61 protein-coding genes (2 of these 61 cut by a window edge) are annotated in these 57,671 nt (G+C 42.2%); 9 read left to right on the forward strand and 52 right to left on the reverse strand.

The features are described 5' to 3' along the window. The 4 genes from EDD57_RS01125 to EDD57_RS01140 all read right to left on the reverse strand — a co-directional run. Positions 1-921 carry the 5' portion of a sensor histidine kinase gene (locus EDD57_RS01125; RefSeq protein WP_131847504.1) on the reverse strand. Its footprint begins 507 nt before the window's first position, so the window shows 921 of its 1,428 coding nt (coding positions 1-921); it begins with the start codon at positions 919-921; its stop codon lies off the left edge, out of view. A gap of 31 nt (positions 922-952) precedes the next feature. Further along, positions 953-1,936 carry an alpha/beta hydrolase family protein gene (locus EDD57_RS01130; RefSeq protein ID WP_131847506.1) on the reverse strand — a complete coding sequence of 328 codons (984 nt, stop codon included), beginning with the start codon at positions 1,934-1,936 and terminating at the stop codon, positions 953-955. Positions 1,937-2,252: 316 nt separating this feature from the next. Continuing rightward, positions 2,253-3,191: an ABC transporter ATP-binding protein gene (locus EDD57_RS01135; protein ID WP_131847508.1), complete on the reverse strand. Its 939-nt coding sequence runs from the start codon at positions 3,189-3,191 to the stop codon at positions 2,253-2,255. Positions 3,192-3,425: 234 nt separating this feature from the next. Then, positions 3,426-5,141 (reverse strand): acyl-CoA dehydrogenase family protein, encoded by a 1,716-nt coding sequence (locus EDD57_RS01140; RefSeq protein ID WP_131847510.1) that lies wholly within the window; start codon positions 5,139-5,141, stop codon positions 3,426-3,428. A gap of 175 nt (positions 5,142-5,316) precedes the next feature. Between EDD57_RS01140 and EDD57_RS01145 the strand changes: the two genes are divergently transcribed. Then, entirely contained in the window at positions 5,317-6,075 is a 759-nt protein-coding gene (locus tag EDD57_RS01145; RefSeq protein ID WP_131847512.1) for a nucleotidyltransferase domain-containing protein, read from the forward strand. A 118-nt stretch (positions 6,076-6,193) separates the two neighbouring features. Here EDD57_RS01145 and EDD57_RS01150 read toward each other — a convergent pair whose 3' ends face one another. The 28 genes from EDD57_RS01150 to EDD57_RS01285 form a co-directional block, all read right to left on the reverse strand. Continuing rightward, the gene (locus tag EDD57_RS01150) at positions 6,194-6,688 is read right to left on the reverse strand and encodes a D-glycero-alpha-D-manno-heptose-1,7-bisphosphate 7-phosphatase (protein WP_131847514.1); all 495 of its coding nucleotides are present in this window, start codon (positions 6,686-6,688) and stop codon (positions 6,194-6,196) included. A 21-nt stretch (positions 6,689-6,709) separates the two neighbouring features. Further along, complete coding sequence (locus tag EDD57_RS01155) at positions 6,710-7,189, reverse strand: DUF6530 family protein (protein ID WP_131847516.1); 480 nt, start codon at positions 7,187-7,189, stop codon at positions 6,710-6,712. 165 nt (positions 7,190-7,354) lie between these two features. Further along, complete coding sequence (gene sigG, locus EDD57_RS01160; RefSeq protein WP_131847518.1) at positions 7,355-8,131, reverse strand: RNA polymerase sporulation sigma factor SigG; 777 nt, start codon at positions 8,129-8,131, stop codon at positions 7,355-7,357. Between the two features lie 152 nt (positions 8,132-8,283). Beyond that, complete coding sequence (gene sigE, locus EDD57_RS01165) at positions 8,284-9,006, reverse strand: RNA polymerase sporulation sigma factor SigE (protein WP_072331706.1); 723 nt, start codon at positions 9,004-9,006, stop codon at positions 8,284-8,286. 33 nt (positions 9,007-9,039) lie between these two features. Next, complete coding sequence (gene spoIIGA, locus EDD57_RS01170; protein ID WP_165873621.1) at positions 9,040-9,951, reverse strand: sigma-E processing peptidase SpoIIGA; 912 nt, start codon at positions 9,949-9,951, stop codon at positions 9,040-9,042. Positions 9,952-10,116: 165 nt separating this feature from the next. Then, on the reverse strand, positions 10,117-11,346 hold the full coding sequence (gene ftsZ, locus EDD57_RS01175; RefSeq protein WP_207896780.1) for a cell division protein FtsZ: 1,230 nt from the start codon (positions 11,344-11,346) through the stop codon (positions 10,117-10,119). A 54-nt stretch (positions 11,347-11,400) separates the two neighbouring features. Next, positions 11,401-12,636: a cell division protein FtsA gene (ftsA, locus tag EDD57_RS01180; protein ID WP_165873622.1), complete on the reverse strand. Its 1,236-nt coding sequence runs from the start codon at positions 12,634-12,636 to the stop codon at positions 11,401-11,403. Between the two features lie 137 nt (positions 12,637-12,773). Beyond that, positions 12,774-13,505, reverse strand: a complete 732-nt coding sequence (locus tag EDD57_RS01185; protein ID WP_131847523.1) for a cell division protein FtsQ/DivIB — start codon at positions 13,503-13,505, stop codon at positions 12,774-12,776. A 177-nt stretch (positions 13,506-13,682) separates the two neighbouring features. Continuing rightward, complete coding sequence (gene murB, locus EDD57_RS01190) at positions 13,683-14,594, reverse strand: UDP-N-acetylmuramate dehydrogenase (RefSeq protein ID WP_131847525.1); 912 nt, start codon at positions 14,592-14,594, stop codon at positions 13,683-13,685. 75 nt (positions 14,595-14,669) lie between these two features. Continuing rightward, entirely contained in the window at positions 14,670-15,770 is a 1,101-nt protein-coding gene (spoVE, locus tag EDD57_RS01195; RefSeq protein ID WP_131847527.1) for a stage V sporulation protein E, read from the reverse strand. A gap of 39 nt (positions 15,771-15,809) precedes the next feature. After that, a complete protein-coding gene (gene murD, locus EDD57_RS01200) occupies positions 15,810-17,180 on the reverse strand; it encodes a UDP-N-acetylmuramoyl-L-alanine--D-glutamate ligase (protein ID WP_131847529.1) in 1,371 nt (456 codons plus the stop codon). Position 17,181: 1 nt separating this feature from the next. Further along, positions 17,182-18,234: a phospho-N-acetylmuramoyl-pentapeptide-transferase gene (gene mraY / locus EDD57_RS01205; RefSeq protein WP_131847648.1), complete on the reverse strand. Its 1,053-nt coding sequence runs from the start codon at positions 18,232-18,234 to the stop codon at positions 17,182-17,184. Between the two features lie 19 nt (positions 18,235-18,253). Beyond that, entirely contained in the window at positions 18,254-19,642 is a 1,389-nt protein-coding gene (locus tag EDD57_RS01210) for a UDP-N-acetylmuramoyl-tripeptide--D-alanyl-D-alanine ligase (RefSeq protein WP_131847531.1), read from the reverse strand. After that, a complete protein-coding gene (locus EDD57_RS01215) occupies positions 19,639-21,126 on the reverse strand; it encodes a UDP-N-acetylmuramoyl-L-alanyl-D-glutamate--2,6-diaminopimelate ligase (RefSeq protein ID WP_131847533.1) in 1,488 nt (495 codons plus the stop codon). Before EDD57_RS01215 ends, EDD57_RS01210 begins: the two co-directional genes overlap by 4 nt. Positions 21,127-21,211: 85 nt before the next feature. Then, positions 21,212-23,143: a stage V sporulation protein D gene (locus tag EDD57_RS01220; RefSeq protein WP_131847535.1), complete on the reverse strand. Its 1,932-nt coding sequence runs from the start codon at positions 23,141-23,143 to the stop codon at positions 21,212-21,214. Positions 23,144-23,286: 143 nt separating this feature from the next. Next, positions 23,287-23,976 carry a spore coat protein gene (locus tag EDD57_RS01225; protein WP_131847537.1) on the reverse strand — a complete coding sequence of 230 codons (690 nt, stop codon included), beginning with the start codon at positions 23,974-23,976 and terminating at the stop codon, positions 23,287-23,289. Between the two features lie 124 nt (positions 23,977-24,100). After that, positions 24,101-25,891 carry a peptidoglycan D,D-transpeptidase FtsI family protein gene (locus tag EDD57_RS01230; RefSeq protein ID WP_131847539.1) on the reverse strand — a complete coding sequence of 597 codons (1,791 nt, stop codon included), beginning with the start codon at positions 25,889-25,891 and terminating at the stop codon, positions 24,101-24,103. A gap of 57 nt (positions 25,892-25,948) precedes the next feature. Then, a complete protein-coding gene (gene ftsL / locus EDD57_RS01235; protein ID WP_131847541.1) occupies positions 25,949-26,332 on the reverse strand; it encodes a cell division protein FtsL in 384 nt (127 codons plus the stop codon). Between the two features lie 107 nt (positions 26,333-26,439). After that, positions 26,440-27,372 (reverse strand): 16S rRNA (cytosine(1402)-N(4))-methyltransferase RsmH, encoded by a 933-nt coding sequence (rsmH, locus tag EDD57_RS01240; RefSeq protein ID WP_131847543.1) that lies wholly within the window; start codon positions 27,370-27,372, stop codon positions 26,440-26,442. 19 nt (positions 27,373-27,391) lie between these two features. Continuing rightward, positions 27,392-27,823, reverse strand: coding sequence for a division/cell wall cluster transcriptional repressor MraZ (gene mraZ / locus EDD57_RS01245; protein ID WP_072331757.1), 432 nt, complete (start codon positions 27,821-27,823; stop codon positions 27,392-27,394). A 128-nt stretch (positions 27,824-27,951) separates the two neighbouring features. Further along, complete coding sequence (locus EDD57_RS01250) at positions 27,952-29,214, reverse strand: adenosylhomocysteinase (RefSeq protein WP_131847545.1); 1,263 nt, start codon at positions 29,212-29,214, stop codon at positions 27,952-27,954. A 198-nt stretch (positions 29,215-29,412) separates the two neighbouring features. After that, a complete protein-coding gene (gene bshC, locus EDD57_RS01255) occupies positions 29,413-31,053 on the reverse strand; it encodes a bacillithiol biosynthesis cysteine-adding enzyme BshC (protein WP_131847547.1) in 1,641 nt (546 codons plus the stop codon). A 116-nt stretch (positions 31,054-31,169) separates the two neighbouring features. Continuing rightward, positions 31,170-32,117 (reverse strand): ketopantoate reductase family protein, encoded by a 948-nt coding sequence (locus tag EDD57_RS01260; RefSeq protein WP_131847549.1) that lies wholly within the window; start codon positions 32,115-32,117, stop codon positions 31,170-31,172. A 74-nt stretch (positions 32,118-32,191) separates the two neighbouring features. Beyond that, a complete protein-coding gene (locus tag EDD57_RS01265) occupies positions 32,192-33,730 on the reverse strand; it encodes an acyl-CoA carboxylase subunit beta (protein ID WP_131847551.1) in 1,539 nt (512 codons plus the stop codon). Positions 33,731-33,744: 14 nt separating this feature from the next. Continuing rightward, on the reverse strand, positions 33,745-34,521 hold the full coding sequence (locus EDD57_RS01270; protein WP_131847553.1) for an enoyl-CoA hydratase-related protein: 777 nt from the start codon (positions 34,519-34,521) through the stop codon (positions 33,745-33,747). Between the two features lie 15 nt (positions 34,522-34,536). Next, positions 34,537-35,421: a hydroxymethylglutaryl-CoA lyase gene (locus EDD57_RS01275; RefSeq protein ID WP_131847555.1), complete on the reverse strand. Its 885-nt coding sequence runs from the start codon at positions 35,419-35,421 to the stop codon at positions 34,537-34,539. A 1-nt stretch (position 35,422) separates the two neighbouring features. Next, the gene (locus EDD57_RS01280; protein WP_131847557.1) at positions 35,423-35,641 is read right to left on the reverse strand and encodes an acetyl-CoA carboxylase biotin carboxyl carrier protein subunit; all 219 of its coding nucleotides are present in this window, start codon (positions 35,639-35,641) and stop codon (positions 35,423-35,425) included. 4 nt (positions 35,642-35,645) lie between these two features. Next, positions 35,646-36,980, reverse strand: coding sequence for an acetyl-CoA carboxylase biotin carboxylase subunit (locus EDD57_RS01285; RefSeq protein WP_131847650.1), 1,335 nt, complete (start codon positions 36,978-36,980; stop codon positions 35,646-35,648). Positions 36,981-37,135: 155 nt separating this feature from the next. On the opposite strand from EDD57_RS01285, the gene EDD57_RS01290 reads away from it, so the two are divergent. Next, positions 37,136-37,609 carry an N-acetyltransferase gene (locus EDD57_RS01290; RefSeq protein ID WP_131847559.1) on the forward strand — a complete coding sequence of 158 codons (474 nt, stop codon included), beginning with the start codon at positions 37,136-37,138 and terminating at the stop codon, positions 37,607-37,609. A gap of 36 nt (positions 37,610-37,645) precedes the next feature. Here the strand turns inward: EDD57_RS01290 and EDD57_RS01295 are convergent, their stop codons facing one another. Continuing rightward, complete coding sequence (locus tag EDD57_RS01295) at positions 37,646-38,308, reverse strand: RsfA family transcriptional regulator (RefSeq protein WP_131847561.1); 663 nt, start codon at positions 38,306-38,308, stop codon at positions 37,646-37,648. Positions 38,309-38,464: 156 nt separating this feature from the next. Beyond that, positions 38,465-39,235: an enoyl-CoA hydratase/isomerase family protein gene (locus tag EDD57_RS01300; RefSeq protein WP_131847563.1), complete on the reverse strand. Its 771-nt coding sequence runs from the start codon at positions 39,233-39,235 to the stop codon at positions 38,465-38,467. A gap of 133 nt (positions 39,236-39,368) precedes the next feature. On the opposite strand from EDD57_RS01300, the gene EDD57_RS01305 reads away from it, so the two are divergent. Beyond that, positions 39,369-39,602 (forward strand): DUF2626 family protein, encoded by a 234-nt coding sequence (locus EDD57_RS01305; RefSeq protein ID WP_243649399.1) that lies wholly within the window; start codon positions 39,369-39,371, stop codon positions 39,600-39,602. Positions 39,603-39,657: 55 nt separating this feature from the next. Here EDD57_RS01305 and EDD57_RS01310 read toward each other — a convergent pair whose 3' ends face one another. The 6 genes from EDD57_RS01310 to EDD57_RS01335 form a co-directional block, all read right to left on the reverse strand. After that, positions 39,658-40,773: a class I SAM-dependent methyltransferase gene (locus EDD57_RS01310; RefSeq protein WP_131847565.1), complete on the reverse strand. Its 1,116-nt coding sequence runs from the start codon at positions 40,771-40,773 to the stop codon at positions 39,658-39,660. A gap of 84 nt (positions 40,774-40,857) precedes the next feature. Continuing rightward, a complete protein-coding gene (locus EDD57_RS01315; RefSeq protein WP_131847567.1) occupies positions 40,858-41,172 on the reverse strand; it encodes a rhodanese-like domain-containing protein in 315 nt (104 codons plus the stop codon). A gap of 14 nt (positions 41,173-41,186) precedes the next feature. Beyond that, a complete protein-coding gene (gene resA / locus EDD57_RS01320; RefSeq protein ID WP_131847569.1) occupies positions 41,187-41,714 on the reverse strand; it encodes a thiol-disulfide oxidoreductase ResA in 528 nt (175 codons plus the stop codon). Between the two features lie 16 nt (positions 41,715-41,730). Further along, positions 41,731-42,450, reverse strand: a complete 720-nt coding sequence (locus EDD57_RS01325; RefSeq protein ID WP_131847571.1) for a cytochrome c biogenesis CcdA family protein — start codon at positions 42,448-42,450, stop codon at positions 41,731-41,733. Positions 42,451-42,475: 25 nt separating this feature from the next. Then, a complete protein-coding gene (locus EDD57_RS01330) occupies positions 42,476-43,048 on the reverse strand; it encodes a TlpA family protein disulfide reductase (protein ID WP_131847573.1) in 573 nt (190 codons plus the stop codon). Positions 43,049-43,069: 21 nt separating this feature from the next. Then, positions 43,070-43,702: an MBL fold metallo-hydrolase gene (locus EDD57_RS01335; RefSeq protein ID WP_131847575.1), complete on the reverse strand. Its 633-nt coding sequence runs from the start codon at positions 43,700-43,702 to the stop codon at positions 43,070-43,072. 124 nt (positions 43,703-43,826) lie between these two features. Between EDD57_RS01335 and EDD57_RS01340 the strand changes: the two genes are divergently transcribed. Both EDD57_RS01340 and EDD57_RS01345 read left to right on the forward strand, forming a co-directional pair. Further along, positions 43,827-44,420 carry a YhcN/YlaJ family sporulation lipoprotein gene (locus EDD57_RS01340; protein ID WP_131847577.1) on the forward strand — a complete coding sequence of 198 codons (594 nt, stop codon included), beginning with the start codon at positions 43,827-43,829 and terminating at the stop codon, positions 44,418-44,420. Between the two features lie 72 nt (positions 44,421-44,492). Continuing rightward, positions 44,493-44,762: a DUF2197 domain-containing protein gene (locus EDD57_RS01345; protein WP_131847579.1), complete on the forward strand. Its 270-nt coding sequence runs from the start codon at positions 44,493-44,495 to the stop codon at positions 44,760-44,762. A 75-nt stretch (positions 44,763-44,837) separates the two neighbouring features. On the opposite strand, the gene EDD57_RS01350 is transcribed toward EDD57_RS01345, so the two are convergent. Continuing rightward, positions 44,838-45,110, reverse strand: coding sequence for a hypothetical protein (locus EDD57_RS01350; protein WP_131847581.1), 273 nt, complete (start codon positions 45,108-45,110; stop codon positions 44,838-44,840). A gap of 41 nt (positions 45,111-45,151) precedes the next feature. On the opposite strand from EDD57_RS01350, the gene EDD57_RS01355 reads away from it, so the two are divergent. Then, positions 45,152-45,349: a hypothetical protein gene (locus EDD57_RS01355; RefSeq protein ID WP_131847583.1), complete on the forward strand. Its 198-nt coding sequence runs from the start codon at positions 45,152-45,154 to the stop codon at positions 45,347-45,349. A gap of 162 nt (positions 45,350-45,511) precedes the next feature. On the opposite strand, the gene EDD57_RS01360 is transcribed toward EDD57_RS01355, so the two are convergent. The 6 genes from EDD57_RS01360 to EDD57_RS01385 all read right to left on the reverse strand — a co-directional run bounded on the left by EDD57_RS01360 (position 45,512) and on the right by EDD57_RS01385 (position 49,573). Continuing rightward, positions 45,512-45,778: a hypothetical protein gene (locus tag EDD57_RS01360; protein WP_131847585.1), complete on the reverse strand. Its 267-nt coding sequence runs from the start codon at positions 45,776-45,778 to the stop codon at positions 45,512-45,514. Between the two features lie 28 nt (positions 45,779-45,806). Next, complete coding sequence (locus EDD57_RS01365) at positions 45,807-46,079, reverse strand: YlaH-like family protein (protein ID WP_165873623.1); 273 nt, start codon at positions 46,077-46,079, stop codon at positions 45,807-45,809. A gap of 11 nt (positions 46,080-46,090) precedes the next feature. Beyond that, positions 46,091-46,924, reverse strand: a complete 834-nt coding sequence (locus tag EDD57_RS01370; protein WP_131847589.1) for a deoxyribonuclease IV — start codon at positions 46,922-46,924, stop codon at positions 46,091-46,093. 74 nt (positions 46,925-46,998) lie between these two features. Continuing rightward, on the reverse strand, positions 46,999-47,751 hold the full coding sequence (locus EDD57_RS01375; RefSeq protein WP_243649392.1) for a glycerophosphodiester phosphodiesterase: 753 nt from the start codon (positions 47,749-47,751) through the stop codon (positions 46,999-47,001). A gap of 23 nt (positions 47,752-47,774) precedes the next feature. After that, positions 47,775-49,265: a leucyl aminopeptidase gene (locus EDD57_RS01380; RefSeq protein WP_165873624.1), complete on the reverse strand. Its 1,491-nt coding sequence runs from the start codon at positions 49,263-49,265 to the stop codon at positions 47,775-47,777. A 113-nt stretch (positions 49,266-49,378) separates the two neighbouring features. Beyond that, positions 49,379-49,573 carry a hypothetical protein gene (locus EDD57_RS01385; RefSeq protein ID WP_243649393.1) on the reverse strand — a complete coding sequence of 65 codons (195 nt, stop codon included), beginning with the start codon at positions 49,571-49,573 and terminating at the stop codon, positions 49,379-49,381. A gap of 335 nt (positions 49,574-49,908) precedes the next feature. Between EDD57_RS01385 and EDD57_RS01390 the strand changes: the two genes are divergently transcribed. Together EDD57_RS01390 and EDD57_RS01395 are read left to right on the forward strand one after the other, a co-directional pair. Continuing rightward, positions 49,909-50,547, forward strand: coding sequence for a YktB family protein (locus EDD57_RS01390; protein WP_243649394.1), 639 nt, complete (start codon positions 49,909-49,911; stop codon positions 50,545-50,547). A gap of 176 nt (positions 50,548-50,723) precedes the next feature. Next, the gene (locus EDD57_RS01395) at positions 50,724-52,196 is read left to right on the forward strand and encodes an aminotransferase class I/II-fold pyridoxal phosphate-dependent enzyme (protein ID WP_131847593.1); all 1,473 of its coding nucleotides are present in this window, start codon (positions 50,724-50,726) and stop codon (positions 52,194-52,196) included. Positions 52,197-52,290: 94 nt separating this feature from the next. Here the strand turns inward: EDD57_RS01395 and EDD57_RS15075 are convergent, their stop codons facing one another. Then, entirely contained in the window at positions 52,291-52,452 is a 162-nt protein-coding gene (locus tag EDD57_RS15075; protein WP_131847595.1) for a GapA-binding peptide SR1P, read from the reverse strand. Positions 52,453-52,628: 176 nt separating this feature from the next. Next, complete coding sequence (locus EDD57_RS01405; RefSeq protein ID WP_131847597.1) at positions 52,629-53,111, reverse strand: hypothetical protein; 483 nt, start codon at positions 53,109-53,111, stop codon at positions 52,629-52,631. Between the two features lie 118 nt (positions 53,112-53,229). Between EDD57_RS01405 and EDD57_RS01410 the strand changes: the two genes are divergently transcribed. Continuing rightward, complete coding sequence (locus tag EDD57_RS01410; protein WP_165873625.1) at positions 53,230-53,643, forward strand: DUF1885 family protein; 414 nt, start codon at positions 53,230-53,232, stop codon at positions 53,641-53,643. Between the two features lie 52 nt (positions 53,644-53,695). Here the strand turns inward: EDD57_RS01410 and EDD57_RS01415 are convergent, their stop codons facing one another. The 3 genes from EDD57_RS01415 to EDD57_RS01425 form a co-directional block, all read right to left on the reverse strand. Continuing rightward, positions 53,696-54,250, reverse strand: coding sequence for a phosphatase PAP2 family protein (locus tag EDD57_RS01415; protein WP_131847601.1), 555 nt, complete (start codon positions 54,248-54,250; stop codon positions 53,696-53,698). A 93-nt stretch (positions 54,251-54,343) separates the two neighbouring features. Then, positions 54,344-55,453 carry a M23 family metallopeptidase gene (locus tag EDD57_RS01420; RefSeq protein WP_131847603.1) on the reverse strand — a complete coding sequence of 370 codons (1,110 nt, stop codon included), beginning with the start codon at positions 55,451-55,453 and terminating at the stop codon, positions 54,344-54,346. A gap of 94 nt (positions 55,454-55,547) precedes the next feature. Further along, positions 55,548-57,671 carry the 3' portion of a dynamin family protein gene (locus tag EDD57_RS01425; protein WP_131847605.1) on the reverse strand. 1,599 nt of this gene lie beyond the right edge of the window, so the window shows 2,124 of its 3,723 coding nt (coding positions 1,600-3,723); its start codon lies off the right edge, out of view; it ends in the stop codon at positions 55,548-55,550.

The following is a 57,671-nucleotide window of genomic DNA, read 5'->3' on the forward strand; positions in this document are numbered from 1 at the left end:
TTCCGTTAAGCTATTTGAAGAAAGCTGTAACTCTCTTTCATTTGTTTGATATTGAATTTTATCCAAAAGAAGCTGAATTCGCTCATAGGAATCAATAATGATCTTCACATCTGTCTGTAACTCTTTATCTCCACTTTGACTAGCCATATGGTCTACTTTGTAGCCTAATAATTTAATAATACCTAAATCATTTTTTAAAGAATGATGAAGAAAAGCGGTACCGATATGAACTGCCTTGAGTGATTGGTTCATTTGATGCTTTTGAATTAATAATCTAACTCCCGCAAATCCATCTCTAAAAACGGAATATAAAAAGACTGCCATGGCATACATCACAATCCACATATTTAATCTCCATACATTTTCATAACCCAATCCACGAATCAGATTATTTGTAATGATAACAAATAGGATAGTCGGGATATAAGCAACATTGGTCCAAAATCTCTCCCGCTTCGCAAACGGATTTTCTTCCTTCATGTACGAATAAATTAATAGAAGTGATGCTGCTAACACATAAGGTCCAATCCAAACAAGTCCCGCTAAGTAAGGCACGCTAAAATGAGGATAAAATGGGTTTAATAAAAACGTGAGAATAATCGGAATAAAAAACAAGACAGACCATGCCCACTGATTTTTTTTTGTAAGAGAAAATGATTTTACAATAGCAAACATAAGAAACGAATAGGGCACGCCATACTGAGTAATAAATGAAGTCAAGTTGTTACCAAACATAGCAACCCCGTACAAAAAGGAGTCAACTTCACAAAAAGGTATGATATCATCTTCTATGACTGCTGACAAACCACCCGATGCCCCACAAAAGGTGGTTGCACTTGCCCAACGAACACTTATGCTTTTCGGTTCCGTCACAATTAATACAATTCCTATTGCCATTAAGAACATAAAGACCAGTAGCATCGAAGATATCCACCCTTAAATAGAGTCATTTTTATCTTAATTGTTGTTGAATAAACTGGGCGACATCTTGAGCAATTCTCTTTCGATATAAAGCAATTCCAGCATGCCCACATTGATAAAGAATGTGTTTTGGCTTCCCCCACGCATCCCAGAGTTGCTGTGAATCTGTCAATTCAACGTATTGATCATACAATCCACTCATAAGTAGGATGTTTTCTTTTGGAACTTTAGGCACGAATTGGCTGGGTTCTAAAATTCTCCAATGCTCTCGCAATGTATGATAATCCACACCATGGCTTTTTAAATCTTGTTTGATATCATTTCCTACTGGTGTATTCCACACCGTATGGGATAAGTTATTGGCATACATGACTGAGACTAGGAAATCTACTTCCTCTTCTACTACACTGATCAAATTGGCAATCAGTCCACCTAAGCTAATCCCGATTACTACAATCTTACCGTCACGATGTTTCTTTAGCCAATAAACGAGTTTTCGAATTTCCGTTACCGCTTGTTGAAAAGCTTGAATCGTCCGTTCTATATGAGCACTGATCATATATTCTCCGCTATAATCCGATCTTACATCCATCCGGTTCATATGATGCGGGAGCATCACAAAAAAGAGATTATAGCCTAAAGCAGAAAAAGAATCGAGGAACAATTGTTTCCCGCGATTCAAACCATCACTCTTCCAACCATGTATCACGATCACATGAACTTGTTGGTCTTTATTTTTTTGAAGATAGTACTCCCCTTGTGAGAGTTTCTGGCGTAAGTCTAACTCGATCCCGCTTGCATAAGAATACGTGCCCATCTCATATTCTGTAAAAATTCCAGCTGGCTTAAGTTGAATATCGTCTAAAATCGGCTTAGGAAATGCTAAGCCAAGCCCTTCCTCAGTAGGCTCATAGACACTCCCACTAACTGGCTGGAACTGAGATTGTCTGCTTTTCTTTCGACAGAAGTTAGTCAATACGATCGAATCTACCAGCACAGACAGATATTTATTCATAGTCATTCCTTCCGGAAACTACGCTCTAATTCACGTATGGTATCATATTCAAATTTATGATTACTATATTACAAAAATATAATATCGTCAATTATAAATATAATAATTTGCTTATACTAAAAACCAACAAAAAAAACGCCCAATTTCAGCGTTCGCAACCTTTTCATTTTCTTTTATTCTATCATTTGGTACTAAGACCTTGTGATCCGTATTTTCAAGAAAAACACCTAAACTCAGCACGACCATCAATTTTATAATGAAATGAACTTGCTTCATATTCTCACCTCACTTTTTTTGCTAGTTGCTCTGATATTGATTAAATACTTTCCCTGATCGTTTTACCTGTCAATTCGATAAAGACATCTTCCAGCGTACCGCTTTCAATCCGTATTTTCTCCCACTCTACCGATCCGAATAAGTTACTACTAATTAGAGAATCCAATAGATGACGTGTAATAGGTGTAGCAGTAATACAAACTTCTTTTTTGCCTTCTGAGGTCTCCGTTATCCGTAGCTCGTTCACTCCTAGTTCATGTAACTGTTCCTCTGTCGGAGCAGATTCTACTTCAAAGATTAATTGTTGCTTGGGGAAATGTTGAAAAATAAGGTCCTGCGGTTTCCCCTGAGCAATGATCTTGCCGTGATCTAGTATAGCAATCTGGTCACATAAAGACTCTGCTTCCTCCATCGAATGCGTAGTGAGGAGAACACTACGTCCTCTTTTCTTCATGTCCTTGATCACTTTCCAAATATAGCGGCGTGCATGCGGATCTAGAGAGCTAGTTGGTTCATCCAAAAACAGGACTTCTGGATCCGATACGAGTGATACAGCAATTAACAACCGTCGCTTCTGCCCGTCTGTAAGTTTTTTCACCATCACATTCTGTTTATCAGCCAATCCCACTACTTCAAGAACCTCGAAAACAGGTCTTGATTTTTCATATAACGAGGCAAATAACTCTAGCATTTCTCGCACTCTTAAGTTTGGATATAAGTTTGCTTCCTGTGGTTGAAGCGCAATTTTCCCTAATAGTTTTGATCTACTTGTTGCCGAATTACTATTTACCATATGGATCTCTCCGGATGTGGGAGAGCGTAGCCCTATAATAGATTCCAAAATCGTCGTTTTTCCTGCTCCATTCGGTCCCAGTAGCCCAAACACTTCATTTTTTGCTACCGAGAAGGAAACATGATCGACAACCACTTTTTCATCATACTTCTTAACAAATTCTTCGACTACAATCGAATTTTCCATAATAATATGTCCTTTCATAAGCCTGATTCTCAGGTGTACATGCATCCGTATCATTTTTCTATTTTGATTTTATCTCGATAAATAAAAGTTAGAAAGTACCATGTTTTTTACTCTATTCAATTCAATATAAATGTTATATAATTAAATTTTTATATTTAAAAAATCAAAGGGAGTCGTCCCTTTTGCGTTAAAAGCAGAACGACTTCCTTTATTTGTTATAAACAACCACAGGCACTACACGTTAATTAAGGTTCCTTCCATAAAATCGCTTACAATTTCATCAAAATATTCTACACTCGGGATACAGGATGAACCGATCTCGTAGAGTTCAGGACGATAAGCACGATTGCAGTAATACTTAGCTACCTTGATCATTCGCGTCTCATGATCCTGCTTCCATCCATTCTCCGCTTGCTGCATGAGGAAAATAACACATGTCAGTTGCGTTACGGATGTTAGAAAGTGAAGTGCGTGTGCTTGTTGTGTCAGATGATCGGCTTGGACTAGATAATCAAACTGGCTGCTCACTTTTTGTAGCTCCTGCCAAGTGATATCTCGTTCCTCTGCGTATTCAGGCAATGAAATCTCATTTAGTATGTTGGACAAGAAGCGGAAGAGGATATTCTGGTTAGTATCAGGTTGATTACGGCACATGTTTTTCCAAAATTCCAGTGCCATAATATTGGTTGCACCTTCCCACACTGTGTTCACTTGAGCATCACGAAGAAGCCTAGGTGTCACGTATTCTTCAATATACCCATTTCCACCGTGCATCTCTAATACCTCTTTTGCATGGAGAACCGATTGCTCGCTACACTTAACTTTTGTCATTGCCAGCAAACACCTTAGTAAGGTAGTGGTAGCAGAAGAAGAGTCTTCTTGTGTGGTATGAACGCGATCAAAATGTATGAGCATTTGCGCCACTAAGGTCCAATTTGCTTCTATATCCACCATCATATTAAGTAATGACTCTCGAATCATCGGATAGGAGATTAAAGAATGTCCAAATGTATGGCGCTCTGTTGCATAGGTGATAGCTTCCGAGAATGCCCGCTGCGAGATGGCAAGAGAACCCGTTGACGTACACATTCGCGAAACATTAAGCGCTTCTGCCATCAACTTAAATCCTTCCTGCTCCTTGCCAATTAGATATCCAACCGCATCTTGTAATATGAGTTCTCCACTCGCCACCGCTCGAACACCTAACTTATCTTTTAATCGCCTGATTGAAACGTGATTCTTAGACCCATCCTTCAACTTATTTGGCAAATAAAACAAACTTAATCCCTTTGTTCCTAGCGTTTCTCCGGTACGTGCTAAAATGAGTGCTCCATCCGCATCACAATTACTTGCAAACCACTTCTCGCCTGTCAAAAGATAATGATCCCCATTTTTAACCGCTTTTGTCGTAACGCTGCCTACATCCGATCCACCTTGAATCTCTGTTAAGAAAGTAGCTCCTTGGTGTAGCGTCTCTCGGTTCATGCTTGCTAAGTGTGGTAAGAATTCCTTCCTCTGTTCCTCTGTGGCATATTTTTCAATCACAAATGCGACTGACATCGTTAAGGTAACTGGACATGTAAAGCCAACCTCTGCTTTGGACATTAACATAAACATCAACTGCGTATAGAAAAAAGGAATCTTACAAGGAACATCTTCCCGATATCTCCAACCCACCACACCCAGTTCATAACAATCACCCACGGTTTGCAGATAGCCTTCGTTATACCAAATTTCATTAATCTCCTCCCCTTGTCGGTTATAACGGATTAGCTTAGGCGCTCCATCACGGTCTGTATACTGAGCTCGTTCTTCCATGGGACCTGCACAATATTCTCCTAATTGATATAGCCTCTCTTCTCCCCAATCTTTTAGATGAGATAAATGTTGCCGAAAATACCTTTGCATGATTGGATCGTTTTGATACCAATTGCGTTTCTTGTTATCCATATAACTAGCTCCTCCGTAAAGATAGGATTTCTATTCTTTATTTCGACAATATTCAAATAAAAACCTATATAACTTTCCAAATGAGCGAGGCAATTTACATAGAAATAATAGGAAGTTAGGTGTCGGCAAATTCGGGAAGTAGATCAAGAGGAAATGGTAGAAATGAGGATATCACATGAAACAAACGATCATGGAACAATTGAAACAGGTTGAACAAGAGTATGGAGTTACGATTTGTTATGCTGCTGAATCAGGAAGTAGAGCTTGGGGATTTGCTTCTCCTAACAGCGACTATGATGTTCGATTTATCTATAAGAGAAATGTACCGGCATATCTTTCATTAGATCCACCAAGGGATGTAATCGAAATCCCCATTCATCAAGACTTAGACTTCCATGGATGGGATCTCTTTAAGGCACTTCGTTTATTTCAAAGTTCCAACGCTACTTTGTTGGAATGGCTTTCTTCTCCGACCGTGTACAGAGAAGAAAGAGATTTTGCTGAGTCACTACGGGAATTAGCAAAAAATCATTTTTCCATTAGACGAACCAGTTTTCATTATTTAAATCTGGCAAAAGGACATGATCTTAGACAAGTGAATCAGAAGGAACAGGTTAAGATTAAAGCCTATTTGTATTTATTGCGATCGATCTTTTGTCTCAACTGGATTGAGCAAAATCAAACCCCGCCTCCTACACTTGTGTGGAGCCTGTTAGATGAAATAGATGTAGACCCTTGGATCAAAGAGAGATTTCAACAACTAGTAGACTTGAAAAAAGAATCGGATGAGTTGGGGCTGATTGGGGCAGACATAGAGTTGAATGATGTCATTCATCAAGAGTTAGCTCGTTATGAAGAGCAAATTCCTTCTTTACCGGATCGTAAGTTAGAGAGTAGTTTGTTAAATCGATTGATTTGGGAAGAGCTATCCTGATTTTTTCCATTTCATACATTAATTCATTCCATTATGGGAGCAAGCCCGGGGCATGTACCTAGTCTGTTCCTACTTACGAAGAAACAAGTATTCCATTCTAGAGTGTATCTCAGACTAGTTACTCAGTAATTTTGCTTTCCCGAAGAATCTTCATAAATTCTCCCAAGCCCTGATTCGGTTCCACAAGGAAAGTCATACAACCTGCTCGCTTCCCTGCTTGAATATCTGTATCCCTATCGCCCACCATCCATGAGTAGGCTAAATTGATGTGATGCTTCTTAGCCAAATCTAAAATCATCTTCGGACTTGGTTTTCGGCAATCACATAGGGTCTTTCTTGGATGATGAGGGCACAGCACGATCTCATCCACTTCGATTAGCGTCTGTAAGTGATCATGAATGGCGTTCACTTGTTGCAGTGAATGAACACCCCAGTCAATGCCCCCTTGGTTGGTCACGACGAAGATTTTGAACCCCATTTGCCTGAGCTCTTGAATATCTTCTGCCACACCCTGACAAAGGTATAGGTTCTTTGGAGATGTAACGAAGGTAACACGATCACTCTGGCATTCGTTGATAACACCGTCCCTATCTAAGAAGATCGCTTTATTCATCGCAACTACCCCCTTATTCTTTTAGTACCCCATATCCCGTAATATTTTTGCCAATGTTCTCAGTCGTTCACTGATCATTTCATCGTCCTCGCTCAATGTTTGACTAAACAGCTTAATATCTTCGTTAATTTTCTCATTGTCCGTGCAAATCGCTACTGTCATAGCATCTCCTTGCAAACCAATTCGATCAATAACAGGCTTTTGTGGATCATACAAATTCTCGTATCTGTATGCTTCACGAAAATAGGCTAATGAGCGACAAATCAGGATGGATAGATCCAAAACACGATGGAGCGGTAGTTCCTCTGATTGCCTTGACCATTTCTCTCCGGTATATCTCCATACTTTCGCCGAGATATCCACTTTTCCTCGATCGTTCCATTGTGCTAATCCCAAAGAAAGTCCTTTTGCATCTGTATTTTGGGCGAGTCGGCCGTCAACCTGTTCGTAATTCTCTGATACGACAACAGGCTTATGTTTTAATGTAGTTGGCAGTTTCACGTTACTCCCTCTTTCTAATTACTAATTTAGTAATTTAGTAAATTACTAAAATCATCATATTCTACATTTCCACTTTCGTCAATCCAAATGCTTATTTTTTGCTTTAGACAAACAGAAGACCCTACTCAGTTATAATCCGAATAGGGCCTTGGGATAGGGCTTAGCTTATGTTACATACTTATACATCTGATGGATGGCTGCTTTTTCTAAACGGGATACTTGTGCTTGTGAAATCCCAATTTCTTCAGCAACTTCCATCTGGGTCTTTCCTTCGAAGAAACGCATAGATAAGATCATTTTTTCCCGATCATTTAATCGATTTAATGCTTCTTTTAACGCAATCTCTTCTACCCACTGTAAATCCTTCGTTCTTTCATCACTTAATTGATCCATGACATAGATCGGGTCACCGCCATCTTGATAGACAGGTTCAAAGAGCGATACCGGATCCTGGATCGCATCCAGAGCAAAAACGACATCTTCTTTGGGAACATTAAGGATCTCAGAAATCTCATGAATTGTAGGTTCACGAGAATGTTTATTCGTTAATGCATCACGTACCTGCAATGCTTTATATGCAATATCGCGCAACGAACGCGATACACGAATCGGGTTATTATCACGAAGGTATCTCCTGATCTCTCCGATAATCATCGGCACTGCATAAGTAGAGAATTTGACATTCTGGCCTAAATCAAAGTTGTCGATAGCTTTCATAAGTCCGATACAACCTACTTGAAAGAGGTCGTCTACATTTTCCCCACGGTTGTTAAAACGTTGGATAACACTTAAAACAAGACGTAAATTGCCATTTACCAGCTTTTCTCTAGCTGATCGATCACCGTCTTGGTATTCGCGAAACAGCACCCGCATTTCTTGGTTTTTTAATACAGGTAGCTTCGATGTATCAACTCCGCATATTTCTACTTTGTTCCGCGCCATAAAAGTACCTCCTCAGATGCAACTATTGGTAAGTATCTCCTGAGGAGGGAAATTTATAATCAAACCCAAAGAAATTAAATTTATACCATTTTAAACAAAAAATTCCTTCTTTACCGAACGAATGTTCTTGTTTATAATGAACTAGGACACAATCAAACCATCTTGTTGAATTCTTTTCGTAGTCTCTTAATAATCCTTTTTTCCAAACGAGAAATATAAGATTGAGAGATTCCAAGTAAGTCTGCAACGTCTTTTTGTGTCTTTTCTTCGCCACCATCTAATCCAAAACGAAGAACCATAATCTTTCTTTCACGATCTGATAGATTTGATAGAGCAGAACGCAAAATTTTTCGATCTACTTGATCTTCTAAATCACGGTAGATAATATCATTTTCAGTTCCCATCACATCAGATAGCAATAATTCGTTTCCGTCCCAATCTATGTTTAAGGGTTCATCGAAAGATACTTCGGACCGAATCTTATTATTGCGACGTAGGAACATCAAAATTTCATTTTCAATACAACGAGAGGCATAAGTAGCCAACTTAATTTTTTTAGAAGGATCAAATGTATTCACTGCTTTAATTAAGCCAATTGTGCCTATGGAGACTAGGTCCTCGATATTAATCCCTGTATTTTCAAACTTACGGGCAATATAGACAACCAGACGAAGATTTCTTTCGATCAACATCGCTCGAACAGCAGTATCTCCACTTGGAAGGCGTAGGAGAAGATGTTCTTCTTCCTCTCTTGTCAGCGGTGGCGGCAGTGCTTCACTTCCACCAATATAATAGAGTTCTTCGCCTTTTAGCCCCATGTAGATTAGCATACGATACCAAAAAAGTTGGCATAAGAGCTTCCACTTTATAACCATGGATCTACCCCTTTCATCGGTCTACATAGTGACTTAACTTACTACAGAGTAACAAGAAGGATGAATAATAGCTTGATAGGTTCCATCAGATGAGATTCGTCCGACATCTATTCCTATGAGAACTTTTCCCACATTATTCCACTCATCTTCTTTCCAAATTTCCACAGAATCTGGCTTAAAGGCAATCATCATTTCATGATCGCTACCTGCCACTCGATACGGAATAATGCGAATTTTAATCATCCACTCTGGCGGGATTTCCGTCCAGCCCTTCTCCCAATCCTTAGCCCTTACCATGCTAAATACTTCTTGTGGGAGAAAGTCTTGTAACTGTTCCATCTCAACCATCATGACGGGCGAACGTGTAATGGGATCTCTTAGCTGATTCCCTGTGTCAACCAGCCCTGTACAATCCACTTTGATTCCATCCAACGTGATTCGCACAGGGACCAGAAACTGATGAAATTCAGATCGCTCTTGAATGGAGCCAAACGAAATCTTGGTGTAACCCCAAACTAACGGAAATCCAATCATGAGAAATACCCATGAGACAGGGGAACCCCATCCATTTGGAGACTCTGTAAACAAGATCCCTCCACCGATGTCAGATGTCCCTGTAATAAAGTAATGCAAGGCCATCATGGCTCCGCCTGTGACGAAACAAACTAGATAGAATACTCCGAGATTTCGTAGATAGGCGTATGGATGATGGTAGCCAAATGCACACCAAATCATCAGCAACGATACTAATAACTTAGCTGGTAACGAGTATGCTGGAATAAAGTCAGGCCACAATTGTAGGGTGGCATAAACGCCCCCCATGATGGCCGCACACCATAACCTCCACCAAGTGAATCGTTGCTTACGGATCCCAGAAGTAAGCCATAGGAGTAATAAATCGATACAGCCATTGAGAAGGAATACGACATCTGCATAAACCGTCACAGAATCTGTCCCTCCTCTGTCCTTTGAATGAATTTAGTATATCTTAATCTATATTTCAAAGTCTGTTGAAACTTGCCCTAAAAATCTTATTTCTTTCGTCGAAAAAAAGAAAAAAAAAGCGAAAATCGATAATCGATTCGCGCTTCAAACTAGGGACTACTTTCTTTATTTTTTTAATTGGTTACGTAAAAAAGTTGGGATATCATATGTTTCATCTAATACTCTGCCATCCCTACTATTTTTAGGTTGCTTTTGATCTTGTATAGGAGCATAGCGATATGAAGCTGTTTCATAGGATGATGTTTGGTTTGACTGTGCATCTTCCATACGGAAGCCATCGTTTGGAAACAGCGGTTTATAAGGATCTGACGAATTTCGCATCCCATTGGACGAGTTCATCTGCGGCTTTCTCCCTACACGTGGATCATTTTTAGCAGAATCAAATCCTGTAGCGATCACAGTAACACGAATCTCGTCTTTTAAATCTTCGTTAATAACAGCACCAAAGATCATGTTAACATCTGCATGGGAGGCACGCATCACGATATCTGCCGCCTCATTCACCTCATAAAGACTTAGATTATTTCCACCCGTAATATTCATTAGAACTCCACGAGCCCCGTCAATGGAAGTCTCTAGCAATGGACTACAGATTGCCTTGCGAGCTGCTTCTGCGGCACGATTTTCGCCCGAAGCAGAACCGATTCCCATCAAAGCAGATCCTCTCTCTGTCATAATGGTTTTCACGTCAGCGAAGTCTAAGTTAATCAAACCAGGAACCGCAATCAAATCAGAGATCCCTTGTACACCCTGACGTAAAACATTATCGGCTTCCCGGAATGCTTCTAACATAGGCGTATTTTTATCTACAATCTCTAACAGGCGATCGTTTGGAATAACGATTAATGTATCGACATTCTCTTTCAGCGCGGTAACACCTGATTCAGCCTGAAGGGATCTTTTCTTTCCTTCAAAAGCAAATGGTTTCGTCACCACTCCTACGGTTAGTGCACCAATCTCTCTTGCAATTAATGCAATTTCAGGAGCAGCTCCTGTTCCAGTACCGCCACCCATACCTGCCGTAACAAAAACCATATCCGCACCACGAAGAGCGTTTTCAATCTGTTCTCGACTCTCTTCTGCTGCCTTTTTTCCTACTTCTGGCTTCGCGCCTGCACCAAGTCCACGTGTAAGCTTCTCACCAATTTGCAATTTAATAGGCGCTTTCGAACGGTGGAGTGCTTGCGCATCTGTATTGACTGCGATAAATTCTACACCTTGCACTCCTGCATCAATCATACGATTGACCGCGTTACTGCCACCACCACCTACTCCGATGACCTTAATCTGTGCAATCATCTCATGTTCTAGATCCATACCAAATTCAAAACCCATGACCAGGTTCCCTCCTATGCGAAATATAATGACATAACTTCGTTTTTTAGTGAATTATATAAAATCACTAAACCAATTTTTCATCTTAGAAAAAGCAGATTCCCCATGTTGTTTCTTGGAACGAGCTACGTCGTTAGGAATGGTTTCAGGTACTTGAATCATTCCACGTTGATCCAAATAGTGAACCATACTCACCCCGCCCATATAACTAGGCTCATTTACTCCTATGTTTTCTGGCTGGGCCACGCGGACAGGTTGTCCTAAATATTTTTGTGCTGTGGCAAGAATATTCCGCGTAGACATAACGCCACCCGTTAATACGAAGCCACCTGATGGGCGATCGCTTACTCCCATATATTGCAATTGTTGTCGCACTAGGTAGAACATCTCAGAAAGTCTTGACTCTATAATCTCTGCTAGGTTGTCTTGCTGATACACGACTTCCTTCTGATCATTGAGGGTCTGAACTGAAAAACTTTCATTTTTATTTGCTAGATCAGCTAACGCACAACCATACTTACATTTGATTTCCTCTGCAACATCACTATGGGTTCTAAGCACGATGGCAATATCGCTCGTTAGATATTCACCACCCATTGGGATGACTGCAGTTCCAGTTAAATTGCCTTGATGATAGGCCGAAATCGTAATAGTACCACCACCGAAATCTAATAGTACGACACCGATTTGCTTCTCATCCAAAGTGAGACAAGCTTCTCCCAATGCATGGGGAAGATAGATCACACCGGCGATTTCTAACTGTGCTTTTTCTAAGCAACGCTCCATATTTTGGATAACGGTCTTAGTAGCAGTGAGCACCATTGCTTCTACCTCTAATCGAACACCAAACATACCACGAGGATCTCGAATCTCGCTAACTCCATCCACGATATATTGGGTGGGTACCACATCAAAAATGGTACGCTCTTGAGGTAGATTAATAACACGACACGCCTGCAAGACTCGATCCAAATCCTGGTTCTCGATGACCCGAGACTCACTCGAAACAGCAACGAGACCATGACTGTGCTGAACGGCAACATGGTTCCCAGAAATTCCTACATAGACTTTGGAAATCTCTATCCCAACCATTCGCTCCGCTTGTTGAATTGCTTGGCGAACGGAGAATACTGCTTGGTCCAGATCAACAATGGCACCTTTTTTCATCCCCAGTGATTTGGCCGTGCCTACACCGACGATTTGTAAATTACCATCAGCATGCATTTCTGCAATAAACGCTTTTATTTGCGTAGTCCCAATATCCAACGTCACAATGAACTGATCGTTCAAACTGGGCACCTCCTCGCCCGATTTGGCAACTCTTTTTTGGGAGGAAAAAGCATTACCCTCTGACTAATTCAACAGATCAAGAAAGATCACCTTTTTTTATAAAACGAAAAACAGTAAATAAATTACATCCATACCCATTATTGGGATTCATGTATGGTGCCGGGTGTAAACCATACGCTCTCTAATAAATACAAAGCACCTGAAGGTTGATTGTGAAAGGAAGAATAAAGTTTCATCTTCTCAGGTAAATCTTCGATACGAACATAAATGTTATGTCCCATCTTACTGTGTAGAACCATTTGATCCGGATACCCTTCTACTGGGTAAATATACGTTATCTCTTTAAAATCCGAAAAGGAACAACGTGAGAACATCTCCACTGCCTGGCGAAACACCTCACTATTTAGATCCCATTTTTCAAATATAGGGGCTTGTTGTAACATGGAAACCGTATTCCTTTGAGTCATGATCTTTCCATTTTCCAAAAGAGGAAGAACTGCCCCATCCTCTGTTCTTACAAATGCGACCATTCGTTGCTCTTGTAATGTAACGGTAATTTTGCTTGGAAATGACCTATGTACTTCTACCCGTTTTATTTCTGGGATGTTCGCAATTGCTTTTTGAGCATCTTGCGGGCGAAACGCAAAATAGGAGCCACCTACTTTAGTTCCTAACTTGCTGGAAATCTCCTTTTGTGGAACTAGTTGATTTCCTTCGATTACGATTTGTTCGATTTTTCCGAGCGGAGAACGTAAGAGAAGAACAAACATAAAACCCATAAAAAACAAAAAGATCAGAAGCAGAGCCCAGATCGAGGAAGCCTTTTGACGAACAGCCTTCACTCGTAATGGGGGAACTCGATCATTCAATCCAATCGTCCTCTCCTCATATCTGCCTGTCGAATCTATGGAGTACCCTCACAATAATCTTCCATATATATTACCACAAATAGTGAGAGGGGAAAGATAATAATAATCCTTTTTGATAATATGGACAAAAATTAAAAACAGCCAACTTACTCAAAGTCAGCTGTTCCTTTACTCCATTTAGGCTTCTCCGATCACCTGTACTTCAGGCTCTAGTTCAACATGGTACTTTTCGCGAATCGTCTTTTGAACATGTGCAATTAAATTGAGGACATCTTGTGCTGTCGCCTGATCTATATTGACAATGAAGTTACAGTGCATAGTGGAAACTTCTGCACCACCGATTCGGTATCCCCTGAGCCCAGCTTCCTCGATTAAGCGCCCCGAGAAATCGCCAGCCGGATTACGGAATACACTTCCCGCACAAGGGAGCTGCAGGGGCTGTGTCTGACGACGACGATCCTTGAACCTGGTTAATGCGTCTGTAATCGCTACAGCATCCCCTTCCGTAAGCTGAAACGTCGCTTCTGTTACAATCCCACGCAAGTCTTTCTGTAGAACCGATGTGCGGTAGGAAAACGCAAGCTGTTCATTAGACAATGTCACCCACTCACCCGATTCTAACAACACTTCTGCTGAAACGAGGACCTCTGAAACATCTGAACCATGAGCGCCACCGTTCATATAAACAGCCCCACCGATGTTACCCGGTATCCCTCCAGCAAATTCGAAGCCCGTAAGCCCTTGGCGTGCTGTCTTCGTAGCAAGCATAACAGTGGAAGTTCCACCCCCTGCGATTACCTTCGTTCCTTGAAATTCGAAGTATTCAAATCCTTTATCTAACTTAATGACAACTCCACGAATCCCTCCATCTCGGACCAAAAGGTTAGAACCCCGACCGATAACTCTCCATGGAAGCTTGTGTTTGTTGATTACTTTCATCACATTCTCTAGCTCATCTTTTGTCTTTACATTAATCAAAAAGTCTGCTGGTCCGCCCACTTTCCACGTGGTGTGACGGGACAATGGTTCGTTCTCTTTTATGTCTTGAACTCCTACACGATTCAAGTCTTCTACAAATGGTTTTCTCATTTTGTCCCCTCCTACTAGATGCTAGACCATGTGAGTGGGTCCTGAGATTCGTTCACATCTATGTTTATGCGTACCTTATCTATTCGTATTGCGCGATAAATTTAAGAGAATTCCTACTGCTACCAGTGTTAAAGTAAGAGATGATCCACCATAGCTGAGAAAAGGCAAGGTGATCCCCGTAACAGGAAATGTTCCTGAAACCACTCCTATATTGATAACAACTTGGATCATGAGCATAGAGGTGATCCCTGTTGCGACCAAACAACTAAACAAATCTTGCGCGCGAATCGCAGTACGATAGCCTCTCCAGATTAACACTCCAAATAACGTTATTACAATGGTAATTCCCAGAAACCCTAGCTCTTCTGACAAGATCGAAAAAATAAAATCAGTATGCGGCTCTGGTAAGTATAAATGTTTTTGTCTACTCATGCCAAATCCCAAACCAAGGAGCCGACCGGGACCAATCGCATAGAGAGACTGGATCAGTTGATATCCCGTTCCCTGCGGATCGGACCATGGATCAAAAAAAGAGGTGATGCGCTTAATCCGATACGTCGCTTCTAACACTAGGCCCGTAAAGCCGGCAACACCTAATAAAGCAAACCCTCCTAGATGCTTCATCTTGGCACCCGCTACAAAGATTAATAAAATCCCTGTCCCAACTAACACCGTACCCGTTCCCAAATCAGGCTGGCACATAATGAGCCCAAATGCTCCGCCCAAGATACCCATAGCAGGTAAGAACCCTTTTCGAAATCGCCCGATTTGAAAAGTGGGTTGGGAAAATAACTTCGCTAAGAAAAAGATCATCGCCAGTTTCGTAAATTCAGATGGTTGAATACTAAAGGCTCCAATCCCAAGCCAACTACGAGCACCGTTGCGCCAGATCCCTACACCCGGTATTAAAACAATCACTAATAAGATAAAGCATATGATCACGGCAGGTTTTGCCATATCATATAACTTCTTCCGATCTACATTGGTTACAAGAAACATAAAAAACACGCCCAATGCCGCAAACAAGAGCTGACGCTTTGCGAAATAAAAGCTATCACCATATTTGTGAAACGCCATCGAAGCACTAGCGCTATACACCATCATTACTCCAATGGTAAGTAATAATAGAATAGCGACTACGATCACAAAATCAGGACTCTTTTTCGTTTTTTGCATAGACGTGCTCACCTCATTTAAGCTTCCGAAGCATTCTCTTTATACAAGCCTATGCACAGCTTGTTTAAAAATGCTTCCTCTTTGCTCAAATGAGGTATATAAGTCCCAACTTGCACATGCTGGAGAGAGAACGACTACATCTCCCGAACGAGAAATCTCGTGAGCGGAATAGACGGCTTCTTCGATATCCTCTACTTGGATAATCGATTCTATACCCGCCTCTCTCGCTCGCAATGCTAAAATCGGAGACGACTCTCCATAAGCAATCACGGCTTGTACATGCTCAGACAAAACCGGAATCAGCTCTTGAAAGTCTACTCCTCGATCCAGTCCACCTGCAATCCAAACGATAGGCTCTTCAAAAGAAGTAAGCGCCGTTAAAGTAGCCTGCGCATTAGTCGCTTTCGAATCGTTATAATAACGAACTCCTTCGATCGTCTCTACATACTCCAATCGATGTTCCACACCACCGAACATTCGAATCGTCTCTGCAATTCTCTCTATATGAGCTCCAGCGACGATTGAGATAGCAGTCGCAGCTAGTACATTCTCTAGATTAAATGGTCCAGGTAGAGCAACCTCTTCCACAGGGAGAATCGCTGTTTCTTTCCCATCTAGATTCGAGATAATCCAACCATCTTTTATAAATACACCTTGACCGGCCACTTCGTCTTTTGAAAACCAGATTATACGACTATTTAGATTCCCATCTTCTACTAGCTCTCTACAGATAGCCGAATCAGCATTTAGAATGGCCACATCATCTGGAGTTTGATTTTGAAATAGGTTCCATTTTGATGTGACATAGTCCTCCATCGTCTGATGGTAATCCATGTGCGCAGGAGTCACATTTAATAATGCAGCGATTTTAGGTTGAAATGTTACGGTTCCTTTTAGCTGGAAGCTACTTAATTCTGCTACGAGCCAGTCGCTTTCCGAAAGCCCGGGCGTTACTTCAGATAATGCTTGGCCAATATTGCCCGCTACCGTTACTGAAACCTCGCTATTTTGTAGCATCTTGCCTACTAACGTGGTGGTAGTAGTTTTGCCATTGGAACCTGTAATCCCAATGATCGGGGCTTTACTAAATTGGCTTGCAATCTCTACTTCTGTTACCACCGGAATTCCTAGCTTAAGTGCCTGCTCAATCGGTTTAATGTGATACGGAATTCCAGGATTTTTTACGACTAGGTCAACCTGCCGACAGATTAGATCGTCAGGGTGTCCGCCACAAATCACAGAGATACCCATTTGCTCTAACGGATCTGCTTCATTTGCACACTCGATCCGTTCTCTAGCATCATTCACGATCACCTTCGCACCTTGCTCTACAAGCAACTTTGCTACAGCAAAACCGCTTCTCGCTAATCCGAGAACGACTACCTGCTTATCTTGAAACAAACCAGTCATCTTATTTGCCTCCTCCTGGATGGAGTAAGGCCATTTCGAAGAACACTCCAAGAGCTCCACAAACCAAGCCTACCAAACTAAATACCGCTACGATCTTCCATTCAGACCAGCCAATCAATTCAAAGTGATGATGCAGGGGACTCATCTTGAAGATCCGCTTTTTACGGAACTTAAACGAGAGAACCTGAAGAATAACCGACAAAGTCTCGACTACAAATACAATTCCAATCAGCGGCAATAAAAACTCTGTCTTCGTAATAATGGCGAGTGCAGCCAGCCCGCCACCGAGCGCCAGTGAGCCCGTATCCCCCATAAACACTTTAGCTGGATGGGCATTAAAAACAAGGAATCCAAGCAAAGCGCCAATTACGGAAAAAGCAAAGATATAGACAGTTTGATTCCCTTGCCAAATTCCGATTACAGCGTAAGCACCATATGCCATCACAGCAGTACTTGATAAAAGACCATCTAAACCATCTGTTAAGTTTAACGCGTTTGAAAAGCCTACTAAAAGTAAAACCAAGAAAGGCAGGTAGAGCCAGTTAATAAAATAAGTTCCAATTCCAGGAACGTGAACACTAAAAATCGCCTTTGAGGCCCCTGCTAAATCTTGGGTATTTAGATACCGAACATTTAACAGGACAGCAAATACAATCACTGCAATAAATAGTTGACCCAGCAACTTTTGACTTGCGGTCAAGCCTAAGCTTCGTTTCATAACCACTTTAATATAATCATCCAAAAATCCAATAATACCGTATCCGGCTGTAGCAAATAAAAGGAGGAACAAGTCTGCGTTGACAATCTGTCCTGAATCACTATCTCGATACAAGAAGTAACTGCTAAAAGGAAGTGCTGTCAACACAAGAGCGATTAAGATAATCACCCCACCCATCGTAGGCGTTCCTGCCTTTTTCAAATGGGCTTGCGGTCCCTCTTCGCGGATACTTTGTCCAAATTTAAGACGTCGTAACGTCGGGATCACCATGGGGCCTAATATGACAGCCAGGCCAAATGCAACCATGATCGGGATTAGATACTCTCGAATATCTATGTTTGTCATTATAGCTTCATTACGCTCCTTCTACTAAAGATCGAATGGCTTGATCTAGTTTCATCGCTCGAGAAGCCTTCACTAAAATCAATGCTTGTGGATGACCGATCTTATCGATGTGTTTACTTGCTTCCTCTACACTAGAGAAATGAATTATTTCGCAAGACAGATCATGCCTTACTTCCTTTGCTCCTTCAGCAATCCATTTCCCACGATCGCCTACTGTAAAGAGTTTGTGAATTCCTTTTTCGATCACATATGCACCGAGCTCCCGATGATAGGACTCTTCCCATTCTTCGCCTAGCTCACGGATATCACCAAGTAGGGCCCATTTCTCTTTCGTAGGCTCGATTTCTTGTAATAAGCGAATCGCCGCTTTCATAGAAGTAGGACTTGCATTATAGCAATCATTTATGATGGGCATTCCATTTTTAGCAGTAAGCATCTCCAAACGCATGCCTGTTAGACCAACATGCAAGAAGCCCTGTGCGATCTGTGCCTCGCTCATTTGAAAAAAGCGCCCTACAGCAATCGCATAACATGCATTCACCATATTATGACGACCCAATAACGGTAGGCGATAGCGATGATGAGTTTGTCTCGACTGGAATGTAAAGCCTTCTGTACCTAACACTTCTACATCCATCGGCATCTCATCATTCATCTCTCCCCAGCCAATCCGAATCTGTGTCTGCGGAATCTGCCTTACTTTTTCAGCGAGAAGCGGCTCATCTCCATCATAGATAAGAGTTCCGTTTGGTGATAAGCCTTCTACAATCTCCAATTTTGCATCAGCAATTCCTTCTCTACTTCCAAAGTGAGCAATATGAGACTCACCTATATTGGTCACAATCGCCACTTGTGGAGTTGCAAGCTGGGATAAAAGGGAGATCTCCCCTGTGTGATTCATCCCCATCTCCACAATCGCAATCTCTGTTTCTTCTGGGATACTAAGTAGTGTAAGAGGGACTCCAATATGATTATTTAAATTTCCTACCGTTTTATGAACCCGAAAAGCTTGACCTAACACAGCCGCCACAAGGTCCTTCGTGGTCGTCTTTCCGTTTGAGCCTGTGATCCCAACAATCGGAATCGCTAGTTCTTCGCGATATTTTTTAGCCATCTGTTGCAGAGCTGTCAATGTATCTGGTACCACAATCAAAGGAATCGAACATCCTTCCGGAATGGGTTCCAACTCACTCCACAGCGCAACAACTGCACCTGCTTCCATCGCCTGGGATAAAAACTGATGACCATTAAAACGATCTCCTACAAGCGGCACATATAACGCCCCTTGCTGGAGACTGCGAGTATCCGTGCTGACAGAGGAAATCAGCTTATCTTTATCTTCCACAAAGACCGTCTGTCCACCTGTCGTTTCGTCAATCCAACTTATACTCCGTTTCATTTCAAATCCTCCAACATGAACTGCCTTGCGATCACTCGATCGTCAAAATCATTTTTTACACCGTTGATCTCTTGATAGGTCTCATGACCTTTTCCTGCAATCAGGATTACATCTCCTGATTGAACATGCTGAATCGCATATCGAATCGCTTCCGCTCGATCTACGATGGTATGTATTTTTTCTGTGGGGACACTCTGTACACCCGATAACATATCTTCTAGGATCGCCTCTGGCTGTTCCGTTCTCGGATTATCTGATGTATAGATAGCGAGGTCACTATAATCTGCTGCTATCTTCGCCATCAAAGGACGCTTGGTGCGATCGCGGTCGCCTCCACATCCTACCAGTGTAATCACTCGTTTCTGAGCAAATTCCTTTACGGTTTTTAACGCATTTTCCAAGCTATCTGGGGTGTGCGCATAATCAACCACAACAGTAAAATCTTGACCTGCATGAACAGGCTCAAAACGTCCGTCTACACCTGGAATTTGTTCAAGCGAGCTTATGATTTGCTCTAAAGGCAACGCTTCAATGAGGCCAACACTAATGGCAGCAAGCATATTTAAGACATTAAATTTCCCCATAAGCTTTATATTCACAGAACCATTCCCACGGAATGTGTGCAAATCAAAGCTTGTTCCTTGCGGGGTAATCCGAATGTTGCTTGCTTTTACATCCGCTGGGTGGTCAATTCCATATGTAACAACTTGAGCTGGTGTGATTCTAGCATAATATGAAGAAGCGGGATCATCCGCATTTAACACTGCGTAACACTGCTCATCCGCAGAAGCAAGATACTGGTTCCCCAGCTGGTTAAATAGCAAGCCTTTTGCTTCACGGTACTGTTCCATCGTCTCATGATAATCCAAATGATCTTGTGTTAGATTGGTAAATACTCCGATATGAAACTTACAACCTCGAGTTCTTCCCTGATCAAGCGCATGTGAGGATACTTCAATAAAGGAATACTCACAACCCTCATCACGCATCATGCGAAAACTCTTTTGTAACTCAAGGATTTCAGGCGTTGTATTGGAAGTAGGAAGTTCCCGATCTCCAATTTTCATGCCAATCGTGCCAATGATTCCTGATTTTTTTTCATGATCAAGGAAAAGATGCTGAAGTAGGGTAGAGGTGGTTGTCTTCCCATTCGTTCCTGTAATCCCAATTAATTTCAGCTCATGTGTAGGGTGTCCGTAGAAAATATCTGCCACAATAGCCATGGCTCGGCGAGTATCGGGTACTTGTACCACTGTGACGTGAGATGGAACCTCCACCATCTCTTCTACGAGTACAGCGGCAGCACCTCTTTGTACCGCTTGTGAAATATAGCGATGGCCATCAACCGTAAAACCACGAATCGCGATAAAGAGACTACCTGGTTTTACTTGACGTGAATCCATCTCTACTCCACTAATTTCTACTGCCAGATCACCAAACACCTGCTTTAGTAAAAGCGACTGGGTCACATTTTGAAGAATCATATCTTTTCTCCTCACTTCAAAAACCAAGCTATGTACGAAATAAATAAATGCCAGGTTTTAGTCCTGGCGTTTATTATACCTTATTTTAATCTCCTATCTCTGTTTTGTCACCCAAATACAACTGGATTGATGAACCCTTTTTGACTCTTTCACCGGGAGCAGGAATCTGATCAATTACCACATTTCCTTTTCCAACTGTCTTTAAAGGAAAATCAAACAGACTGTTACGAATTTTGTCTAACTCTTGACCGATTAAATCAGGTGTCTCTACGATTGGAGTTGTAAGGGGTGTATCTTCAGGTGGAATCTGGTTCTTACGCTTAGGAACTCCCATATGGCGCAAGCTATCTCCAATGATGTTGCCTACAATAGGAGCTGCTACCACTCCACCAAATTGAATACCTTGCGGATTATCCACCGCAACATACACTACAATTTTGGGATCGTCTGCTGGAGCAAAACCAATAAACGAAACAATATGATTATTGGGCAGATAGCCTCCATTTGGACCCACTTTTTGAGCTGTACCCGTCTTTCCACCTACCCGATAGCCATCTACAAAGGCTTTTCGTCCAGTACCTTTGGCAACTACACTCTCTAACGATTCACGTACCATTTTAGAAGTAGCTTCTGAGATGACCGTACTCTCTACTTTCGGTTGATACGCTTCCAATACCTTCCCGCTATCTGGATCAACCCACTCTCTCATCACGTGAGGAACAACCATCTTCCCTCCATTTACAGCCGCCGAAACGGCTCGTACCTGTTGGATAGGTGTCACGGAAACCCCTTGACCAAATGCAGTCGTTGCTTGCTCTACAGGCCCCATCCGCTCTGGCTTAAACAGGATCCCCTTAGCCTCACCATTTAAATCAATCCCTGTTTTTTTACCGAAACCAAATCGATTGATATAATCCAACAACTTATTCTTCCCTAATCGATTTCCCAATTCGACAAATCCAGGGTTACAGGAATTCTCCACCACTTCCAAGAATGATTCATGACCGTGGCCCCCTTTCTTCCAACACCTGAGACGGGCACCACTTACCATTACATATCCAGGATCATGAAATGACTCGGTCAAATTTACTTTTTTCTCTTCAAGCGCCGCAGCAAGGGTAATAATTTTGAAAGTAGAACCTGGTTCATACGTTTTCCAAATCGGTAAATTCCGATTATAGATTAATGAATCTGTCGTTTGATATTCGTCTGGACGGAAAGAAGGTTTACTGCTCATCCCCAAAATCTCACCATTGTTTGGATCCATCGCAATCGCAAGAACACTTTCTGGCTTATACTGAGCCATAGCTTGATCTAACTCCCGCTCGATAATGCTCTGGACATCTAGATCGAGAGTCAATCTCAGATCTTTTCCAGGCTTCGGTGCTATAAACTCTTCCTTCGAATCAGGCATTCTTTCTCCTTTCGCATTAGAAGCAAAGGAGATATAACCCTTTTGTCCGCTTAATTGCTTATCATAAATTAACTCTAGACCAGCCAATCCTTGATTATCTCCTCCTGTAAAACCAAGCATATGTGCCGCCATCGTCCCATAAGGATAATATCGCTTACTATCCTCCGTTATGAGCACGCCAGGCAGTTGCATCCCTTGCAAAATTTTCGCCTTCCCCTCCGGAATCTTCTGACCTACACCTTTTAGCCATACCTTTGATTCTTTTTTTGAAACAAATTCGAGTATCTTTTTCTCATCCCCTCCAAGCACTTCGGCTAATTTCTTCGCCGTCCCAGCCTTGTCCTTAATCATGGCAGGGAAGAGCAGTACAGATGGAGTGCTAATATTATAAGCAATTTTCTTTCCATCCCGATCCAGAATCATACCGCGTTTGGCTAAGAAATCGGCATCTCTACTCCCTAGCTCCTCTGCTTTTTGCGCCCACCATTCTCCTTGTGCTAACTGCACATACGATAGTCTACCGATCAATGTAAACATCACTAGGACTGCTATGATCAGTACGACAAACAATCTTTTTTTCACAATGGATTGTATCGCACGCATAAGAGTCCCCTCCTTGTCCCACTTGTTCTCATATACCTATTCACCCGGATTCTGATACATGACAACAATGACGAATGAAGAGCTAAGCACCAAGAAATAACAAAAAACCCTTCTGACACATTTGCCAGAAGGGGGTAAAAAGATTAATGCGATCGATGAATCATCGGATTCGAAGGAGAAGAAGGATTCATCGGTATCACCTTACTAGTTTGGGGTGAGTCTTGTGGCTGCCTAGGGACTTGCGGCTGATTTGTAGCTAGGCCAAATGAATTTTGCATCATTACCATATCTTGTTCAGCCAATTGTGGTACTTGATAAAAGTTATTCTTATTTTGATACAAGAAAATTTCATACGCCATCTCAATACAGTTTGGAATGCTATCAGCCAAAACCCGTCTCACAACGGGATTTGTTGCTTCCGTGGCAGCCACTGTCCGAATTCCGGCCAATGTTTTAAGCATGATCAACATATGGCCAGAAATCCCTTCGTCTTTCACTTCCAACATCGAATGAATCGGTTTCTTCGGCTGAGAAGGTTTCATTCCATAGACGATGGTATCATTATGCTCAGTCATTTGATAACGCAGCGTTCCGTGAGCAGGATCTTCTCCTGTGGAAAACGCCTGTACTAACATATTGTACTCATCTGTCAAAAACTGATATTGCCGATCCAGAATGGTTAATAGCTCTGAACACTTGACGTACTGGCGGGACATCGTATATTGATCTAACGTGCTCACCGTTACGGATAAAACCTCGTGTATGTCAAACATTTCGTGACCACTGTGGTTTCGTTTTACCGTACCAACGTGCATGTTTGGAGCGTTATTCATGAGAATTCCCTCCTTAGATCATATGATGTGCCCGATCTTATACTGTCCTAAAATGCAAATACACATGTAGGTAAGTATTGGTGCGCAAACCAAAAAGGAAACGCATATGTACGTTTCCCATTCATTACTTAATTTCAGGTTCAGTTCCTAGCGAAGGAACACGTAGAACTTGCATCGTCTGTTGGATGATATCTTTTGCAATAGGAGCAGCCGTTGAACCACCTGAAGCTTCCGCACCTTTTGGTTCATCCAATGCCACATATACAACTACCTTCGGGTTATCTGCTGGAGCAAAACCAATAAAAGAAGTAATGTAGGTATTAGGTAGATATTTCCCACTCTTCGTGTCTGGCTTTTGAGCTGTACCTGTTTTTCCTGCCACTCGATAGCCAGGAGCATCTGCCTTTTGCCCAGTCCCATTTTTAATTACATCACGCAGAATCTGTTTCACTTGGGTCGCTGTTTCAGGACGAATAATCTGTTGCTTCTCAATCGCTGTCTCTTCGACCGTCTTTTTCGTTTTTGGATCGATCACTTCTTTTAACAAATGAGGCTTGACTAGGTTTCCTCCGTTGGCAATACTACCAACCGCTTGAACTTGTTGAATAGGGGTTACCGCAATCCCTTGACCAAAAGCGGTTGTTGCTAATTCAGATGCCACTAACTCTCGACCAAAATAAAAACCGCTTGCCTCACCCGGAAGATCAATTCCTGTTTTACGACCTGTCCGATCGGTTATCCGACCAAATCCAAAACGATCGATGTACTTATATAAATTCTCGGCCCCGAGACGTTCACCTAGTTTGACAAAGCCAACGTTGCTGGATTGTATGACCCCTTCACGATAGGAGATATCACCCCAACCGCCTTTTTTCCAGTCACAAATCGGATTGTTTAAGCCCGATACTTGGATACATCCAGAAGTATATGTACTCTCTGCTTCAAATTTACCCTCCTCGATCGCCGCGGCAAGTGTCACAATCTTAAACGTAGACCCTGGTTCAAATTGACTTTGCACCGCTATATTACGACCATTTTCTTCATCATAAGTAGAAGACGCCTTTCGGAGATCAAAAGTCGGCCTGTTTACCATCGCCAAAATCTCTCCATTTGATGGGTCAGCCACGATAGCCGTTGCACCTTTGGCTTCATACTGTTTCATCGCCTGATCCAATACTTTTTCCACATGGCTCTGGATACTGGCATCGATAGTTAGCACAAGATCTTTTCCATCGATTGGAGGTTTATACGACTCAGGTCCATCGGTTATCATCATGCCATTCGCCGCTTTTTTGTATTTGACGTAGCCATCTTGACCGTGAAGCAAGTTTTGATAAGTGCTTTCTATTCCACCAACTGGCTTTTCTTCACTATTTAGGAAACCTAGTAGGTGAGCTGATCCTGCTTCGGTATATTGACGCTGGGTTGTTTTATAAGCGTAAATCCCTTTTAGTTCTTTCTTTTGCTTTAATCGAAGATAATTCGCATACACTTCTTTTGAAAAATAAATTTTGCCTGCTTCTCGATCTCTTAATTCTGCATATTTCCCTTTTTTACGCAACAAGCCTGTCAAATTTTCTTTCGAAATCTCTAGAAGGGAAGATAGTTGTGTGGCCGTTTTGTCTATATCTTTCTCTTTCAATTGGCTTGGATCAGCAGTAAAAAAATAGGCCGGTTCTTCCCAAGCCATCACATAATTTTTACTACGATCATAAATGGTACCACGTTTCGCTTTTAAAACCGGGTTGTTATTGTTCCAAATCTTCTCTGCTTCCTTCGTTAATTTGGATGAGTCCACCGTTTGTATCCATAGCAAACGAAATGTAACACCCATCAATAATGCCAACAAGATCAACCCGATGATAAGAGAGCGAAATTTACTCCGTTTTCCAGTCTGTTTTTCTGTCGTTTGCATAGAATGGTTCCCTTCGGCAAAGAAATTATCTAAGATTCTTAATTATTCCATTACCATCTATGGTGTGTTCTTTTCTTTTCCTGCCGAAGAGATTTTCTTGCTTTCAATGATTTGTAATCCATTTTGTTCTGCATATTGACGAATCCGTGCATCACTCTGAAGCTTGTTTTTCTCCGCTTCTAATTGAAGGTTGGCTTCTTTGACTTGTTGGATCTCTTTGTCTGCCTTCTGGATAGCAAGATTTAATTCTGCGGTTTCAGCATATCGGGATACGACTAAAACCGTCAAAGCTACACATATAATGACACTTCCGATGTATAATAGCTTTTCTGGTACAGTCAGTCCTTTGATTAGAGGTTGTTTTTTTGCTTTGACCTGCGTACTTGTACTTGTAGGGGTAAGCGGTCTTGCCACCGCAACATTTCCACGTTCTTGTCTCATCCAAATAGCCTCCTTACGCTACCTATACATTTCTTTTTTTAGTAATTCTCTTTCTTGACCTATACCCTGTTTGTAAGACCTTGTCACATGAAACAAGGTCTTATTATCTATATTTTTTCAGCAACACGTAATTTTGCAGAGCGTGCACGAGCGTTTCGTTCAAGCTCTTCGACACTCGGAGCGGTCGGCTTACGCGTGATGATTTTTAGCTTTGGTTTTTGGTGACACGTACATATTGGGAAATTGGGAGGGCAAATACATCCTTTTGCCTGTTCCAGATAAAATTGTTTACAGATACGATCTTCTAGTGAGTGGAATGTGATAACACTGACTCTACCTCCAGGAGCTAGAATCTCCATCACTTGCTCCAATGCTTCTTCAAATACAGTTAATTCTTCATTTACTGCAATTCGAATTGCTTGAAAGGAACGTCTTGCTGGATGAGGTCCACTACGTCTTGTGGCAGCTGGAATCGCCTCTTTGATGATCTCAGCTAACTCCGTGGTCGTTTCAATCGGCTTATTGGTTCGATATTCCACGATCCGCCGAGCAATGCGACGACTAAACTTCTCTTCTCCATATATGTACAGAATCCGAGCAATTTCTGCTTCGTCGTATTGGTTCACTACCTCAAAGGCTGTACGATCCTGTTCACGATCCATTCGCATGTCCAGAGGTGCTTCAACGTGATAGCTAAATCCTCGTTCACTCTCATCTAACTGCGGAGAGGAAACCCCTAGATCAAACAAAATCCCATCCACCCCAGTAAACCCTAACTCTCTTACTACTTGCGCGATATGACGAAAGTTCGTTTTTACCAAATGAACCTGACACACCATACCGTCTAGCCGTTCTTTCGCGGCTGATAAAGCCTTCGTATCTTGATCCAAACCAATTAAAACACCGTCTTGATTCAATTGACTCGCTATCAAACGGCTATGACCTGCTCCACCTAACGTGCAATCCACATATACTCCATCTGGCTTGATCTTTAGTCCGTCTACAGCTTCATCTCTTAGAACCGTTATGTGATTAAACAATGGTAACTCATCCTTATCCTTAGAAATCCAGATCTACTAAGCTTTCAGCGATCTCATTAAATGACTCTTCTGAAGCAGAATAATAAGAATCCCATTGTTCCTTGCACCAAATCTCAACACGAGTGGAGACGCCGATCACAACACATTCTTTCTGCAACTTAGCAAATTCTCGCAAATGTGGGGGAATATGAATACGCCCTTGTTTGTCTAACTCAGCTTCACTCGCTCCTGAAAACAGGAAACGCGTGAACTTCCGGGCATCTGCTTTGGTAAATGGGAGTGTTTTACATTTCTGCTCTAATTGTGTCCATTCTGACCGAGGGTATGCAAATAAGCAATGATCCAAGCCACGGGTTACAACAAAAGACTGACCAAGTCCTTCGCGGAATTTAGCCGGCATGATCAGTCGACCTTTATCGTCAACCGAATGCCTGTATTCCCCCATAAACATCTTGGATTCCTCCCCTCGTCACCACTTCCCTCCACTTTCCTCCACATTGGTAAGTATACCACACGCAAAATAAAAAATCCTGCACGCATATGCAGGATTAGTAACATTTATACAATTTTTGGGATTGATCAATCCAATTGCCAGCTAGCAAGATATTTCTCTTGTTCCTCTGAAAGTGAATCAATTTGGATTCCAAGAGATTCAAGGAAATAGCGAGAAACTTGTTCATCAATCTCATACGGAACTTCCATCACACGTTTGCCGATACGTTGATAATTTTCATGAACAAAGAGCAATGATAACGTTTGAAGCGCAAAGGTCATATCCATAATTTCGGCTGGATGACCATCCCCTGCTGCTAAGTTTACAAGACGACCTTCTGCAAGTAGATAGATCTTACGGCCATCTTCTAGCACATACTCTTCAATGTCTTTACGAACCGTTTGTTTGCTTACTGCCATAGTCGCCAAGCCTTCGGTATCGATCTCTACATTGAAATGGCCCGCATTTGATAAAATAGCACCATTTTTCATTGATTTCATGTGCTCAGCCGTAATAACTCCTTTATTACCTGTTACGGTAACAAAATAGTCACCTTGCTTCGCCGCTTCTGCGATCGGCAACACGGTATAACCGTCCATGTGCGCTTCTGTCGCTTTAACAGCATCAATCTCAGTTACGATTACTTTCGCTCCGAGGCCCTTCGCACGCATCGCAACCCCGCGACCACACCAGCCATAACCAACTACTACAACCGTTTTTCCTGCTACTACTAAGTTTGTCGTACGATTGATTCCGTCCCATACGGATTGACCGGTTCCATAACGATTGTCAAACAAATATTTAGAGAGTGCATCATTTACAGCAATCATAGGGAATTTTAACTCGCCTGTTTTTTCTAACGCTTGGAGGCGCAAGATTCCAGTTGTCGTCTCTTCACATCCGCCTCGAACTTGCTCAGCTAAATCAGGACGCTCTGAGTGAAGAACCGTCACAAGGTCCCCACCATCATCAATGATTAGATCTGGTTTGGTTTCAAGTGTTTTAATAAGATGGTCTTTATACTCTTCTGGAGATGGATTGTATTTGGCAAATACCGTTACACCATCTGCCGCTAGTGCCGCACACACATCATCTTGGGTCGAAAGCGGATTACTACCTGTAATCACTACTTCTGCACCCGCATCACGAATCACTTCTGCTAGATTCGCTGTTTTCGCTTCTAAGTGTAGAGAGATCGCTACGCGCAATCCTGCTAATGGACGATCCACCTTTAATTGTTCACGCAAACGGTTCATTACTGGCATATGGTCCGCTGCCCAGTTAATTTTTAATCTTCCGTCATGTGCTAATGCCGGATTTGCAATAATACTACGTTCTAATGAGTTCATAAAAGCACTCTCCCCTAGTTTAATTGTGTTTAACTTGCTTCGATTTGTGAACGAACATGTGTCTTGTTCTTATGGATAGTATGTAGTGAATAGGACATGTATGCATTATAACATACTTAACCACTCGGAATAAAATGAATTATAAACTGAGCACACTTATATTATATCGAAAACCACTTGCAAGATAGAAACGAATCTTTAGAAATGAACCATAAAATGATGGGTTGGTTGCTTGTCACGTAGCAACTGCAACGTCCGGTCCATCCAATCAAGTCCATAGGCATTCCAATAGTAGATAAGATTATGGACTCTTTCTTGGGGTTGCTGATTCGGAGAGATTCCTCGCAACAATTCATCCCATTGACGTAAGGTAGTCTGATGGATATCACTCATCGTACGCTCGACAAATCGTTGGTAAAATTGGATTTGCTCGGTAACTTTTTCGATGTTTTTTTGTCCCATTTCCTCCGTCTGTCTTCCTAACTGAGAATGAATCTGCTTAATCATCGGTTGATATAGATCGACTACTTGCTTCTTTATCGCATCAAATAAAGGATCAACTTGGAAAGAAAATTGGGCTTTCAACCACTCTTCTCGGATCAAAGTCCCCTTTGTAAGATATGTCTCCCATGAATGTCCAAATTCCCGTTTTCGAATATCTACATGACGTTCTACTAAGGTCATTTGAAAGCGGGGATACACAATCGGCATAGACAAACCTGTGTGAATAAAGGCTTCTTTTAGGACACCCCAGTAAGCTACTTCACCCGGACCCGCTACAAAGGCTAAAACGGGAAATAGGTATTCTTGCATCAATGGGCGTGTCGCGACATTATTACTAAAACGTTCTGGCGTCTGCCCCGCAATCTCACGCAGTTCAGAGGTCGTAAAGGTTTGTTTTCCTTCTCTGGTTGTCCACTGATCCCCTTCACGATCTAAGAGAAGACGCCCACTGTCTGTAATCAAAAACAAATTCGCTTGATTCGGCTGAGTGTGGATTGGGTCCGCGTAACCAGCCTCTTCGAATTGTTGAACACTCGTTTGGATTGATGTCTGTATTTGCTCACTCTGGTTGATCAAACGAAGAAAAAAATCTTGTTCGATTTGCCGAACATGAGGGTCGGCCGAATCAATCAGCACTAGACCATACTTAGCAAATAAAGAATGGAGAAGACGCGCAAAAAAACGCCCCCAAGACGGCTTGTCATGGGAAAGCTTCTGACAAGCTTCTAGCCACTCCGTTTTATACGGGGTATCTACATAGTGCTCGCTTACCTCTTGCAACCAATTTTGCAGATATTCTGGATCGATTGAAAGGTGAGAGACTGCTTGTCTGTTGTTTTGTTCTACTTCGACGCGGTAACGCTTTTTTAATACGCCTTCTTTGCTTTGTACAAATATATGATTTACTTCGTCTATGTCATGATCTTCTCCTGCAATCCAAAAGACCGGAATCACAGGCTTACCTAGTTCCTGCTCTTGTTTTCGAGCTAATTCAATAATGGTAAACACCTTATGTATCGTATAGAGAGGGCCTGTTACTAAACCCGCTTGTTGCCCGCCGATCACAACCAATGAATCTTCTTGTCGCAAACGCCCTAAGTTGGATTCTATCTCGGGATGGAGTAATTCAGGTTGATGATAACGGTACAAAGCCTCAACCAATTTCTGGCGATCCACTCGCTGGGAAAGACTTGAATAGACCTCTTCTGCACGCAACGAATAAGAGGAACTCTGCAATGGATGATGTGAGAAAAAAGAACGAACGGGATGCTCTGGCTCTAGATAATCGCTCATTAGTTGGTTTTGCCAAGGATTCTTTATACACTCAATCTTCATATTGATTCCTTCTTTTCTTATCTCAATTTAAAAAGGTAAGTTACTAAATAAATGATATCATAAAATGTGATGTGTATACAAAGAAGTTCGATAGATAGATCCGAGAAAAAACGCTACTAAATACTGGTATTTCGCTTATTATGTTCTTCTTTTGCTTTTACTAGTGTGCAGAGCATCTCATGATAATAAACAGGGATGTTATGTTCCTTGGCATACCGGATGATCGCACCGTTGATGGACTCAATCTCTGTCCGTTTTCCGCCTTGAACATCTTGAAGCATCGAAGAAACATTTTGTGATGTTAAGCGACATACTTCTTTTATTTTCTTGATTGTCCGAGAGTGATCCAGTTCCACTCCAACAAGTTTGGCCACCTGACATGTCTCCACTGTTATCTTTTCCATCATGTTCTCTAATTCTACGTGAAGTAGCTCTCCATTGGGCACTTCCAGTATCGTCGTCAGTGGGTTGATGACGGCATTTACAGCTAGCTTTTCCCACATACGTTTCAAAATCATCTTCTCTTCCCTAATCGGCGAAATAACAATGGGTTGTAAGGTTTGAATAAAGTCTTGCAGAAGTGGCTTCCACTGTTCTTCATGAGGGAAGGTACCAATCCAAGTCTCTCCTTGGCCCGTATGAACAACCTGGGTATTGGTTTTTCGATAAGCCCCCTCTGTGGTAAGAGCCACGTATGTATCTGGACGATAGTGTAGTTCTCCGATGGCTTCCTCGTGTCCCAAACCATTTTGCCAAAAGAGGATTTGGGTAAACGGATGAGAATAGCATTGAACCAACCCCATGACATTTTTTAGCTGATATTGTTTCACGGTAATAAAAATAATATCAAATGGGGGGAGTTCACTTGTATCATCAATTGGACAACTTTTGACGTTTGTATGTATTACTTGACCATCTAGTTCCTCGCAGGAAATACCTGCTTGTACAATCTGCTTATGTTGCTCGGTGGTATGTGTTAGGACTGTGACCTCATAGGGCAATCGAGATAATCGAGATGCCCATAATAATCCGATTGAGCCAGCTCCTATTACCGCAATTCTCATGGCTTCTCTCCCTCTCCATACATAACGAAAAAGGAGCCGTTATGAAGACTCCTTTTTGCCTTTCATATCACTTATTATACCGGGTATACCGGATGTTTGCGTTCACTAAATATCATTTCTTTGCTTTCGTATAACTCCAAACGCTCTTTTAGCTCATCTCGCAATCGCTCGGGAGCGATAATGCCGTCGATAATGAGTTCACTGGCTAAACGATATAAGTTGATATCTTCTTGATATTCTTCTCGTTTTTGCTGAATAAATTCATTGCGCTCTGACTCTTCTAGTTGAGCGATTTTATTACTATAAACCGCATTTACAGCGGCTTCAGGGCCCATTACGGCAATTTTGGCTGTTGGGAGGGCTAAGCAACAATCCGGTTCAAAGGCGGGACCTGCCATAGCATAAAGTCCAGCACCATATGCTTTACGGACAATAATCGAGATTTTCGGTACGGTTGCTTCTGACATCGCGGCGATCATCTTGGCTCCATGCCTAATAATCCCCGAACGTTCTACCTGTGTGCCGATCATGAAACCAGGGATATCGGATAGGAAAATCAACGGAATATTAAAGGCATCACATAACGTGATAAAGCGAGCCGACTTATCAGCTGAATCGACGAATAAGCTACCTGTCTTCATTTTAGACTGATTCGCGATAATCCCAACAGCCCGCCCGTCTATCCGTGCAAATCCCGTTATAATCTCCTTCGCAAACAGTTCCTTCATCTCAAAAAACGAATCTGCATCAATAACAGCTCGAATCATTTCTTTCATATCAAAGGCTACATTTTGATTATCGGGAACAATCTCTTCTATACTCCTGATACCCTCTTGGATCGACTTGGCTTCTATTTTGGATGTCTTCTGTTTGTAATTGGCTGGGAAGTAGCTTAGATAGCGACGAGCAATCTCAATCGCTTCTTCTTCATTTTTCGCTAACACATCTCCACAACCACTTACCGAACAGTGCATCCTAGCTCCGCCCATCTCCTCCAATGTTACTTTTTGACCAATCACCATCTCAGCCATACGCGGGGAAGCGAGATACATACTCGCATTTTTGTCTACCATGATCACAATATCGCAAAATGCGGGAATGTAAGCACCACCTGCCGCTGAGGGACCAAATAAAATACATACTTGCGGCACCATTCCAGACATTTTCACTTGATTATAAAAGATTCTTCCAGCACCGCGGCGATTCGGGAACATCTCCAATTGATCGGTAATTCTCGCCCCAGCTGAATCAACTAGATAAAGCATTGGAACCTTCAATTTTTGCGCGGTTTCCTGAATACGAATGATTTTCTCCACAGTACGAGAACCCCAAGATCCTGCTTTTACCGTAGAATCATTTGCCATGACGCATACCGTTTGGCCATTCATCTTCCCGGTTACCGTTACAACGCCATCCGCTGGAAGCCCTTCTTCCATACAGTTTGCAAATAGTCCATCTTCTACGCGAATCGATCCCGGATCTAATAATAACTCTAAGCGATCTCGAACAAATAACTTGTTTTGTTCTGCATTTTTTTCATGATACTTGGTTGCTCCACCCGCTTCAATCTTTTGAATTCGTTCCTGTAATTCTTTTGTCCACTGATCGTTCATCTTGAAACCTCCTCCTATTTCCCTTGATAGTTCGGTTTTCGTTTCTCGTCAAATGCACGTAAACCTTCTAAGCGATCTTCAGTCGGTAATAGCGTTTCATATGCCTTGGCTTCCACCCATATTCCCGTTCGTATATCTGCTTCAAGACCCCGATCAATCGCAAACTTAGCTTGAGCAAGAGCAAGTGGTGCGTTCGCACACATTTGGTTAGCCAGCTCTAGCGCTTTCCCCATTCCCGTCTGACTTTGCTCCACATAGTTGGCAATTCCCCAATCAAGCGCCTCTGTAGAGCTCAAACGTCTCGCTGTAAAAATCAATTCCTTTGCTTTACTACTCCCGATCAAACGAGCTAAACGTTGGGTTCCACCTGCTCCCGGAATAATGCCTAAAGAAGTTTCGGTTAACCCAAGCTGAACATGACTCTCTACAATCCGCATATCGCATGATAAAGCTAACTCCAAACCACCACCAAATGCATATCCATTCATCACACCGATGACCGGTTGGGGTAACTCTGCTATTTCCGTAAACGTATCACGAATCATCATTAAAAATTCCCGGACCTGCTGCTTGGACATCGTTTTCCGCTCTTTTAAATCGGCTCCCGCACAAAAAAATTTCTCTCCTGCTCCTGTTAACACAACCACTCGAATATCCCTGCGACAAGAAATATTTCTAACCACTTCACGAAGCTTACAAAGTGTTGGAAAGTTAAGCGCATTTCCGATATCAGCCCTATTTAGGGTAAGCGTAGCAATCCCTTGCTCCACCTCAAATAGTACCTCTGACATACCACCAACCCCCTATTATGCAAAATGGGCACGTAATACTTTCGAAGGTAATGTTTTTTCTAATTGTCCTTCTAACCATTGGCTCGTACGGCATAGTTGATCCAGATCCACTCCGGTGTCGATTCCCGATCCTTGAAGGAGATAGACCAAATCTTCTGTTGCTAGGTTTCCAGAAGCACCTGGTGCATACGGACAACCTCCAAGCCCCCCGATCGAGCTATCAAATGTTTGGATCCCCATTTCGAGAGCTTGGTAGGCATTTGCGGCTCCCATTCCTTTCGTATCATGGAAATGTACCGCTAACTTCTCTGCTGGAAACTGGCTCAACAGCGATCCTAAAATCCGTTTTACGCTTGCTGGAGTGGCAACCCCGATGGTATCTCCTAACGATATCTCGTAAACACCCAAACCGAACAAGCGCTCACTCATATTATGGACCTGATCAAGTGAAATTTCGCCTTCATAAGGGCAACCAAATACCGTGGAAAGATAAGCTCGCACTCGTAGTCCTTGCTCTAGCGCCACGGGGACGAATTTAGCAAAATCAGCAATACTCTCTTCCCTCATTCGATTCACATTTTTTTGATTATGCGTTTCGCTGGCTGAACAAAAAATAGCAATCTCTTTTAAAATAGAGGGATTAACCCGTTCCATCCCCTTAGCATTCGGAACGAGTACACGGTAATTCACATCTGGATACGCAGGCAACCCTGTCACCAATTCATTAGCATCGGCCAATTGTGGAACCCACTTCGGATGGACAAAAGAAGTAGCCTCGATCTCCTTTAGTCCAGAGTCGACTAACTTCTGGATGAGAGTTGTTTTCGCATGAGTCGATAGGAGTACCTTTTCATTTTGCAATCCATCACGCGGCCCCACTTCCACGATTCGCACGTTCATCTTATATCCCTACTAACTCAAGTAAGACATCACCTTCTGCGACAAAATCCCCTTCATTTACAGTGATTTTTGATACTTTTCCATCCATCTCTGCAGAAAGAGGGATCTCCATCTTCATCGACTCTAAAATAATGACGTCTTGACCACTCTCGACGATGTCTCCTTCACTCACTAACACTTTCCATACCGTTCCTGCCATGCTTGCTTCTACTTTATTCATCTCTTCACTTTCCCTTCCGATTAGCCAGAATTGTTGTATCATATTTGCCGGATACGAAATCTGGATGATCCAGCAGTTCTACTAGTAGTGGTAAGTTACATTTAATGCCCTCTATCTTCATTTGGGCGAAAGTCTCTCTGCTTTTTGTGAGCACTTCTTCTCTACTCGAACCCGAAATAATGCATTTCGCAATCATCGGATCATAAAAGGGAGTAATCGTATTTCCTGTTTCTACTCCTGCATCAAAGCGAATTCCGTCCCCTTCTGGTAATGAAAATACTTCGATTTTCCCAGGCGATGGAAAAAAGGTAACCGGATCTTCTGCATATAAACGATATTCAATCGCATGACCGAGTGGCTCGAAGTCAGCTTGCTTCCATGGAAGCGCTTTCTCTTCTGCGATTGCCAGTTGCCATGATACAAGATCAAGGCCCGTAATCGCTTCTGTAACCGGATGTTCTACTTGTAAGCGAGTATTCATCTCAATAAAATAACAATTCTCTTGCTGGTCTACGAGAAATTCAACTGTTCCTGCCCCGTAGTAACCAACCGCATGAACCGCTTGGAGTGCCGCTTGATATAATTTCTCTCGCGCTTCCTGACCGATAGAAGGTGATAAGCTCTCTTCAATAATCTTCTGATTACGACGTTGAACAGAACACTCTCGTTCAAATAGATGGAGCGCATTTCCATGCTGATCGGCCAATACTTGTACTTCAATATGCCGAGAACGCTCTAAAAACTTCTCTAAGAAGACGGCAGAACTTCCAAAGTACATCTCCGCTCGTTTCTGTGTGGTAGCAAAATGTTGTTCTAGGTCATGATCAGAATGACAAAGCACCATTCCAACCCCACCGCCTCCAGCGCTTGCTTTCAAAAGGACTGGATAGCCAATTTGATTCGCAATCCGTACGGCTTCTTCCCATGTGGTGATTTCTTCTGAACCAGGCACAACCGGAACATTCGCCTCAATCATCACCTGCCGAGCCATGACTTTATCTCCCATCTGGGCGATTACACTTGGCTTCGGGCCCACCCAGATCACCCCAGCATCTAGCACCTTTTGGGCAAAGGTCGCATTCTCCGAGAGGAGACCATAACCAGGATGAACGGCATCTACCTGCGCCTTCTTCGCAACATCGATAATCGTATCCATTTGTAGATAGCTTTTGGCCACAGGTGGATCTCCGATTAGATATGCTTCATCTGCCATTTTGACAAAAGGCATTTCTTGGTCCGCTTGGGAATAAACAGCTACTGTTTGAATCCCTTGTTGCCTACAAGTCCGAATAATTCGGGAGGCAATCTCACCACGGTTCGCAATCAACAATTTTTGAATCAAAACACTATCACCTCTTCCTCGCAATAATTTTATTTAAGTTAGTAAGATTCCAATTTTAAATTCTCGGTATAGACATTCAATTCCTGCTAGCAAATAAAATTCGTGTATAATAAAAGAAGTGAAAGACGATTCATGATGAGGAGGAACTCCTTTTGCCGTACAAAGTAGAGCGTCTGCAAATTAATTACAAAACTTTAGAAGAATTCCAGAAATTTCGTGAGTTTGGTCTCCCAGAACTTTCTATGTTAGAAGACTTACAAGATAATCTCGTGGAGAATGACAACTACTCTTCTCCTTTCTATGGGATCTACCTACAAGAGCAATTAGTTGCCCGTATGAGTTTATACGAAGTCGATGCAAAGTATGACCGCTACTTCTCTCCCTCTCAAACCTTTTATGAACTATGGAAATTGGAAGTATTAGCCGATTACCGAGGCCTGGGACTAGGGAAAGCACTCGTAGAATTCGCTCTCAATCTAGGCCATCCCATCAAGACCAACGCTAGACATCGCTCCGATCCGTTCTGGGATCAAGTGGGCTTTACTCCCTGCAAATATAATCCGGTTCGAGATCGCGGAGAAAGCCCTTATGTTTGGCTACCAGAGGGAACTACTCTGCAAGAATGAAAATAGGAAGCCCACTTTTCAGTAGGGCTTCCTTTATCATTTGTCGACTCTCTCTAAGTTTCCATTTGCCTCCATGCGAAAGCGAGATTTCTCTGCTTCCTCTTCTTCAGACAAAATGGATAGCTTACGAGCGCGATCCATAATTTGAACTAACATCCGATAATCATCATTTACCATTCGATAATCTTTTTCTACATGATTCAACTGGCTCTTCATCTCTTGATTTTCCTGTTGCAGACGAGCCAAGTATTCCTCTCGATCCATCAACTCTTTTTCCAACTGCTTTTGTTGGCGTTTTAGCTCTGTCATCTCATTTTTATGTTGACGCAGATAGCGGATGATATGATCTAAAGAGTATACGGGATCATGTCCTTCTTGATACTCTTCAAATTCTATTCTCGGCATAGACTGACTCATATTTACACCGGTATGGGATAGAGATGGGCTACTCGAAATTCTGACACGCTCTTGACTTCTTTTTTGTCGTTGGCTTTTCGCAATTTGAATCGCAGCATCATACTGCTTACGTACTGCACTATTCCACCGAAAGCCACACGCTGCGGGAGTACGCCCCAATCTCTCTGCCACTTCTTCAAATGCAGATAGCTGAGTTCCTCCCTCTCGAATATGACGCAAGGTTATCTCTGCTAGAATCAAATCATCTTCCGTAGTCCAAGCATCTTGACGTTTGACAGCCATAGACTTCCTCCTACCTTTTTAGATCCATAGACATACTAGTCTTCGCTCTATCTGTATGCAAAACATTAGAATTGTAGTATCGACTCTACTCTTTTTTTTATTGCCGAAAGATAGTGCTTGTATACATCTAGCAGCACCTGATAGGAGGTTCATGTGTCATCTTCCGCGACGAATCAAAAAGGAGTCAACTGCCAGGCGATGCTCTTCCGTCTCCCAAAGCAATCCACATTTCGTAGCCTCTCGTTCAAATAATTCGCTACTTGACGCACCCTTTTCTACTTGTTTCGCTAGCTGTTTGTAATGCCTGATTAGACTACAAGAAAGCTTCGTATATGGATGTAACCAATGATCAAATTGATCTTCAAACGATTTATCCTCTTCGTCTAGCAAAAAATCTACCATCCCCAGCTCCATTCCTTCTCTGGCAGAGTATCTTTTTCCACTTAATAAAATGTTCATCGCAGTGGAAGAACCTACTTTTTTCATCAATCGCGCTGCTCCACCCCAACCTGTCGTAATGCCAAGACGCACTTGAATCATACCGAGCGTCGCATGATCACTTGCGACAACCCAATCACAACTCATCGCGATTTCACATCCGCCTCCGACAGCAGGACCTTCGACCCTAGCAATCGTGAGCGCAGGTAGCTGATGAATACGTTCCAAGATCCCTCCCATTCGTTTCATAATCGGTTCTATCTCCGCACAAGTATGTAATTGATGAAACTCCTCTAAATCTCCACCTGAGACAAATGCGTTTTTATCTCCTTGAAATACAATTATTTTGATCTGTGGATCTTGTTCCCACTCGGATAATAACTGCTCTAGTTCGCTCATCATCTGCTGGTTTACAGCATTTCGAACAGTTGGTCGATGAAATTGGACGATGGCAACATCACCCTTTTTATGGTACATTACAGTTTCCATTTCTAAGCATCCTTTCTCTTTTGCTTGCGACTCATGAATGCAGTTAGTATAATGTATTTGGTTATACTAGCTAAATCAAGATCATTACGAACAGCAAACCCATACATAGGAAGGAGTGGGGCTTGTGGATCGCATGTTTAAAGTATTAGGATTCTGGGCGTTTATCATTGCTATCATGTTCTTAGCAGGTGGCCATCATTTTCAAATTCCCGCAATCCTATTCTTCGTGCAAGCACTGCTATTTTATATCTTCGGTGCTATGAAACTTACCGAAAAAACCTACATGTACTTATTTGGCGGTTATATGTTTATCTCTTTCGTCGGCATGGTTTGGTATGCAAACTTTATGATGAAAATGCCAGCTTAACAAGTACAAAGCGGCCAACTGGGGAATTCTCCTTAGTTGGCTTTTTTTGTGTGCTCTACCTTGTATCTTTCGTCTGTACAAGCACTTGAAACGCTTCCCCCATCCACTGCGGGTGAACTAACTGCTTAATCGCTCGCCTTGTTTTTTCAGCTGGGGAAAATGGATCGGGAGTAGGAGATGGCATCAACTCCAAAATCCCTTGTTTGATTAAAAATTCGGACTGTAGCTGATGCGATATCGTCTTTAAACCATACTTTTCTCCCCATTGTTTGAGGGAATCAAAATGTACATGTGAAGTTAGATCTACTTCTCCTACTCTATCCGGGAGATGAGAAACAATCTGGTGCTCATGATAGCCCCGAATCGTTCCGTGGTAGCGAAAATCGGCATACAGCTCGTCCATGGACACTCCGTAATCAATGGTAAAAATAGATCCCGAATTCATCCATGTGGAGAGAGTTTGTAGCCATTTGTTAGCGAGAAGGTTCATTTCGACCCGTTGCCCTACCTGAGAGGGAATGGGAAGCTCTTGGACAGCATGAAACAGCTCTTCCGATGAACAATCTCCTAACTCCTCTATCCATTCTCCATTATCCTCCCGAATGTACACTTCTAGCCATCTCATTCCATCCCATTCCAAAAGATGAACCGGAAACGCATCTACTAATTCATTGCTATATAAAATCGTGTATTCTCCCGGCTCAATCTCTTCTACTTTTTCACACCAATTGATTGGATACGGACTCATCGGTTGTAAACGCTCTTGTTGAATCCGCCTATGCTCGCTACTTGTCTCGACTAAATAGATCTCAAGCTCATCAGAAGAGACCTCAAATCCGTCCAGAGCTCGGATGACTTGCTCCATGAGGCGACCATCTCCTGCCCCCATCTCAACTAATTTCCAGACAGAACTTTTTGACACTTGACTTGATCGCCATTTACCTACTTCGTTTCGAAACGCCTTTGCCAGCACAGTCCCATAAACATCACCCACGTGAGCATTGGTGTAAAAGTCACCTTTCTTTCCTAACTTTACACGATTCTGAGAATAGTAACCCCACTTAGGATGATAAAGGGATATATCCATAAAGTGTTGATAGGAAATGTGCTGTTTCGGATGTTCTTTGATCTTGGCTACGATCTCTTTTTTTAAACACTCCACTGTATCCACTCGTTCTTCTCCTCTCCAATCAAACAGAAAAGAGTGAACTTATTTGCCCACTCTCTGCCAAATCTTATTTAATCGATGACTCCATTACTCCACAGGCCCTGCCCAGTCTAACATGCCACCTTTTAAATTAAATAGATGAGTATATCCGTGATCTGCTAATACTTCTGCGGCGTAGACGCTACGCACACCACTCCGACAGACTAGAAGGATATTTTGCTCTTTAAATCCCTTTAATTCCTCTTGACGTTGCTCCATTTGATCGAGAGGGATATGAAGCGTACCGGGAATATGTCCACCTTCATATTCTTCTATCGTCCGAACATCCACCCATACATAACGATCTTTCTCTTCCTGATACCGATTACTTACTTCACTCGCTTCTATATCCTGATAACTCATATAAATACCTCCACCTACTTTTTGGGCAAAATTTCATTTATATACGCTTCTAATTGCGCCAAATTTAATTCTCCCATGTTTTGTCTCGCTACAATTCCTTTTTCATCGATAAAGAAAGTACTTGGAATCGGGCCCACACGGTACAAACGAGTAACATCTTTATCTGGATCCAGCCAGACAGGGAAGCTCAGATTGTACGATTTCATAAAGGAGTGAACGGCTACATCACTTTCTCCCACATTTACCGCTACAATTTCAAAGCCCTTGTCCTGATACTTTTTATATACTTGCTCCATCGCTGGCATCTCTGCTTTACATGGCTCACACCACGTACCCCAGAAATTTAACATAACTCCTTTTCCTTTTAGATCACTCAGCGACATTTTTTTGTCATCCAGTGTCGTCAAAGTAAAGTTGGGAGATACATCCCCTCTATCTGGTTGCTTCCCGCCGCTACTCATCTGATAAATTGTATAACCTACCATCACAATTAAGACTACAAAAATAAGCCGGCGTACCCAGTATCTTGTTTTCTTGTTCATCTCACTCACCTGCTAGTTAGAATCCTTGGAAGCCCGTCCACTTAATAAGATATTGAGTAATCCAAGTCAATTTATCAAAGTAAAGCAACAAACCGAAGACAATCATCACATATCCACCAATTTTCATGATTCGCTCTGAATACTTGAGAATCCAGCGTGTTTTCCCTACAAAGAAGGCCATGATAAAAAATGGAATCGCAAAGCCAACCGTATATAAAGTTGTGTAAAATAGCGCTCTTTCAGGCTCACTCGAAGCAAGTCCCAAAACTCCGCCTAAAATCGGTCCTAGGCAAGGAGTCCACCCAGCCGAATACCCAAATCCAATCAAAAACGAACTTAGATAGCTAACTCGTTTCGTGGAAATGGTAAGCTTCTTCTCTTTCATCAAAAATTTGGGTTGAAAAATTCCCGACATAAAAAGCCCCATAACCACCATTAAGATCGCGCTTAGCATCCGAATCGTCTCTTTATAGGATACGAATACTTCACCAATCCAGCTCACCGTAAAGCCTAACGCATAAAAGATTAACGAAAATCCCAACAAAAAGAAGAATGTGTGGGTCATCGTCAAGCGAATCATCTCTTTACTGCGCCCTTCCCCACGAATTTGTGTTACCGAAATCCCTGTTATATACGACAGATAGGATGGATAAAGGGGTAAACAACACGGTGAGATAAATGATAAAAAACCCGCTGCAAAAGCCAACCAAGCTGTTACATTTACGGCTACGTCCACTTCTCTCTCCCCATCTCATAATTCTCTAATTAAGATACTGCTTCTTCAAACGTGCGAATTTTTGTTCGTCAATTGGGCCCGGTTGAAAATAAAGAATCTTTCCTTTCGCATCAACCAACACTTGCGTCGGAACCCCGCTAATCTGATATTGAGTAGCAATTCCCTTCTCATTTTGCTTCGGTTGATCTAAATAAATGGGCATCGTAAGCTTGTAATTCATCACAAAGCCCTGTATATCTTCGATGTCATCTCCCGAAGTTAAATTTAACAGGACAAAATTAACATCATCTTTATGCGTTTGATACATTTTTTGAATGTCTGGTGCCTCATTTTTACAGGGACCACACCAAGAAGCCCAAAAGTTGATGTAAGTAGGCTTTCCGTTGGTTTCATACAACTCTTTTTTCTCACCTTTCAGCGATTGAGTGATGAAATTAGGAGCACAGTCCCCAGGCTTAATCCCAACTGTGCCTTCGCATAATGCTTTTTTGGGTGAAGTAGGTGAGCTTTGTTCCTTGGACGTGGAAAAGTTATATACCAAAGTCCCGATAATCGCTAACGCAATCAATACCACAATAAAGCGATTCCGTTTTTCCATCTTTACCACCTTTTTCTACCATTATCCTGCGATAAAAGGGTTATGGTTACGTTCCCTTTCAATTGTCGTCTCAGGTCCATGACCACTGTACACAACGGTTTGATCAGGAAGTTCCATTAACTTTCCTTTTATCGAACGAATGAGCGTTTTATGATCCCCACCGTATAGGTCGGTTCGACCAATCGAATCACGAAATAGGGCATCACCGCTAAATACATGGGCGCCATCGTAAAAGCTAATACTGCCTGGCGAATGCCCTGGTGTATACAACACCTTAAATTGAAACCCAGCAATCTGTAGGGTTTCACCGCCAACTAATATATGTTCGGCTGGACGAGCTGTCAGCTTCGGCATCATAGGCCATCTTCCCGATCCATTCTTCATCGGATCTGCTAGCCAGTCCTCTTCTTTCTTATGTATGTATACAGACGCACCCGTATGAGTACGAACTTCCTCTACGCCGCCCATATGATCAAAATGTGCATGGGTAAGCAAGATAGCTTCAATTGTTACATGTAGTTTCTTAATCCTTTGTAGTAACTGATCTGGATACATTCCTGGATCAAAAACGACTCCTTTTTGAGTCTGAGAATCGTATACGAGATACGCATTTGTCATAACAGGACCAAGTTCAAACATTTCTACATTCATCATAGGATCCAACTCCCTCCTCTGACATTGTACTAAAACCATTCTATTCAGCAAAGAGGACAAGACATACTTCTTTTTAATTTGGGCAATCTAATGAACAAAGTTTGTTTGAAAGGATGATCGTTTTATGAACAGAGGAACATTTCGACTCATTAGCAGTTTCGCCATTACGGCTTTATTTATAACGATTGCAACTGGATGTAATCAGGATAACAAGCCACCTTCCAACGATGCCAGCCCAAAGGCCCAAAATATAAGCTATAAACAAACCGCCCCCGACACATCCCTATCTACCAAGCAAGACAGAGTGAAAAATGATTCTGACCATCTTGTTCAATTGGCCAAACAAGTGCCTCAAGTCAAAGAAGCAAATGCGATCTCACTGGGAAAATATGCCGTTGTCGCTATTGATGTAAATCCCGATCTAGACAGTGCTCGCGTTGGCACGGTCAAATACGCAGTGGCCCAGGCACTACGAGATGATCCACAAGGAAAATCAGCGCTCGTAACAGCTGATGTTGATTTATTACATCGCATTAAAAAGATGAATGAAGAAATCAGACAAGGTCGCCCCATTGCCGGTATTATGAATGAACTAGGTGCCATCGTCGCCCGAATCGCTCCCCAGCCTTCAAACGAAGTAAAAAAGCGTGAACGTGATGAAACGAAACAAGATCGTAGAGATACGAATCAATCTCCTTCAGGTGAAAGAGGACACTAGAGACTCTCTATTTGTTTGACGGTTCATTTGCGGTATAATAGAGATATCTCGATATGTAAGGAAGTACCCACTATGAAAATCATTTGTATCCTATGTGAACAACGATTCGAGCCAGATCGGCGTCAAAAACATAAATTGCGAAAGCATCCTCATATGATTCAAATTTGTCCTGACTGTCACAGTCGCATTTCCGAACAGGTGGAGGAGCGAGAAAAATTACTACCTCCTCCTGAGCGAGTAAGTACTCGTGTTTTTGCGGGTAGGAGAAATCGTTCGAGATGGAAGAGTGCTAGTAAAGCTCTTGACAACGATTTGTCAGCCAAACGGGCAGATAGTATATAGGTATATAAAGAAGCCTTCTCTAGGGGATATTCCCGTAGAGAAGGCTTCTTTATTGTTTATCTTCAATTAGACACTTTATGTATTGTATCGTGGTTCTGCTTGGATCTGTTGGATGAGTAGCTCTGCTTGATCGAAGCGATATGATTTCGTGTGTGTGGATCCTTCTTGCTCATATGTAACTTGGTAATAATCCTTCGTTTTTTCAAACAAGAGATTTTCTACTCCGTGGTCCTCTTTTAGCATGTCTGTGAAGAATTGAACGGTGTCTTTTGCAGATCGGTCGCTGGAACGGTTTTTGGCTACGATGCTGATTTGGAGCCAGTTGTCTAGGGCATCTTCTAGGCGCATAGTGGTGATCTCCTTTTATTTTTCTAAAGAGTGAAACTTTTTTGGGGTGGTTGGTAGAGCGAATGCATCGGGGCATGTATCTGACCACAACTCAAATAGTGAGCCCGCAAAGATGTGGAAAAGCAAGTCCGCTCCGTCCTTCTTCACTTCGGGCAAGTGGCAAAACTCGCGAAGAACACGCTCAAACATTGCCACAAAACGCCCTTGCTTCGAAGCACTACGCTAAGCAGGCTCACTAACATCGCTTTGGTCAGATACATTGCCCCTGATACATTTTCGATTACTGAGTTGTTAATAGGATAAAAACAGGCCAGAAAAAAGAAAGAACGAAAAAGACAAAAATAAGACGGAAAATAGGATGGAAACAAAAATGGAAGAGAAGAAGAAGCTCTCTATATACTCTACCACTCTCTACTGAGCAAGTCTGTTTGATGGATGTGGATTAGGGGGAAAGGAGAGTCTGTCTGTTCGATTACGGCGATGTTAGCGATCCTACCTAGCGAAGTTTTCCGTAGTGTAGGGCGTTTTGGTGCAACATGTTTGAGCGTTCTTTGCGAGTTTTGCACCTGCCCGAGCGGAGGAGGACGTAGCGGACTTCCCCACTTCTCTGCTGGATCGGTATTGAGCAGTAAGCGAACAGATAGACTCTCCGGCCCTCGATCATTCAACCACCAGCCTTACTCAATCCTTACTTCCCTAACTCTTCGACTCATTCCTCTTACTAATCGTCAACCGAACCTTCGTCACCACAATCAACACAACCGTAATCAACAACGCTTGTACCATCGGAAACCGTAATACTTGCATCACCGTAATCACAAAACAGCCGATAGCCAAAAATAGATAAACCAATAGATTTTTGCGAAGTGACAATCTAGTCGCAAAGGTAGACTGATAAATAATAGCAGTCAAAACGAAGATAATCACATAGAGCGCCGGAAAATGTAAGGTACTAATCCAATCAAACACAGATATTCCTCCTAACCAAGTAATTCTTTTCGAACATAAACCATCTCATCAGCATATTCGTTTTCATCGTCAGCCGGGGTTTCTAGCACAACAGGTAGATGGTCAAAAGCGCCTGTACGTAGAAAAGCTCCCAATGCCTCTGCCCCGATTTCGCCTTTTCCAATTTTCTCGTGACGATCTTTTCTGCTATTATAAGGCGCTTTACTGTCATTAAAATGGATTGCGACGAGAGCGTCAAGGTAGCCGGTCTCTTTCATCTCTTTTACTAGCGCATCCACTGTCTCTTTATCCCAAGTACCTGCCGCAAATGCATGACAAGTATCAAAGCAAAAACCGATTTTTTCAGGGCTATCAGTCGCATTGCGAATTGCTACTAAATCACGAATCTCAAGACCTAACTCACTACCTTGGCCAGCTGTATTTTCTAACAATAGTTTAACAGGACCATCATACTCTTGAAGGATTTTGTTTAAGGTTTCAACCATCCGCTCTGTCCCATACTCGACTCCTTCGCCGACATGCTTTCCGCAGTGAACGACTGCTCCAAGTGCTCCAAACGCCTCAGCAATCTTGAGATCTTCTCGAATCGAACGAATGGTAACTTCATGAAGGTCTTCCTTTGGTGTAGATAGATTCGTTATATAAGGGGTGTGAGCGATTACGGCAATTCCTTGCTCCGCGCAGTATTCGCGACCCTTTTTTGCATCCACTTCATCTAACTTCTTCGGGCGTAATCCACGTGGGTTTTTTGTAAAGACTTGAAAAGATTGTGCACCTAGCACATGTGCTTTCTGAGCCGCTTTTTCAAATCCTTTTGCGACACTTATATGGCAACCAATTTTCATGACTTGTCCTCCTTGTTACAAAAAAAAGCGCCAATAATGAGGCGCCTTAACCTTTGAACATCATACCATTTTCATTACTTTTCCCGCAAGGCGGATTGAATTTGCTCTCTTACACCTTGAGCTGCAGACGGATCATTGGTAATAAGGGCATCGATTCCCCATTCAAATAGGATCTTCTGATAAAAGGGATCATCGACGGTAAAAGGACGAATCGCAATCCCTGCTTCATGACTACGCCTTACAATCTCCTCGTCTAAAGTAGGGAAAAACGGGTGAATCGAAGAAGCACCTAATTGAATCGCATAATCCCACGGATCAATCAGGTTGCATTCATACAAGACTCCCAAAGGAAAATGGGGGCGTAATGAATGCAAATGATGTAAGCTAAAGTGATTAAAGGAGGAAAGGACGACTCGTTTTTGGAAACCAAAACGATCTACTTCTTTTAATACCTTCTCTTCTAATCCCGGATATCGGATAATATTGTTTTTTAGCTCAATGTTTAGCCATAACGATGTAGATTCTAATAGTTCTAGTACTTCTGCTAGTGTAGGCACACGCTCCTGAACAAAATGGGGAGCAAACCAAGAACCTGCACTATGCCTGCAAATCTCTTCTAGTGTAAGATCCTTTATCCAGCCTGTACCATCCGTCGTACGGTCGATGGTCTCATCGTGTATGACCACAATCTCACCATCTCTTGCCAGATGAACGTCTAACTCAATTCCATCAGCACCAGCCCGAATCGCTTCTTGGAAAGCGGCCATTGTATTTTCGGGAGCAATCTTTGAAAAACCCCGATGAGCATAGATCTCTGTCTTCTTCACAACGTCCCCTCCAATCGATTCCTCTACAATCCCATTTGCAATGCTAGATGGATCAGTGTTCTCGTCCCTGCCCCTGTAGCCCCGTTTCGGTAGATCCCAGAGTCTTTTTGAGAGAAAGCAGGGCCCGCAATATCAAGGTGAACCCAAGGAGTATCCTCTACAAAATGCTGTAAAAACACTCCTCCCTGAATGGCTCCAGCAGCACGACCTCCCTCATTTTTGACATCTGCAATATCACTATGCAAGTAGTAGTCGTATTCTTCCTCTAATGGAAATTTCCAGACTGGTTCGCCAGCAAGCCCCGCAGCTACGGACACATCTTGTAACAACGTATCATCATTTCCGAGCATCAGCGTTTTCTCACGTCCCAAACAAACCACTGCCGCTCCTGTTAACGTTGCGATATCTACTAACTTAGTCGCACCCAGTTTCCTTGCGTAAGCGAGGCCGTCTGCTAGGATTACCCTACCCTCCGCATCCGTATGAGTCACTTCGATCGTCTTCCCACTCATCGTGCTAAGCACATCGCCCGGGCGGTAGGCATGGGAACCTGTCATATTTTCACACGATACAATGACTGCAACCACATTGCAGTGAGGTTTTAGCGTGCCAATCGCATCCATAGCTGCTAGTACCGCAGCCGCCCCACTCATATCCGACTTCATCTTATCCATACCTTCATGCGGCTTTATTTGAAGGCCACCGCTGTCAAACGTAACACCTTTTCCGACAAGTCCGAGTACCTCCTCGTCATCGGGTGCTCCTTGATAACGCAACATAATTAGTTTGGGCGGCTCAGCACTTCCTTTCGCCACCGCAAGAAATGCATGTGCATTCAATTCTTCCAAACGATCTTTATCTACTATATCAATCTCTAAGCCACAACGCTTGGCTACCTCGTCCGCATAACTAGCCAATACCGTTGGTGTCAAATGGTTCGAAGGCTCATTGCACCAAGTACTTGCTTTCTTACTTGCTTCTGCAAATACTCCCCCTCGTTCCATCCCTACTTCAATCGATGTCTTGCTAAGCGTTTGCTCTGAGAATACGACTTTTTGAATCCCTGTACTACGGCTTATTTGTTTGTAGCTAGGCAATTCATAGCAACCTAACTCCACACCTTCTACTACTGCTTGCACTAAATCTGCGGAACCGAAACGTTTCTCTAAGAACTCTGGTACGCTAACAGCAAGCTCTTTTACCCCGCTTTGCTGTGCCTTTCGCGCACCTATTGCTACACATTGCCGAAATCTCTGGGAACTCCATTTCTTCTCGTTGCCCATCCCCACCAAAACTACCTTCTGTGCTGCAATTTCGCCTCGTGTATGTAGCAACATACATTCTTCGAAACGACCGGTAATCTCCTCAGAATCCATCAGTTGAGAAAGGTAGTGATTTAATCGTAAATCAATCAACTTCCCTTCCTTAGATAAATGAAGAGTGTCGGTGACGAATAAGATAACAGCATCTACTGCTACTTGACTTAAAGCTTTCGAAGTACGATTCCATTCCATACACATCCCCACTCTCTCCATAAAAAATAACGTGTGCCTATACAGGCTACACGTTATTTTTCGACATCAACTTGCTGAAACCTTTTATTGAAATATTCAATAAGATGCCTCGTCTATAAGGCTTCTAACATAATCATCTCTCGGCGTAATTCTACTAGGCGTTTTTTACTCTCTTGAATCTTCTGCGAGCAGTTTTCCATCATGGCTTCATGAAGAAGAGCCAATTCATAGTCGAGTTCTAGGCGTAAAACAGGTATGCGCTCCTCTGGCCCTTGGCATTTGAACGCTTTTAATACCTCTTCCATCATTACCTGCACCCCTTTTTATAGGTGATTTATTTATGCTTTTCACCAGTTGTTGGAAAAGTTGAGCTTGATTTCAGGATGCCCGCATATCCACGAGAATAAACATCTCCACTATGCGATTCATTTTTAGTTGATTCTCTACGTTCATAGCATAGTTTGCATATTTTATGTGAAAAAGACACGGTAAATGTAATAGAAAACTCATTAAATCCTATTATTTTTTTCACAATTACAAGTAATAAGACTTTCATGTAACGAGACATATTCCTGTAAAATGATTGGTATGATCTCCAATTCAGGTTACAATAAAAGAAAATCAAGTAGATTAAGGTGATTTCATGACAACCAAAATGCAAATACCTGTATTTACCGAATCAGACTTCTCTGTATTTCAGATTCCTGGATTAGAAAATCGCATGGAAGCATTACAAAACACGATTCGTCCCAAGTTTGAGGCGTTTGGCCAAGTCATTGCGCAAAATCTCACAGCCCAGCTAGGCGATGAGGTATTTGTCCACATAGCAAAACACGCTCGTAGAACGGTGAATCCGCCTGATGAAACGTGGGTGGCATGGGCTACTAATAAGCGTGGGTATAAAGCACATCCTCATTTTCAATTAGGTTTGTGCGGGACACATTTGTTTGCATGGTTTGCGTTAATTTATGAATGTGATAAGAAGCAACCTTTTGCCCGTAAGTTACAGGAACAATTACAGCTCTGGAATCAGATTCCTAAGAGTTTTTATGTTAGTGAGGATCATACGAAGCAGGATGTTATTCCAGTTCAGGAAGTGACAGAGACTCGGATTGTGGAGGTCTTGGATCGTTTATCGAAGGTGAAAAAGGCAGAATTTTTATGTGGGTTAGTGATTCCTGCTGAGGAAGTAGCGGGGTTATCGGGTGAGGAGCTTTTGAAGAGGTTAGAGGGGACGTATGAAAAGTTGGTACCGTTGTATCGATTTGCTTGTCAGGCATAGGAGTATATGAATGATGGTAAGAGGTTTATCTACTTTACTAATCCGAATGGTAAAATAGATAAACCTCTTTGTTGTGCGTCTCTCCCATTATCAAAATACTTCCCTTCTATTACGAAACCATTTTTGTTATACTAAATCGTCACGCAAATTATGATAGAAGGTAGGTGGCGTATACGATGAATCAGCAGCGTACTCCTTTGTTTACACATTTGAAAGCGCATGCAGAGCGAAATCCGGTCCAGTTTCATATTCCTGGTCATAAGAAAGGACAGGGCATGGATCCGGAGTTTCGGGAGTTTATAGGGGATAATGCTCTATCGATTGATCTGATTAACATTGCCCCTCTTGATGATCTACATCATCCTAAAGGGGTGATTAAAGAGGCTCAAGCTTTAGCCGCAGAAGCGTTTGGCGCGGATTATACATTTTTCTCTGTGCAGGGGACCAGCGGAGCTATTATGACGATGGTGATGTCAGCTTGTCATCCAGGTGATAAGATTATCGTCCCTCGAAATGTACATAAGTCTGTTCTCTCCGCCATTATTTTTGCTGGAGCCCATCCTATTTTTATTTATCCAGAAATGGATAAAAAGATCGGGATCGCCCATGGTATTACCATCGAGCAGGTGGAGAAAACCATTGAGAAGCATCCGGATGCCAAAGCGGTATTAGTGATCAATCCAACTTATTTTGGATTTGCAAGCAATTTGAAAGAGTTAGTTGAGCGCGTACATGCCCATGGAATTCCCATATTGGTGGATGAAGCGCATGGCGTTTTAACTAATTTCCACGAACGTTTACCGATTTCCGCTATGGAAGCAGGGGCCGATCTAGCCGCTACTTCTGTCCATAAATTAGGCGGTTCCTTAACACAAAGCTCCATCTTAAACCTAAAGAGCAATATGATTTCTCCAGAACGTGTTCAATCGATTATCAGTATGCTAACAACCACTTCCACTTCTTATATCTTGCTAGCATCACTTGACACAGCACGCCGTTATCTGGCTACAAATGGCCATGCAATCGTAGAAAACACACTTCGACTCGCTGACACGGCACGCAAACGAATTAACGAAATTCCGGGACTCTCCTGTCTGACTCGTGAATGTTTAGTTCCTGGAAACGATGCTTTGTTTGATATGGATGAAACCAAATTAGTCATTCATTTAAATCATTTAACCATTAATGGCCATGATGCAGAAGTTTGGCTACGAGAAAACTATAATATCGAAGTAGAACTAAGCGATCTCTATAATCTACTATGTCTCGTTACCCCTGGAGATAGCGACGAAACCATTCAAATCTTGACCCAAGCACTTGAGGACTTATCCAAACATTTTTATTCTAAAACAATGTCTACCAAGAAAGAGATCCATCTACCAGAAATCCCTGATCTCGTCCTCTCACCACGAAATGCCTTTTACTGTAAGACGATTACCATTCCTTTCGTTGAATCGGCTGGTCAGATCATGGCAGAGTTCATCATGGTATACCCACCAGGCATCCCGATCTTAATGCCCGGAGAGCGTATTACCGAACAAAACATCGCCTATATTCGCGAACACATCGAAGCAGGACTACCCGTTCAAGGAACAGAGGATTCCACCATTGAGTTGGTAAGAGTGATCAAAAAGCTAGAAGAAGATTAGCGTTAATAAAGATAATACGATACGAAAGAAGAGGTTAACCTATAATGGGTCAACCTCTTTTCTCTATCACCCTATTTAACCTATTTCTACTACTCTAGCACTCTCTATTACGCGACCACTTATGATTAATCAATCCTACTATATCATCTTCACCAGCATCACAATCACTTGGACATGCCCCGTATAAAACACCCGACTTCTCACCTTCCACAAACGCAATAACCCGATCACAACGTTGACAAACGATCATCTCCATCTCGTTATCCCCCCACCTATTTATCATTCCAACAGTATTTAATATGTACTTATAATATATTATGACATACTAATTACGTCAATAAAGGAAATATAATTCCGCTATTTAGACATGTATGTAAGAAAAAGACCATAAAAAATGCCCCATACGGGACAAATAGCAGCCATGCAAATAGGTTATACTAAATCATCATCAAAAAAATCGGGTTCCTCTATATCAGGCTGATAATACGCGATCAATCTATTTTCAAATGAGGAACAAATTTCCGTAAATAAAGTAATATCCTCATCATGAATGTGGCTTAATGGGTTTGATTCGACTACAAAGATACCATATACATTTTGCCTCAGATAGAGAGGGATACAGATTAGGATGCGGTTCAAATTTCTCTCTCTATATAAACCCCCACGAACCGCCGTAATACTTAACGGGCCCTCACCGAATTTTTGAACCGGAGGTAAGCCAATAGATCCCGATTCATGACGACGGATGAACTCTGGATATTCGGTTAAATAGACAGCAACTCCCTGATAATCCTCTACTCTCCTTTGGATGTGCGCACATACTTTTTGAAACATAAGAGGAAGATCTTTGCGATGCTTATCAATCAAATCTCCTACTTCTAATCGTATCTCATCTAATAAATCAGCCTTATCCACGTATGATCCCCCTTCATTTCTCTTCTTTATATTCTATACGAATCATTTGGAAAATTCGAATTCAACATGCTACTATGAAGTAGATACACGCTGGCAAAACGTGAGAGGAGCAGAACTCGTGAAAAAAAGTACTTATATACGTCTAGTAAATGGATCTACTCAACCTGATATTTCCCTCGATGAGGTGCACTCCCTGCTTGATCTGTATGTTGCTCGAATGAAAAAAACAGGCGAACAACTGGATTGGGATTATGCCTCGGCTGCTTTTCCTTATGAGCCGATCGTTCGAGAAGAAAATGGAATCTCTTATCTAACCCTTACCTCCACTGATCCAGAGCTTTATCATGGATTTTGGCTAGGAGTGGGGAAAGAGGAAGATAACACTCCTTTTATTCAAATCGTCCTTCCGAGGTCCGCTACCCATGGAGATGTGGGGAAGGCCAATGAATATGCTAAGTTTTTAGCAAAAGAATTAAAGGGTCAACTATCTTTATTCAATCAAAGTGTACTTCATAACGAATTTAAAAAATAATCACGTAAACGAAGGAATCTCCTAGCCATCAGAGGCAAGGAGATTCCTTTTCTTACAAATGTAGTAAGGGTAGTATCTCGACAAATACATAGGCCGTCATGCTACCGATCACAGAGCCTATGAAGACATCCGTTGGATAATGAAGAGCTAGATAAATCCTTGAATATCCTACTATGATTGCAATGGGGATCAATAAAAAGATAAGCATCGCATCATATAAACAAAATGTCGTAGCAACAGCAAAAGCGGCAGTAGTATGCCCAGACGGAAAAGAATAGTCAGTAAGTGAATTCGGAAACGCATGCAAGTACTCATGCTTCAGATGCGGGCGTATTCGGGGAAGTAGCCATTTTAGAATTTGAACGATTAAATGACTTACTCCGAGTGCTAGTAATCCTGGAAGTGCCCACATTTCCGTATCTTCCTCTAAACAAATATACCATGCTACTAAGAATCCAATCGTAGCAGTCGCACCTCCGAGATGCGTAAAACGTGGTAATAATACGTCCAGCACTCTGCATTTCCAATGACGATTTACATAAGCAACCAGTGCTTCGTCTGATCGAGCAACCCATGTTGCCAGACGGCTCATATTCCCCAATTCCATCTGTATCCCCCCTTACTCCTATCATAAAAAGCCATTTTTAATCAAAGATAAACGGGGTGTTAATGTTTTATCATTAACACCCCGCTTATTTAATTAGCGATATTGCCCAAACATGCGGAACAAAATTTTATACTTTTCTTCAAGGGTTGGATACTGTTTCCAAAACCATTCTCCAAACAAGAAAAGATCTAAGTGAAGGTGAACGCCTTCGTTATTTCCCTTCGCACCATCGCTGGTACCTGAATTTCCTACATTACCAATATAGTCTCCTGCTTTGATCTTATCTCCCACACGAAGCTTGGGTTCGGTTCGAGAAAGATGGATATAACGAGCTAGTAAGCCATTCGAGTGCTGAATCCATACCGTTCTACCACGTACACGATCCAACAGATCCTGAGGAGTTTGTCCATTATTATTCGTAGCTGCTGCTAATATTTTTTCTCGCTCTGGAGTGGTCATCTCTTTATAATCGTGATCCACACGGACAATAACACCTTCTGCCAGTGAGTATACAGGTGTATTCTTCGTAACCGGTACCCCAATTGTAGGCGTATAGAAGTCGACTCCTTCATGAATCCCATTGCGATATGTTCGAGCTGCTCCTGGGATCGATGAATCACTTTTTTTCATCTTCGATCCTTTGATCGGAGTCTGAACAAACGAAAGATAATTAGCCATCTCATCCGCACTCATCTTAGAGATCTTCTCTTTATTTTGAGCATACGATTTGGCATCGCTTGAATCGGATGAGGGCTGGAATACCCCTTCTAAAAATGATTCTGGGAGCCAAAAATCTTTTTCCTCCCACCTCATATTCCCGCCGGTAAGCGGATGATAGATTCCATTTCGCATATAGACAGGGACATTTCGTACCAATTGGTAGTTCTCTTGATTCACTGTCAATTCCACTATGCCGTCTACTTCTCTACTCTTCGCTTGAATCAACTTTGATTGAACGAGGTTCGTTAATGGATAATAAGTGGTTCCACTGATCTTTTTTGATGGTAGACTTTTCATCTGTTGTACGGCAGGAATTGATGTTCCCTCGTTTTTCTTTGACGAATCCCCCGACTCCGCTGGCTTAGTAGTAGGTGGGCTCGATCCTAGATCAAACTTGCCTAACCAAGCATAGTTATCTGGAGGGAGTAGTACTAGGATAATCGTCAATAAAACCGCTGCTACATAAATAGATGGTCTTTTCATCAATATCTCCTTTATTTCATCAAAACAAGATTAATTCCTATCATAGCATAGGGTATTGACCTGCTCTAGTGTCCAACGTGTAACATTTATGCGATCAAAAAACATCATTCCATTGCTGAATGAAACCTTCCAAGACTGCTTCTGTTTGTTGATAATGATCTAAATCTACATTTTCTGAAAGCATGGCTTGGAGTTCTTCATAGTACTCTGTGCTTTGCTTACTTGCAATCGCTCGTAGGCGGTGAAACTCATCTTGCCAAACTTGCTGAAAATGAGACCCACACTTCTCTTCCATCACGGTTATCTCTGGAATGACGAGTTCCTCTAACCGTTGTTTCATTGATTCCCTCATTTGAAAGCGCTCTTTCTTCTCAAAGAAAGCTTTGGCATTGCGATAATGGGACATCTGCTTCCGAAAGTCAGATACATCCACATTTTCCATCACGCCCGCTAATTCAGGCATAGAAAAAGCAGTTGTAACCTCTGTACTCCACTGAAACCCCGCGGGATAAGCCAAAACTTTCTCCCCTATGTCACGAATATGTTGCTCCAGGCGAATGCGCATCCATTTCTCAATACGAAGGGTAGTGGCACGATATTCTTGTAACAAATCATGTTGCAAGAATTGAATCAGCTCTAATAGACATGCTTGCAGTTGCGCTTTGATATCTCCTAAGTCTTCGCGCAAAGAGCCTGGATGAAAAATCGTCGGAAATTCGTCCTGAAAACGCAAGAACCAACGTTGCTGGACATAGTAGAAAAGTTCATGAATCTCCTGTTGCAAAGCTTGTTGATCGGTTCCCGTCTCGTAGGTAGCAATCAACTGCTGAACTTGTACCCGTTCTTTCTCTAATTCGACCTGGCGGTTTTGCTTCTCTTCGATCCCTATTTGAGTCGTTTGAATGATCTGTTTTGTCATTTGGAGTGCTCTTCTTACATCTTGATGAATGCTATGTAGCGAAAGATTCATCAGATCATGGTGAACAAACTGTGCAAAGGCTTGTTCAAATGGGGCAAAACCAGAATCCATTAGGAATGCATGTGCTGGTAATTCGGCTTGCTCCTTTGATTTCTCCAGTAATCCCCATAAGCTTGAAACAGCAAACATTCTAGGCTCACGAATTCCAAATTTTAATAGCTGATGCTGTAAATACGTTTGAACCTCTGCCAGTTCATCCTTCGATCTTGCTAAATCAGCCGCATTGGTGATAAAAAACATCTTATCCATCGCAAAGGAGTCTTTTACTCGTCCCAGTTGAATCAAAAACTCCCGATCCGCTTTGGAAAAAGCATGGTTATAGTACGTCACAAATAAAATCACATCAGCATTCCGGATATAGTCAAATGCAACTCCTGTATGACGTGAATGAACCGAATCAGCCCCCGGTGTATCGACTAATGTGATCCCCTGTCTCGTAAGCAGGCAGTCATAATATAGATTTGCATACTCGATAAAACAAGATTTCTTTTCATTTGCTACATACTCTTCCATCTGCTCTAACGAGATTTGAATCTCGCTCCCTTGATGAAGTGTAAACCACTTGATTCCCTCTTGAAGCGCTTGCAAAAATGGAATCACCGTTTTCTGACTAGGAGTCATATTCTTCATCTCTAGTAGCGAAGGAATCTTTTGGATCGCTTGGTCGAGATGCGATGCCTCTTTATGAAATAAACGATAGATTGCCGTCAGCTCCGCTAATAGCGTTTCAGCCGATTTTACTTTTAGTCGAACCTGACCATGCGCATTTCGATCATCGGGAGGACCAATTTGATTAATCGTTGCCGTCATCGGTTGAGGAGAGACAGGAAGAATTTCAGCCCCAATTAAAGCGTTGGCAAAAGAAGATTTACCCGCACTAAATGCACCAAACAATGCAACGGTAAACTGCTTCTTTTCAGCACGTCCCCGCTTACTATGAATTTCAGCTAAAACCGTTTGTACGCCGCGAATCTCTTGTAAAGACTCTTCTATTTCGTTTACACGCTCTAAAAATATCCGATTTCGTTCGCTGCTATCTGTAAACGAAATCGATTTTGGAGTAGTGCGTGCTTCTTCGTGCTCCTCATTTCGTACAGGCTTTGCTTCTTTAACAGTGGAAGATACGTCTTCTTTTATTAACTTTTGCCATAACAAATCCGTAGAGGAAGATACATGTGAAGTTCCTTGTTTTCGTCCCTCATCTATCCACGAAAGATCAAGGGTCTCCTCCAAATTAGG

This window comes from Baia soyae (assembly GCF_004341445.1).
Taxonomy (GTDB): Bacteria; Bacillota; Bacilli; order Thermoactinomycetales; family Thermoactinomycetaceae; genus Baia; species Baia soyae.

What these genes read in the sequence shown, in the direction of transcription:
- murB (WP_131847525.1), bottom strand. Translation starts at nt 14,594, where the DNA reads ATGAGAAAACCATTTGTAGAAGACTTGAATCGTGTAGGAGTTCAAGAC.
- EDD57_RS01370 (WP_131847589.1), bottom strand. Translation starts at nt 46,924, where the DNA reads ATGAAAATTGGTTGCCATATAAGTGTCGCAAAAGGATTTGAAAAAGCG.
- EDD57_RS01305 (WP_243649399.1), top strand. Translation starts at nt 39,369, where the DNA reads ATGTTTAAAGTATTAGGATTCTGGGCGTTTATCATTGCTATCATGTTC.
- EDD57_RS01215 (WP_131847533.1), bottom strand. Translation starts at nt 21,126, where the DNA reads ATGATTCTTCAAAATGTGACCCAGTCGCTTTTACTAAAGCAGGTGTTT.
- EDD57_RS01140 (WP_131847510.1), bottom strand. Translation starts at nt 5,141, where the DNA reads ATGGATAACAAGAAACGCAATTGGTATCAAAACGATCCAATCATGCAA.
- EDD57_RS01220 (WP_131847535.1), bottom strand. Translation starts at nt 23,143, where the DNA reads ATGCGTGCGATACAATCCATTGTGAAAAAAAGATTGTTTGTCGTACTG.
- EDD57_RS01390 (WP_243649394.1), top strand. Translation starts at nt 49,909, where the DNA reads ATGACAACCAAAATGCAAATACCTGTATTTACCGAATCAGACTTCTCT.
- resA (WP_131847569.1), bottom strand. Translation starts at nt 41,714, where the DNA reads ATGAACAAGAAAACAAGATACTGGGTACGCCGGCTTATTTTTGTAGTC.
- EDD57_RS01315 (WP_131847567.1), bottom strand. Translation starts at nt 41,172, where the DNA reads ATGAGTTATCAGGATATAGAAGCGAGTGAAGTAAGTAATCGGTATCAG.
- spoVE (WP_131847527.1), bottom strand. Translation starts at nt 15,770, where the DNA reads ATGCAAAAAACGAAAAAGAGTCCTGATTTTGTGATCGTAGTCGCTATT.
- bshC (WP_131847547.1), bottom strand. Translation starts at nt 31,053, where the DNA reads ATGAAGATTGAGTGTATAAAGAATCCTTGGCAAAACCAACTAATGAGC.
- EDD57_RS01230 (WP_131847539.1), bottom strand. Translation starts at nt 25,891, where the DNA reads ATGCAAACGACAGAAAAACAGACTGGAAAACGGAGTAAATTTCGCTCT.
- EDD57_RS01395 (WP_131847593.1), top strand. Translation starts at nt 50,724, where the DNA reads ATGAATCAGCAGCGTACTCCTTTGTTTACACATTTGAAAGCGCATGCA.
- EDD57_RS01150 (WP_131847514.1), bottom strand. Translation starts at nt 6,688, where the DNA reads ATGAATAAAGCGATCTTCTTAGATAGGGACGGTGTTATCAACGAATGC.
- mraZ (WP_072331757.1), bottom strand. Translation starts at nt 27,823, where the DNA reads ATGTTTATGGGGGAATACAGGCATTCGGTTGACGATAAAGGTCGACTG.
- ftsL (WP_131847541.1), bottom strand. Translation starts at nt 26,332, where the DNA reads ATGAGACAAGAACGTGGAAATGTTGCGGTGGCAAGACCGCTTACCCCT.
- EDD57_RS01385 (WP_243649393.1), bottom strand. Translation starts at nt 49,573, where the DNA reads ATGATGGAAGAGGTATTAAAAGCGTTCAAATGCCAAGGGCCAGAGGAG.
- EDD57_RS01340 (WP_131847577.1), top strand. Translation starts at nt 43,827, where the DNA reads ATGAACAGAGGAACATTTCGACTCATTAGCAGTTTCGCCATTACGGCT.
- murD (WP_131847529.1), bottom strand. Translation starts at nt 17,180, where the DNA reads ATGACTGGTTTGTTTCAAGATAAGCAGGTAGTCGTTCTCGGATTAGCG.
- EDD57_RS01300 (WP_131847563.1), bottom strand. Translation starts at nt 39,235, where the DNA reads ATGGAAACTGTAATGTACCATAAAAAGGGTGATGTTGCCATCGTCCAA.
- EDD57_RS01275 (WP_131847555.1), bottom strand. Translation starts at nt 35,421, where the DNA reads ATGAACGTGCGAATCGTGGAAGTGGGGCCGCGTGATGGATTGCAAAAT.
- EDD57_RS01345 (WP_131847579.1), top strand. Translation starts at nt 44,493, where the DNA reads ATGAAAATCATTTGTATCCTATGTGAACAACGATTCGAGCCAGATCGG.
- EDD57_RS01135 (WP_131847508.1), bottom strand. Translation starts at nt 3,191, where the DNA reads ATGGAAAATTCGATTGTAGTCGAAGAATTTGTTAAGAAGTATGATGAA.
- EDD57_RS01270 (WP_131847553.1), bottom strand. Translation starts at nt 34,521, where the DNA reads ATGTCAGAGGTACTATTTGAGGTGGAGCAAGGGATTGCTACGCTTACC.
- ftsZ (WP_207896780.1), bottom strand. Translation starts at nt 11,346, where the DNA reads ATGGGTTTTGAATTTGGTATGGATCTAGAACATGAGATGATTGCACAG.
- EDD57_RS01335 (WP_131847575.1), bottom strand. Translation starts at nt 43,702, where the DNA reads ATGATGAATGTAGAAATGTTTGAACTTGGTCCTGTTATGACAAATGCG.
- sigE (WP_072331706.1), bottom strand. Translation starts at nt 9,006, where the DNA reads ATGGTTATAAAGTGGAAGCTCTTATGCCAACTTTTTTGGTATCGTATG.
- EDD57_RS01380 (WP_165873624.1), bottom strand. Translation starts at nt 49,265, where the DNA reads ATGGAATGGAATCGTACTTCGAAAGCTTTAAGTCAAGTAGCAGTAGAT.
- EDD57_RS01295 (WP_131847561.1), bottom strand. Translation starts at nt 38,308, where the DNA reads ATGGCTGTCAAACGTCAAGATGCTTGGACTACGGAAGATGATTTGATT.
- sigG (WP_131847518.1), bottom strand. Translation starts at nt 8,131, where the DNA reads ATGGCGCGGAACAAAGTAGAAATATGCGGAGTTGATACATCGAAGCTA.
- EDD57_RS01265 (WP_131847551.1), bottom strand. Translation starts at nt 33,730, where the DNA reads ATGAACGATCAGTGGACAAAAGAATTACAGGAACGAATTCAAAAGATT.
- EDD57_RS01130 (WP_131847506.1), bottom strand. Translation starts at nt 1,936, where the DNA reads ATGAATAAATATCTGTCTGTGCTGGTAGATTCGATCGTATTGACTAAC.
- EDD57_RS01250 (WP_131847545.1), bottom strand. Translation starts at nt 29,214, where the DNA reads ATGAACTCATTAGAACGTAGTATTATTGCAAATCCGGCATTAGCACAT.
- EDD57_RS01225 (WP_131847537.1), bottom strand. Translation starts at nt 23,976, where the DNA reads ATGAATAACGCTCCAAACATGCACGTTGGTACGGTAAAACGAAACCAC.
- EDD57_RS01415 (WP_131847601.1), bottom strand. Translation starts at nt 54,250, where the DNA reads ATGGAATTGGGGAATATGAGCCGTCTGGCAACATGGGTTGCTCGATCA.
- EDD57_RS01280 (WP_131847557.1), bottom strand. Translation starts at nt 35,641, where the DNA reads ATGAATAAAGTAGAAGCAAGCATGGCAGGAACGGTATGGAAAGTGTTA.
- EDD57_RS01210 (WP_131847531.1), bottom strand. Translation starts at nt 19,642, where the DNA reads ATGAAACGGAGTATAAGTTGGATTGACGAAACGACAGGTGGACAGACG.
- EDD57_RS01260 (WP_131847549.1), bottom strand. Translation starts at nt 32,117, where the DNA reads ATGAGAATTGCGGTAATAGGAGCTGGCTCAATCGGATTATTATGGGCA.
- EDD57_RS01330 (WP_131847573.1), bottom strand. Translation starts at nt 43,048, where the DNA reads ATGGAAAAACGGAATCGCTTTATTGTGGTATTGATTGCGTTAGCGATT.
- EDD57_RS15075 (WP_131847595.1), bottom strand. Translation starts at nt 52,452, where the DNA reads ATGGAGATGATCGTTTGTCAACGTTGTGATCGGGTTATTGCGTTTGTG.
- EDD57_RS01420 (WP_131847603.1), bottom strand. Translation starts at nt 55,453, where the DNA reads ATGAAAAGACCATCTATTTATGTAGCAGCGGTTTTATTGACGATTATC.
- EDD57_RS01145 (WP_131847512.1), top strand. Translation starts at nt 5,317, where the DNA reads ATGAAACAAACGATCATGGAACAATTGAAACAGGTTGAACAAGAGTAT.
- EDD57_RS01350 (WP_131847581.1), bottom strand. Translation starts at nt 45,110, where the DNA reads ATGCGCCTAGAAGATGCCCTAGACAACTGGCTCCAAATCAGCATCGTA.